Below are 56,239 nucleotides of genomic sequence, written 5' to 3'. Positions count from 1 at the left end.
TCTGCGGGACCTGAGGTGGACGTCCGCATCGGCACCTCCGGGTGGACCTACAAGCACTGGCGCGGGACCTTCTACCCCGACGAGCTGCGGGTGAAGGACCAGTTCGACTACTACGCCGAGCACTTCGACACCGTCGAGCTGGACGGATCGCACTACCGCTGGCCCTCCGACGGCACGGTCGAGGGGTGGCGCGACCGGATGCCCGACGGCTTCGACATGGCGGTGAAGGCCTCGCGCTACCTGACGCACTTCCGCAAGCTGGGCGAGCCGCAGGACTGGGTGGAGCGCATCACGCACACGATGGACCTGCTGGGCGACCACGCGGGGCCGCTGGTGATGCAGCTGCCGGCCAACCTGGCGCGCGACGACGACCGGCTGGGCCACTTCCTGGGCCTGCTGCCCGAGCGGGTGCGGGTGGCCGTGGAGTTCCAGCACGAGAGCTGGCTGGAGGGGCTGGACGACGGGGTCCTGGACCTGCTGGACCACCACGGCGCCGGGTTCGTGGTCTCGGTCATCGCCGAGCAGGAACCCATCGTCCGGGCGGCGGGACGCCTGGCCTACGTGCGCTTCCACAACGCCGACCCGAACTGGCGCTACGGCGGGTCCTTCTCCGATGAGGAGCTGGCCGCCTGGGTGCCGCGCCTGGCTGAGCTGACCGATGGCGGGCGCCCCGCGTACGTGTACTTCAACAACGACAACCACGGCCACGCGGCGTTCAACGGGCTCACCCTGCGGCGGATGCTCGACGACCGCCGGCTGCTCGACGACGCGGGGGAGTAGCCATGCAGAAGGCCCGCACCCTGGGGGTGCGGGCCTTCTGACGTGGAGCGGACAACCGGGCTCGAACCGGCGACCTCAACCTTGGCAAGGTTGCGCTCTACCAACTGAGCTATGTCCGCCTGCGCGGGGCGTCCGGCCGGAGCCGGGGCGCCACTGCGCTGGTGGGCGATACTGGGTTTGAACCAGTGACCTCTTCCGTGTCAAGGAAGCGCGCTACCACTGCGCCAATCGCCCGTGTCGGATCACTCCGACGTGCAGGTGACGGATGCGTCACCTCGAGGTGGAGACGGGATTCGAACCCGTGTATACGGCTTTGCAGGCCGCTGCCTCGCCTCTCGGCCACTCCACCATGAGGTCTGACCCTCGAGAGGTCGGAGGACCTCGGAGCGGACAACCGGGCTCGAACCGGCGACCTCAACCTTGGCAAGGTTGCGCTCTACCAACTGAGCTATGTCCGCCTGCGCGTTGCGACTGAGCCAATTCTCACGACCCGGTCCCGACGGCGCTGGGCAACAATAACCAAGTTCGTGCCCGCTGCCAAACCAGGGCGTGTCGACCGGCTCGCCGGCGCCGGCGCCCCGGGCCCCGCCGGCCCGGGGCGCGGCCTCAGAGCGACGCGGGCATCGGCCGCACGGTCAGCGACTGCTCGATGCGGGCGAAGGCGCCGTGGGCGTCGTGCATCCACGTGGAGGTCAGCCCGGCGCCCGTCGGACCCCACGCCACCTGCCCGTCGAGCCCCACCCAGCCGGGCTCGGGCTGGCGCCAGATGTGGATGCTGATCTCCACGTTCGGGAACATCCACTCCCGCGGGTCCTTGCGGGGGCCGATGCCGTTCGCCGTGTCCGACAGGCCCAGGGCGGCGGCGATGGGGGAGACCTCCTGGTCCTTGACCAGCGGCAGGTCGGTGCGCAGCCACGCCCGTCCGCGCCCCGGACCGTGACCCTCGATCTCCTTGAAGTCCAGCGAGCTGATGAATCCCCCGCTCCACATGTGCATGCCGTCCCACTCCGGCAGCGACCCCGGCTCGGGCAGGTGCTCGATCTCCTGGCCGGCGACCTCGGCGGTGTCCACCACCTGGATGCGCCAGGCGTGGGCGCGCACGACCACCCGGTCGCCGATCGTCATCGTCGCCTCGAGCAGCTCGATGGTGCGCCCCGGGCGCACGGTGCGGACCTCGATGGTGGACGGCATCGCAGGCATCACGCCATAGGCCTCCACGGTCAGCCGCGAGAGCTGCATGTCCTCGCGCGGCTCGTGGCGCATCACCTCGTGGGTCACCAGGCCGACCACCGGGGCCAGGTGGTGCTCCCAGGTGCGCCAGGCGCCCTGGATGTGGATCGTGGGCTGGTAGCGGCCGTCACCCAGTGGGAGGAAGTACGCATCCTCCCCGGTGGGGAGGTCGGCGACGATCTGGTCCGGGTCCGTCTGCGCTGTCATACCGGCAGCCTAGGTGGGGTGGGTCCACGCGGTCCTACAGTGGCCCCATGAACGACGTACAGCCCATCGTCTGGGTGAATGGCCGCCTCGTGCCGGCCGACCAGGCCGCCATCCTGCCCATCGACCACGGCATCACCGTCGGCGACGGGGTCTTCGAGACAGCCGAGGTCCGCGACGGCCGGGTCTTCGCACGTACCCGCCACCACGACCGGATGGAGCGTTCGCTCGCCGGCATCGGCCTGGCGCCGCTGGACCGGGCCCGGCTCGACGAGGGGATCGATGCGGTGCTGGCCGCCGCGGGCGAGAAGGGGAGCGTCCCACCGCTGGCGCGCCTGCGCTACACGGTCACCGGAGGGCGCGGGCCGCTGGGCTCGGGTCGCTACGAGACCGAGCCCACCTACATCGTGGCCCTGGCTGCCGACCCGGGCATGGAGGGGCCGACCACCGTCGCCGTGGGCCCGTGGCGCCGCAACCTGTACTCGACGGTCACCGGCCTGAAGACCACCTCGTACGCCGAGAACGCCGTGATGCTGCTGGCGGCCGGGCAGGTGGGCGCCACTGAGTGCCTGTTCGCCACCAGCGACGGCGACCTGTGCGAGGGCACCGGCTCCAACACCTTCGTCGTGACCGACGGGGTCGTGCGCACCCCGGGCCTGGACCGGGGGCCGCTGGCCGGCGTCACCCGCGGCCTGGTGATCGAGTGGGCCCGCGCGGCCGGCATCGAGGTCCGCGAGGAGCAGATGCCCATGGCGGACCTGGCCACGGCGGACGAGCTGTTCATCACCAGCTCCATCCGGTCGATCCAGCCGGTGGACCGCCTGGTGGAGATCGCCGAGTCGCCGGTCGCCACGGCGCCGGGCCTGGCCGCGCCGCCGGCACCCTCGCAGCAGCACGGGGTCTCGTTCGACCGTACGCTCGAGGTGGGGCCGGTGACTCGCCGTCTGCAGGAGCTCTTCCGCGAGAACGCTGCGGCCACCCCGGACCCGTGACCGCCACTCGTTGGGTGCCGCCGGGCCAGTCGGCGCCCACCGAGCCGGTCCCGTTGCACGAGCGCGACTGGGCGTGGCGCAACCGGCTGCGCGGCCTGCCGGGCGTGGGCCCGGTGTACAAGCTCCTGGTGGGACTGTCCGGGCTGGTGGTGGTCGTCGTCGGCCTCATCATGGTGCCCTTCCCCGGGCCGGGCTGGGCCGTGGTGTTCGTGGGCCTGTTCATCCTGGCCACCGAGTTCCCCTTCGCCTCCCGGGTGCTCTTCTGGGTGCGGGGCAAGGTGCTCGCCTTCGGCCACTGGCTCGCCCGTCAGGGGTGGGGGGTGCGGCTCGGCATGCTGCTGGTCACCTTCGTGGCGGCCACCGCCATCGTCTGGTGCATCGGCCTCCTCCTGGGGCACCCGCCGGGGATCCCGGCCCGCTGGGGTGACCTCCTCGTGGAGTGGGGCGGCGTGCCGCGCGAGCCGGTCTGGCGCCGCTGAGCGCGCCGGGGGACGGCGACCCCGGCACGCCCACCGGGCTGATTGGCGCGCGGGCTGGACGATGGGGTACTGTCTGCCGTCGCACCGACGAGTCGGTGCGAGTGCACGGGCGCATAGCTCAGTTGGTTAGAGCGTTCGCTTCACACGCGAGAGGTCAGGGGTTCGAGTCCCTTTGCGCCCACCGTCACCGCCCCGGGAGTCCACCAGGACCCCGGGGCGTTCGCGTGCCCGGCGGCTGGGGGAGAGGTGGCCGCCCGACGTAGACTGCCCGCCGGCGCCCGTCAGGGCACCGCGCACCCCATCGACGATGCAGCGACCGCTGCACGAACAGGAGAAGTCATGGCCCCCATCAGTCTGACCGTGAACGGCGCATCCCGTACGGCCGAGACGGGGACCACCGGCACCGATCTGTTCGGGGACGACCGCCGCGTGGTGGCGACCCGGGTGAACGGCGAGCTGCGGGACCTCTACCGGGAGGTCGCCGACGGCGACGAGGTCGAGGCCGTGCTCATCGACGAGCCCGACGGCCTGGACATCCTGCGCCACTCCGCCGCCCACGTGCTGGCGCAGGCGGTGCAGCAGGAGTTCGCGGACGCCAAGCTCGGCATCGGCCCGCCCATCACCGACGGCTTCTACTACGACTTCGACGTCGCCGAGCCCTTCACCCCCGAGGACCTGAAGAAGCTCTCCAAGACGATGCAGCGCATCATCAACGAGGGGCAGACCTTCGTGCGCCGTGAGGTCTCCGACGCGGACGCCCAGGTGGAGCTGGCCGGCGAGCCCTACAAGGTGGAGCTGATCGGCCTCAAGGGCGGCAGCGCCGAGGAGGCCGCCGAGGGTGCCTCGGCCGAGGTGGGCGGCGCCCAGCTCACCATCTACGACAACGTGCGCAAGGACGGCACCGTGGCCTGGGGAGACCTCTGCCGCGGCCCGCACCTGCCCAGCACCAAGCTCATCGGCAACGGCTTCGCGCTCACCCGCTCGGCGGCGGCCTACTGGCGCGGCTCGGAGAAGAACCCGCAGCTGCAGCGCGTCTACGGCACGGCCTGGCCCTCCAAGGAGGAGTTGAAGGCCTATCAGGAGCGCCTCGCCGAGGCCGAGCGCCGTGACCACCGCAAGCTCGGTGCCGAGATGGACCTCTACAGCTTCCCCGAAGAGGTCGGTCCCGGCCTGCCGGTCTTCCACCCCAAGGGCGCCATCCTGCGGCGCACCATGGAGGACTACGTCTGGAAGCGCCACGTGGAGGAGGGCTTCTCCTACGTGACCACCCCGCACCTGTCCAAGGAGGGGCTGTTCCACACCTCGGGCCACCTGCCCTACTACGCCGACGGCATGATGCCCGAGCTCGACGACGACGGGCAGGCCTACCGCATCAAGGCCATGAACTGCCCGATGCACAACCTGATCTACCGCTCCCAGCAGCGTTCCTACCGCGAGCTGCCGCTGCGATACTTCGAGTTCGGCACGGTGTACCGCAACGAGAAGTCCGGCGTGTTGCAGGGGCTCACCCGCGTCCGCATGATCACCCAGGACGACTCGCACTCCTACGTGACGCGCGAGCAGGCGCCCGGCGAGGTGAAGCACCTGCTGGACTTCGTGCTCTCGCTGCTGCGCGACTTCGGCATGGACGACTACTACCTGGAGCTCTCCACGCGCGCCGAGGAGGGTGACAAGAAGGACAAGTTCATCGGCACCGACGAGCAGTGGGCCGAGGCCACCGCGGTGCTGGAGCAGGTCGCGACCGAGACCGGGCTCGAGCTCGTGCCGGACCCGGGTGGCGCCGCCTACTACGGGCCCAAGATCTCGGTGCAGGCGCGGGACGCCATCGGGCGCACCTGGCAGATGTCGACCATCCAGTACGACTTCAACCAGCCCGAGCGCTTCGGCCTGGAGTACTCGGCGGCGGACGGCACGCGCCAGCAGCCGGTGATGATCCACTCGGCCAAGTTCGGGTCCATCGAGCGCTTCATCGGCGTCCTGGTGGAGCACTACGCCGGGCAGTTCCCGGTGTGGCTCGCCCCGGTGCAGGTGCTGGGCGTCCCGGTGGCCGAGGACTTCCAGCCCTACCTCGAGGACGTCCTGGCCCAGATGCGGGCCCAGGGGATCCGCACCGAGATCGACGCCAGCGACGACCGCTTCCCCAAGAAGATCCGCAACGCGAGCAAGTCGAAGGTGCCCTTCACCCTCATCGCCGGTGGCGAGGACCGCGATGCGGGCGCCGTCTCCTTCCGCTTCCGCGATGGTTCCCAGGAGAACGGGGTCCCGGTGGCCGACGCGATCGCCCGGATCCGCGAGGCGATCGACACCCGCGCCCAGGTCTGAGGAGCGCGGCGCCGGAGACACGACCGAGGGGCCGACACGTTCGCGTGTCGGCCCCTCGGGTCAGTCACTCGCTCCCGCGGGGGAGCGGACCGCTGCTCAGTAGAAGCGGCGGGTGGTGTAGCGCCAGGTCCAGATGCGGTCGCACACGACGCGACGGCCCGGACGCGGGGAGTGGAAGATGTAGTCGCGGCCGTTCCACGGCACGTAGAAGCCGACGTGCGAGGCGTGGTTGTAGTTGCCGATGAAGAGCATGTCGCCCAGCGTGGCGTAGCGCTTCGAGATGGCGCGGGCGCGGCGGTACTGCGTGGTGGCCGTGCGCGGCAGCGTGATGCCGTGGCGGGCGTGGGCCCACTGCACCAGGCCGGAGCAGTCGAAGGAGTAGGGGCCCTCGGCGCCGTACACGTAGGGGTAGCCCTCGCGGGTCCGCGCGGTGCGGTAGATGGAACGGCGGAAGGACTGCGTCATGGCGTTGGCGTCGGAGGCGCCACCCACGGTGAGGGCGGTGGCACCGGCCGCGGCGGCCGCACCGGTCAGCATCGTGCGACGGTTGACGACAGCAGGGATTTCAAAGGTCGTTGCAGACATGAGGGATCTCAGGATCGCTTGCGAAGCATGACCTGTCGGGTTCGGCTCCTGTGAAACCGGCCAGAGGGACATCTGGCTTCACCCCAAGACGACTGGAGGTCGTCGGGATTGGGTGCTCCGTTCCCACCATCGACTTTCGTCGGACACCAGCGACGACATGGTGGGACTCAGCGGGTCATCGCCACCCCCGCAAGGGAACGAGGGCGGGCTCAACGTAGGACAGATCGGCAGGGAGATCAACCCCAGGGTGGATGCCCAGCGAAAATCACAGTGACAGAATGGTTTTCGAAGGCGCTGAGGGCGCGGGGCGGCGGAAGGGCCGCGACCGGGGGATGACTAGGCTCCACCCATGAGCGAGCTCCCCGAGTCAGCGGCCGACCTCCCCGGCGTCCCCGACGGCTTCCAACGCCTGTGGGTGCCCCACCGGATGGCCTACCTCGAGGCGAACCCCTCGCGCGGGGGCGAGCCGGCGGGCTGTCCCTTCTGCGACAACCCCCGGCGCAGCGATGCCGACGGGCTGATCGTCGCGCGCGGTGAGCACTGCTTCGTGGCCATGAACCTCTTTCCGTACAACCCCGGCCACCTGCTGGTCTGCCCCTACGAGCACGTGCCGGAGTACCTGGACCTCGCGGGCGACGCGCTGGCCGAGTTCACGGCCCTGACCCGACAGGCCCTGCGCACCGTGCGGGCCGTCTCCGGGTGCCACGGCTTCAACCTGGGTATGAACCAGGGGGCGATCGCCGGCGCCGGGGTCGCCGAGCACCTGCACCAGCACGTGGTCCCGCGGTGGGCCGGGGACGCGAACTTCTTCCCCATCGTGGCCCGGACGAAGGCGGTGCCGCAGCTGCTGGAGGACACGCGTGCCGCACTCGCCGAGGCCTGGGGGGACCACGCCGAGGAGCCGGCGCCCTGAGCCACCTGGCCCCCACCGGACGGCGCAGGGCACACGAAAGGGCCCCGCCGGACGAGTCCGACGGGGCCCTTCGCTCCGGGGAGGGTCAGCGGCGACCGGTGACCTTGCCCACGATGAACAGCAGCAGGCAGGCGCCCACGATGGAGGCCAGGAAGCTCGGGATGCTGAACGGGTCGTCCATGAAGTTGCCGTCAGCGAAGAGCAGGTTCCACAGGAAGCCGAACAGCGCGGCGCCGATGACGCCGACGATGATGTTGGCCGGAATGCCCATGGAGGCATCCGTACCCATGATCTTGGAGGCGATCCAGCCGGCGATGCCGCCGACGACGACCCAAGCGATGATGGTCCACATAGCGGACTCCTTTCGTCAGTGCCCTCGAGTGGGGGTGCGCCGCAGGTGTGCGACAAGAGGGCGCTCGTGGTCAACCCTAGTCGCTGCGAACACCTTTGTCCCGCACATCCGCTCAGTGCCCGTCATGTCACATCCCGGCCCGTCCGGGAGCGTCTCCGCGGCGACTAGTCTGTGCCCGCCATGTTGAACCGTCATGCCCGTCCCGCGCTCGCGCGCGTCGTCGACCCCGCGGCGCGCACCCTGTTGCGCGCCGGTGTGGGGCCCGATGCGGTGACGGTCCTGGGCACGGTGGGCGTGGTGGCCTCGGCCCTGTGGTTCTTCCCGCGGGGGCAGTTCCTGGCCGGCACGCTCGTTGTCACGGTGTTCGTCCTGTCGGACCTCCTGGACGGTGCGATGGCCCGCCAGCAGCAGCGCACGAGCGCCTGGGGGGCCTTCCTGGACTCCACCTGTGACCGCGTCGGTGACGCGGCGGTGCTGCTCGGCATCGCCTGGTGGGCGCTGCGCTCCGCCGCGGAGGGAACCGAGGCGCCGCTGTCCGCGGACCACGCCACCCTCCTGGGGGTGCTCACCCTCAGCGGCCTGGTCGTCGGGTTCTTGGTGAGCTACGTCCGTGCCCGCGCCGAGGGCCTAGGGGTGCGGGCCGACATCGGGATCGCCGAGCGGGCCGAGCGCCTGCTGCTCGTCCTGGTCACGACCGGCCTGGTCGGGCTGGGGCTGCCGCACGCCGCGCTGACCGTGGCGATGGGGGTCCTCACCCTCCTGGGGGCCGTCACGGTGGCGCAGCGCGCGGCCGCCGTCCGCCGGGAGGTGGCGTGACGCGCCACATCGGCTTGGTGTGCCCCTTCCCGGTGGACGTCCCCGGGGGGGTCCAGGCGCACGTGCGAGACCTGGCGGGGGCCCTGCAGGCGGAGGGGCACCGGGTCAGCGTGCTGGCCCCGGTGACCGGCTCGGGCGCGGCCCTGCGCAGCGCCGCGCGTGCAGACGCCGACGCACCACTCGAACCGGTCGCAGCCGGGGCCTGGGGACTGGTCGACGGCGTGGGGCTCACGGTCGTGCCGGGCGCCCTGCGGGTGCCCTACGTCGGGTCGGCCTCGCACGTCACCTCCGGCCAGCTGCCGCGACGAGCGGTAGAGGCCTGGGTGCGGACCACGGCGCCGAGCTTGCTGCACCTCCACGAGCCGCTGGCCCCGAGCCTGTCCTTGACCGCTGCGGACGTCGTGGGTGACCGGTTGCCTCTGGTGGCCACCTTCCACAACTCGCTCACGCCCGGTCACGCCGTGCGGCAGGTGCTGCCCCTGGTCCGGGAGGTCCTCGCGCCGCTGGCTGCCTCGATCGCCGTCTCACCCGGGACCCGGGACTCGGTGCGCGAGTGCCTCGGGGTGGACCCGTGGGTGATCCCCACCGGTGTGCGGGTGCACCGCTTCACCGACCCCGCGCCCCGGGCACCGTGGGCCGAGGGCCCCGGGCGGCCCACCCTCGCCTTCATCGGGCGGTCCAGCGAGCACCGCAAGGGGTTGTCGCAGCTGCTGCAGGCGCTGCCCGGCATCGTCCGACGCACGCCCGGTGCCCGCGTGTTCGTCGCCGGGCCGGGCCAGGTCGAGGCGCGCAGCATGGTCGAGCGGGACTTCCCGGAGTTCCGCACCACCATCGTGTGGCTGGGCGAGCTCTCCGAGCAGGACAAGGCCTCCCTCATGCGCAGCGTCACCGTGATGGTCGCCCCGCAGGTGACGGGCGAGAACTTCGGCATCACGCTGGTGGAGGCCATGGCGGCCGGCGCCCCGGTGGTGGCCAGCGACCTGCCCGCGTACGTCTCCGTGCTGCAGGGCGCTGGCCGGCATTTCCGGGCCGGGGACGCCGCCGACCTCGCCCGCGTGCTCGAGGACGTCGTGCTCGACCCGCCCCTGCGGGAGAGGATGCGGCAGGCCGGCCGGGCGCGCGCCGCCCGCTTCGACTGGCAGGTGGTGGGACAGGAGGTCATGGGTGTCTACGACGAGGTGGAGGGACGATGAGGGCCGCTGACCTGAACCCCGTGGGGTGGGTGGAGGCGCTGGGTGTCGGGGCGCTCGCAGGCCTGCTCGTGCTCGCGGCCGGTGCGTTGTGGCTGTGGCGCTCCCGCGCCGCCGGCCGGGCGCGGGAGGCGCGTGCCCGCATCGAGGCCTCCCGGGCCGCCCTGGACGCTGCGCTCATGCGGCGAGCGCTCGCTGCCCGCGAGTTCGTCGGGCTGGGCTGCCTGGACCCGTCCAGCTCCGTGATTGTGCTGCGCACCATCGGAGACGTCCTGGACGCCTGTGACGGCGGGGCCGAGGGGGACCTGCTGGGCCCCGAGCGCCTGGAGGCCGAGGAGCACCTCACCGAGGCCCTGCGCCGGGCCTTCCACTCGCGGCACGGGGGCGCCGACGAGGACGGGTCGACCGGACCGCAGAGCCAGTCGGCCAAGCGGGCCCTGGCCCTGGCCTCCGAGCGCGTGCACGCCCTGCGCCTGCGGCACAACGAGGTGGTGCAGTCGACCCGGCCGCTGCTGTCCGGTCGTGCGGTGCGCCTGCTGGGGGTCGAGCGCGGCGCCCCGCGCCCGGAGCTGCTGCAGGTGGAGGACGACGTGCCTCACTTGCGGCCCGGCGGTGAGGGGCGCCCCGTAGACTGATCCGTGGCGCTCCCCGTCCCGGGAGCCGCCTCCCCGTACACCGAAAGGCACACCGACGTGACTGAGCAGAACCCGACCACCGGCACCGCCCGTGTGAAGCGCGGCATGGCCGAGATGCTCAAGGGTGGCGTGATCATGGATGTGGTCACCGCCGAGCAGGCCCGCATCGCCGAGGATGCCGGCGCCGTGGCGGTGATGGCTCTGGAGCGCGTCCCGGCCGACATCCGCACCCAGGGCGGTGTGGCGCGCATGAGCGACCCGGACCTCATCGACGGGATCATCGACGCCGTCTCCATCCCGGTCATGGCCAAGGCACGCATCGGTCACTTCGTCGAGGCGCAGGTGCTGCAGTCCCTGGGCGTCGACTATGTGGACGAGTCCGAGGTGCTGACCCCCGCCGACTACGCGAACCACATCGACAAGTTCGCCTTCGACGTGCCCTTCGTCTGCGGCGCCACCAACCTGGGCGAGGCGCTGCGCCGCATCACCGAGGGTGCCGCGATGATCCGTTCGAAGGGCGAGGCCGGCACCGGCGACGTCTCGAACGCGACCACCCACATGCGCACCATCCGCGCGGAGATCCGTCGCCTCACGACGATGGCCGAGGACGAGCTCTACGTGGCCGCCAAGGAGCTGCAGGCGCCCTACGAGCTCGTCAAGGAGGTGGCGCAGGCCGGCAAGCTGCCGGTCGTGCTGTTCACCGCCGGCGGCATCGCCACCCCCGCCGACGCCGCGATGATGATGCAGCTCGGCGCCGAGGGCGTGTTCGTGGGCTCGGGCATCTTCAAGTCGGGCAACCCGGCCGAGCGCGCCAAGGCGATCGTCCAGGCCACCACCTTCCACGACGACCCGGCCAAGATCGCCGAGGTCTCCCGCGGTCTGGGTGAGGCCATGGTCGGACTGAACGTCGAGGGCATCGCCGAGCCGCACCGGCTGGCCGAGCGCGGCTGGTGACGACTCCGCTCATCGGGGTCCTGGCCGTCCAGGGCGACGTGCGCGAGCACGTCGAGGCCCTCGAGGCCCGTGGCGCCTCCACCCTGCGGCTGCGCCGCCCCGAGGAGGTCGACCGCATCGACGGGCTGGTCGTCCCCGGGGGTGAGTCCACCGTCATGGACAAGCTCTGCCGGCTGTTCGGCCTGGTCGCGCCGCTGCGGGACCGCATCGCCGACGGCCTGCCGGTCTACGGCTCGTGCGCGGGCATGATCATGCTCGCCGACGGCGTGCTTGACGGGCACCGCGACCAGCAGACCCTCGGCGGCATCGACATGACGGTGCGGCGCAACGCCTTCGGGCGCCAGGTGGACTCCTTCGAGACCGACCTGTCGATGCCGGTGCTGGGGGAGGACGCCGACCCGGTGACGGCGGTGTTCATCCGTGCCCCGTGGGTGGAGCAGGTGGGGGACCGGGTGGAGGTCCTGGCCCGGGTGCCCCACCGGGCCGTGGCCGGTGACGCCGCGAAGGAGGCGGCGGCCGACCGCATCGTGGCCGTGCGGCAGGGGAACCTGCTCGCGACCTCCTTCCACCCCGAGGTGACCGGCGACCGTCGCGTGCACGAGCTGTTCGTCCAGATGGTGCGCTCTGCCGCCTGAGAGGTCGCCGGGCGGTCTGCCGCGGCTGGGTGTCGGCGCGGGTCGATAGGATGGCGCGCCGACCGGGCTCAGGAACCCTGCGTTCCCGTGCGCCCGGTCCGCGCGGCCGCTACGCGCTCGTCCGATCGCGGCCGTCCGCACCAGAACTCGTACCGATCTGAGGGAGCAACGTGGCCGGTCACTCCAAGTGGGCAACCACCAAGCACAAGAAGGCGGCGATCGACGCCAAGCGCGGCAAGTTGTTCGCCAAGCTCGTCAAGAACATCGAGGTCGCGGCACGCACCGGCGGGGCCGACCCCACGGGCAACCCGACGCTGTTCGACGCCATCCAGAAGGCGAAGAAGAACTCGGTGCCCAACGACAACATCGAGCGCGCGGTCAAGCGTGGCTCCGGGGCCGAGGCGGGCGGGGCCGAGTACCAGGCCCTGACCTACGAGGGCTACGCACCCGGCGGCGTGGGCCTCATCATCGAGTGTCTCAGCGACAACAAGAACCGCGCCGTGATGGAGGTGCGCACGGCCCTGACCCGCAACGGTGGGCAGATGGCCGACTCCGGGTCCGTGACCTTCAACTTCCACCGCAAGGGTGTCATCGCGGTTAGCGGCGGCGAGAAGTCCGAGGACGAGCTCATGGAGATCGTGCTCGAGGCCGGTGCCGAGGAGATGACGGACCTGGGCGAGGGCTTCGAGATCACCACCGAGCCCTCGGACATGGTGGACGTGCGCACCGCCCTGCAGCAGGCGGACGTGGACTACGACTCCGCGGACGTGAAGATGCTGCCGATCACCCCCATCGAGCTCGATGCGGACGGGGCACGCAAGCTGTTCCGGCTGATCGACGCGCTGGAGGACTGCGACGACGTGCAGGAGGTCTACGCCGCGGCCGACGTCCCGGACGCGGTGCTGGCGCAGCTGGACGAGGACTGATCGCGTGCGGGTCCTCGGCGTCGACCCCGGGCTGACGCGCTGCGGCCTGGGTGTCGTCGAGGGCCGCCGAGGCGGCAGCCTGCGGATGGTGGCCGTGGACGTGGCGCGGACGTCCGCCGACACCCTGCCCGAGCAGCGGCTGCTGTCGGTGAGCCGCCGCATCGAGGACTGGATCGAGACCTACGACCCCGATGCGGTGGCCGTCGAGCGGATCTTCGCCCGCTCGGACGTCAGCACGATCATGGGTACGGTGCAGGCGAGCGGCGTGGCCCTGGTGGCGGCTGCCCGGGCCGGCATCGAGGTGGGCCAGCACACCCCCAGTGAGGTGAAGGCCGCGGTCTGCGGCAACGGCCGGGCCGGCAAGGAGCAGGTGACCTCCATGGTGGTGCGGATCCTCTCCCTGTCCGCCGCGCCCCGCCCCGCGGACGCGGCGGACGCCCTCGCGCTGGCGATCGCCCAGATCTGGCGCGGCGGTGGCGAACGACAGCTGGCCGCTGCGGCAGGCACCGGCCGGGGGGAGCCCGACCGCATGACCGAGGCCCTCGCCGCCCAGGCAGCGGCGCGCGAGCGGGCCGCAGCACGGTGGCAGACGGCCCAGGACCAGGCACGACGGAGCAGGAGGACACGGTGATCGCCTCGTTGAGCGGAACCATCACCCACGTGGGGCTCGACCACCTCGTGGTCGAGGTCGGCGGCGTCGGCATGCGGGTACTGGTGCCCCCGCAGGTGGCCGCCGAGGTGCGTACCGGGCAGGAGGCCCGGCTCGAGACCTCGCTGGTGGTGCGCGAGGACTCGTTGACCCTGTTCGGGTTCCTGGACGCCGACACGCGCGAGGTGTTCGAGACCGTCCAGTCCGTCTCCGGGGTGGGGCCGCGCCTGGCCCTGGCGCTGGTCGCCGTGCTCAGTCCTGCCGAGTTGTCCCGGGCCGTGCACACCGAGGACCTCGCAGCGTTGACGAGCGTGCCCGGCATCGGCAAGAAGGGCGCCCAGCGGCTGGTGCTGGAGCTGGTGGGCAAGCTGCCCGCGGACCTCGGTGGCGGCGCCGCACCCACGACCACCGAGCAGTCGGCGGGCGGCGACCCGTCCGAGCCCGCGTGGGCCCCGCAGGTGCGCGACGCCCTGGAAGGGCTGGGGTGGAACACCGCTCAGGCCACGAAGGCCACGCGGACGGTCGTGGAGCAGCACGCCCAGGACACCGGGCCGCCACCCGAGCTGCCCGTCCTCCTGCGTGAGGCCCTGCGGGAGGCGGCCTCGTGAGCGACCCCTGGGACCGTTCGGGCACCGACGAGAGCTCGCCCCGCATCGTGGACCCGGCCGCCGGGCAGGACGACGCGGGCTTCGACGCGGCGCTGCGCCCCAAGCGGCTGGCGGACCTCGCCGGCCAGGACCGGGTGCGCGACCAGCTCCACCTCGTGCTGGAGGCGGCGCGGCGCCGGGGGGCGCCGGCCGACCACATCCTGCTCTCCGGCCCGCCGGGCCTGGGCAAGACCACCCTGGCCATGATCGTGGCGGGGGAGATGGCCGCCCCCATCCGGATCACCTCCGGCCCGGCGATCCAACACGCGGGGGACCTGGCCGCGATCCTGTCCTCGCTGGCCGAGGGGGAGGTGCTCTTCCTCGACGAGATCCACCGCATGTCGCGGGCCGCCGAGGAGATGCTCTACCTCGCCATGGAGGACTTCCGGGTCGACGTCATCGTCGGCAAGGGCCCCGGGGCCACCGCCATCCCACTGGAGCTGCCGCCCTTCACCGTCGTGGGGGCGACCACCCGCTCCGGCCTGCTCCCGGCGCCGCTGCGCGACCGCTTCGGCTTCACCGGGCACCTCGACTACTACACGGCCGAGGACCTGGCCACGATCCTCGCGGGGAACGCGGTGAAGCTGGGCATCGAGAGCGAGCCTGAGGGCATCTCCGAGATCGCGGGACGCTCCCGGGGTACGCCCCGCATCGCCAACCGCCTGCTGCGGCGCGTGCGGGACTGGGCGCAGGTGCACGGCCAGCACGTGGTCTCCGCCGAGGCCGCCCGCGAGGCCCTCGCGCTGTTCGATGTCGACCTGCTGGGGCTCGACCGGCTCGACCGGGCCGTGCTCGAGGCCCTGTGCCACCGCTTCGACGGGGGGCCGGTGGGCCTGACGACACTGGCGGTGGCCGTGGGGGAGGAGGCCGACACCGTGGAGACCGTGGCCGAGCCCTACCTCGTGCGCGAGGGATTCATCGTCCGGACCCCACGCGGCCGGGCGGCGACGACCGCCGCGTGGGAGCACCTCGGGACCCGACCCCCGACCGGCCCAGCGGGTCGTTTCGGTCACCAACCACCCCTCGCCTAGACTCACGTCCCGCTGTGCCCCGTGCGGACAGCCCCGAACACCACGAACCGAGGTAAGTCGATGCCCAAGCCTGGCGACATGGCCCTGCTGGGGGTGCGCTGATGAACATGCGTGCCCAGCGGGCCAAGGCCGTGAACACCCTGCTGACGCTGCTCCTGCTGCTGATGCTGCTCTTCGGCGGGCTGGGGGCTGCCCACCTGTTCGCCAAGCCCCAGGCGCAGTTGACGCCACTGCTCGGCCTCGACCTCGAGGGTGGACAGCAGCTCATCCTGGAGCCGGCCATCGAGGGCGGCGAGGTCAGTGGCGGCCAGGTCGACCAGGCGGTCAACATCATCCGCCAGCGCGTCGACGGCTCCGGTGTGGCCGAGGCCGAGGTGACCACCCTCGGTGGCAGCAACATCTCGGTGGCCATGCCCGGCACCCCGGACCCGGCCGTGCTCGAGTCGCTGCAGGCCTCCAGCCGCATGACCTTCCGCGAGGTGCTCGCGGTCGAGGGCAGCGCCACCGGCCCGGACACCGTCGATACCCTGCCCGGGTACGAGCCCTCCGAGGAGCCCTCGGGGGAGGCCACCCCGGCCGGTGACGCGACCCCGTCGGGTGACGCCACGCCCTCGGGTGACGCCTCGGCCGAGCCGAGTTCCTCGCCGACCACCGCCGAGGGGGTGTGGCCGGCCCAGGCGACGCCGTCGGGTGAGCCCACCTCCTCGCCCAGCCCCTCGGGCTCGGCCTCGCCGTCCGGTGCGAGCAACTCGCCCGAGCCCAGCGGTTCCGGTTCCGGCGAGTCGCCCGCGCCGTCGCCCTCGGGCTCCGGCGACGGCGGCGACACCGGCAACCAGGGGTCCTCTGACCCCGACGCGCGCGGTCAGGACATCGTCATCCCGCCGGAGGTCCAGTCCCGCTTCGAGGAGATGGACTGCTCCGACGAGAAGGCACAGGACGCCGCCCAGAAGGCCGGCGACGACGAGTTCGTCGTGGCCTGCGACCCGGACGGCCAGGTGAAGTACCTTCTGGGCCCCACCCGCATCCAGGGCTCGAGCATCGCCGACGCCTCCTCCGGCCCGGCCACGAACGCCCAGGGCCAGCCGACCGGCGAGATCGCCGTGAACCTGGAGCTCGACGACGCCGGGGCCGACATCTTCGCCGACCTCTCGGCCATGATGGCCGCCCAGCCGGAGGGTTCCCCGTACAACCAGTTTGCGATGCTGCTCGACGGCGACGTCATCAGTGCGCCCGGCATGCGGCAGACCATCACCAACGGCGAGGCCTCGATCACCGGTAACTTCACCGCCGAGGAGGGCAAGGCACTGGCGGACCAGCTGAAGTTCGGAGCGTTGCCGTTCAGCTTCAACCTGCAGTCCTCCGAGCAGATCAGCCCCACTCTGGGTGAGGAGCAGCTGCGCTGGGGCATCTGGGCCGGTGTGATCGGCCTGGTTCTGGTGGCCATCTACTCGCTCTTGCAGTACCGCGCCCTGGGTCTGGTGACCCTGGCCTCGCTCGCGCTGGCGGCGCTGCTGGCCTACGGGGCCGTGGTGCTACTGGGCTGGCAGTACAACCTGCGCCTGACCATGGCCGGCATCACCGGTCTGATCGTGGCCATCGGCATCACCGCCGACTCCTTCATCGTGTACTTCGAGCGCATCCGCGACGAGGTGCGCGAGGGACGCCCGCTGCGCAACGCCGTGGACACCGCATGGGTGCGCGCGCGGCGCACGATCCTCATCTCCGATGCGGTGAATCTCCTGGCCGCCGTCATCCTGTACCTGCTCAGTGAGGCCAACGTGAAGGCCTTCGCGTTCATGCTGGGTCTGACGACGATCATCGACCTGATCGTGGTCATGCTGTTCACGCACCCGGTGGTCACGCTGTTGGCCCAGACCAGGTTCTTCGGCAACGGGCACCCGCTGTCCGGCATGAACCCCGAGAGCCTGGGCGCCCGCAAGTCCACCTACGTGGGCCGCGGACGGGTGCGCTCGTTGCCCGAACCGACGCCGACGTCCGGCACGACTACGGAGGTCGCCCTCTGATGGGTTTCGCACAGTTCGGTAACGACCTCTACACCGGTCGCCGGCAGGTCGACTTCATCGGCCGCCGCAAGATCTGGTACCTCGTCTCGGCCGTACTGCTGGCCCTGACCCTCGTCGGGCTCTTCGGCCGGGGCATCAACCTCGGCCTGGAGTTCACCGGCGGCACGGACTTCCGCGTCGCGGGGGTCTCCGACACCACCGGGTACGAGGAGCGCGCCAGTGACGCTCTGTCCGACTCCGTCGGCGCCGGCGAGGCGGTGCGCTCCAGCATCATCGGTGGCGACACCGTGCGGGTGCAGGCCGCCAGCCTCGAGGGCGGCACGCAGGCCATGGACGCCGCCCGCGGCGCCCTGGCCGAGGAGTTCGACGTGCCGGCGCAGGACGTGGCCGGCTCGCTGGTCGGCCCGTCCTGGGGGCAGGAGGTCAGCCAGAAGGCGCTGATGGCCCTGGGTGTCTTCCTGGTGCTCGTCTCCGGCGTGCTGGCGCTGTACTTCCGCACCTGGAAGATGGCCCTGGCCGCCCTCGTGGCCCTGCTGCACGACCTGATCTTCACCGTCGGTGCGTTCGCGCTGGCCGGCTTCGAGGTCTCGCCGGCCTCGGTGATCGGCTTCCTGACCATCCTCGGCTACTCGCTGTACGACACCGTGGTGGTCTTCGACAAGGTCCGCGAGAACGTCGACGACGCCCGCAAGCACAAGACGAAGACCTACTCGCAGGCCGCCAACATGGCGATCAACCAGACCTTGGTGCGCTCGATCAACACCTCCGTGGTGGCCTTGCTGCCGGTCGGCGCGATCCTGGTGGTCGGCTTCGCGAAGCTGGGCCCGGGCACGCTGCTCGACCTGTCGCTGGCGCTGTTCATCGGTATCGCCGTCGGAACCTTCTCCTCGATCTTCATCGCCACCCCGCTGCTGGTGCAGCTGCGTGAGGGCGAGGCGGAGATCAAGGCCCACGACGCCGAGGTGCGCCAGCGCCAGCGGGCGCGTGCGGCCGCCATCCTGGCGCGCCGCCAGGAGCAGGGGACGGCCGCCGAGGAGCCGGCCGACCAGCCGGCATCGGCCGAGGAGACCGGGCAGGATGCCGAGGAGACCGGGCAGGATGCCGAGGAGACGGAGCGCACCCGCCGTGGCCGCGCCCTCACCGATGAGGTGGAGGGCGCAGGGCGGACCATCGCCGGCGGCGGACGCCCCCGGCACCCGTCGGCCTGGGCAGGCAACTGACCTGCCGGCTCCCGCCCGCAGCCGCACCGCACGAGACCGACCGGAGAACCACACATGAGCGCACCCCAGACGCCGCAGGACCTGCCGCAGGGTGAGGAGCTGGCCGCGCTGGTCAGCGCCCGGCTGGAGGACATCCCCGAGTTCCCGAAGCCGGGCGTGGTCTTCAAGGACTTCACGCCACTGCTGCGCGACCCGGCCGCGAGCCGCGCCGTCGTGCAGGACGTGGTCCGGCGGCGGCAGGGTGACGTGGACGTCGTCGTGGGCATCGAGGCCCGCGGCTTCATTCTCGGCGCGGCCATGGCCTATGCCCTGGGCGTCGGCTTCGTCCCAGTCCGCAAGGCCGGCAAGCTGCCCGGGGAGACGCACTCGGCCAGCTACACGCTCGAATACGGGACGGCCACCATCGAGATGCACAAGGACGCCGTCGTGGCAGGGGACCGCGTGCTGATCGTCGATGACGTCCTGGCCACCGGTGGCACGGCCGCGGCCTGTGTCTCGCTCGTGCGGGACGCCGGCGCCAGCGTGGTCGGCGTCGAGGTGGTGCTGGAGCTCGCCTTCCTGGCCGGACGGAAGCAGCTCGAGGACATCGACGTGGTGAGCCTGGTCGTCCAGGAGTGACCTCGGGGTTGCCACGGGCGCACGGAGTCCCCCCGACTGTGGATCACGTCACGTGATGCGGGGGGGGAAGGCGGCGTTCCGCGTATGATCCCGGCATGACCCAGCAGCCCCGCACCGCGACGGGCTGGACCATGCGCGAGCGCCTGGCCCGGCTGGGCACCTCGCGCACGGAGACCCCCGAGCTCGCGCCGTTGATGAAGCGGCTGCGTCAGCGCGGCGACCGTGCGGACCTCTCGGTGGTGGAGCGGGCCTACAGCGTGGCCGCGCGGGCCCACGAGGGGCAGTTCCGCAAGAGCGGGGACCCCTACATCACCCACCCGGTTGCGGTCGCCGGGCTGCTCGCCGACCTGGGCATGGACGCTGCCACCGTGGCCGCGGCCCTGTTGCACGACACCGTGGAGGACACCCCCTACAGCCAGCAGCAGCTGGAGGCCGACTTCGGGCCGGAGATCGCCCTGCTGGTGGACGGCGTCACCAAGCTCGACAAGGTGGAGTACGGCGACAGCGCCCAGGCCGAGACCGTCCGCAAGATGATCGTGGCCATGTCCAAGGACATCCGCGTGCTGGTCATCAAGCTGGCCGACCGGCTGCACAACGCCCGCACCTGGCGCTACGTCTCCCCGCAGAGCGCCCGCCGCAAGGCGATCGAGACCCTGGACATCTACACGCCGTTGGCCCACCGCCTGGGCATGAATGCCATCAAGTGGGAGCTGGAGGACCTGTCCTTCAAGTTCTCGCAGCCGGAGGTCTACGAGGAGGTGGTGCGCCAGGTGGCGGCCGCCGCCCCGCAGCGCGAGGAGTACCTGGGGGAGATCCGGGACCAGCTCGAGACCGCGATGGCCGAGGCCCGCCTGCCGGTGGTCATCACCGGCCGCGAGAAGCACTACTGGTCCATCTACCAGAAGATGTCGGTGCGTGGGCGTGCCCTCGAGGAGATCCACGACCTCATCGCGCTGCGGATCATGGTCAAGGACGTGGCGAGCTGCTACCACGCCCTGGGGCTGGTGCACTCCCTGTTCACGCCGCTGCCCCACCGCATCAAGGACTACATCGCCACCCCCAAGAGCAACGGCTACCAGTCGCTGCACACCACGGTGATGGGCACCGGCGGCAAGCCGGTGGAGATCCAGATCCGCACGCACGAGATGCACAACCTCGCCGAGTACGGCGTGGCCGCCCACTGGCGCTACAAGTCGCGGTCCTCCGCCGCGCGCTCCACGCACGACCTCTCGTGGCTGCGGGAGACCATGGACCTCGCACTGGACGCCAGCAGCGAGGACTTCATGGACACGCTGCGCTTCCAGATCTCCGCCCCGGAGGTCTTCGTCTTCACACCGAAGGGCAAGATCATCTCCTTGGCCCGGGGGTCCACCCCGGTGGACCTCGCCTACGCCATCCACACCGACGTGGGCCACAAGGCCGTCGGCGCCAAGGTCAACGGGCGCATGGTGCCCCTGGACAGCCAGCTCTCCAACGGTGACTCGGTGGAGATCCTCACGGCCAAGGGGGAGGGGGTGGGTCCCTCGCGCGACTGGTTCACCTTCGTGGCCACCCCGCGCGCCCGCTCGAAGATCAAGCAGTGGTTCAGCCGCGAACGCAAGGCGGAGATGACCGCCCAGGGCCACGACCTGCTGGTGCGCGCCCTGCGCAAGGCGGACCTCCCGGTGAAGCAGTGGACCCGCGAGGACGCGCTGCGCCCCGTGGTCGACCGGTTGAGCGTGCACGACCGCGATGGGGTGTTCCAGGCCATCGGTGAGCGTCGCGCATCGGTGGAGCACGTCATCGAGCTGCTCCGCCAGGCCCACGGCGAGGTGGAGGAGGAGGTCCTGCCGCCGCCGCAGGCGCTGGTGTCCGAGCGTCGCCGCCAGGCGGGGGAGGCGCCGGTGCACATCGTCGGCTCGGACGACGTCTGGAGCCACCTGGCCGTGTGCTGTGCCCCGGTGCCGGGGGACGACATCGTGGGCTACGTGACCACCGGGCGCGGGGTGTCGGTGCACCGCAGCGACTGCGCCAACGTGGAGCAGCTGCGCAACAGCCCGGAGCGCCTGGTTCGGGTGGCCTGGGACGACCGGGCTCGGGGAGCCTTCACCGTCCGGCTCTCGCTGGAGGCGCTGGACCGCAACGGTCTGGTGGCGGACGTGCTCCGCGTGGCCAACGAGCTCGGGCTGGTCCTCTCGGACATGGCCTTCAGCTCGCCCGATGCGCGGACGGCGTACGGCCGACTCGAGTTCGAGCTGGCCGACGTGGAGTTCCTGGACCACGTGGTGAACACCCTCAAGCAGGTGCAGGGGATCTACTCGGTCACCCGCGCCGCCTGACGCACCCCGGCACCACGAACGGGCGGGGCCATCCGCACACCGCCGCCACCCAGCGAACGGGCCCCACCCCCCATCGGGAGTGGGGCCCGTTTCGGCGCCGCGGAGGGGTGGCTCAGGCGGGGTCGAGGAAGGACGCCAAGCAGGCCACGTACATGGCCTGGTCGCCGGCGCCACACACCTCGCGCACGCTGTGCATCGACAGCGTGGGTGCGCCGAAGTCCACCGTGGTCGCGCCGGTGAGGGCGGCCGTCATCGGGCCGACGGTCGACCCGCAGGGCAGGTCGGAACGGGTCACGAACTCCTGCATCGGTACCCCGGCCTGCTGGCAGGCCAGTCGGAAGGCGGCCGTGCCGACGCCGTCCGTGGCGTAGCGCAGGTTGGTGTTGATCTTCAGCACCGGACCACCGTTGAGCGTGATGTGGTGGCCGGGCTCGTGGCGGTCGGCGTAGTTCGGATGCGTCGCGTGCGCCATGTCGCCGGAGGCGATCACCGTGGAGGCCAGCGCCCGCAGGTGGTCCTGCCGGTCGCCGCCGCGGGCCAGGACGATGCGCTCCAGCACGGCCGGCAACAGCTGCGAGAACGCGCCGCGCTCGGACATGGAGCCGATCTCCTCGTGGTCGAACAGCGCGATCACCGGGATGGCGTCGAGCGGACCCTGGGGGTCGCCCACCGCATCGAGCAGGGCGCGGACGGCTGCGTAGGAGGTGGCGAGGTTGTCCAGCCGGGCCGAGGCGATGAGGCCACCGTCCAGACCGATGCGGGCCGCGCCGGTGAGGTCGTAGGTCATCAGGTCCCAGCCCAGCACGTCGGTACTGTCCACCCCGAGCCGGCCGGCCAGCCAGGTGGTGAAGGCCGGGGCGTTCGGGGAGACCGACCAGTGGGGCACGAGCTGGCGCTGCGCGTTGAGGGCCTCGCCCTCGCGCACCTCCCGGTCCAGGTGGATCGCGAGGCGGGAGACCCGCAGCAGCGGCTCGTCGACGTCCAGCAGCACCGACCGGACCCCGTTGACCCCGTCGGCGTCGCGCAGGGTCACCCGGCCGGCCAGGCCCAGGTCACGGTCCAGCCACGAGTTGGCGATGAGGCCGCCGTAGGGCTCCACGGCCAGTTGGGCGAAGCCCACGGAGGTCACGTCAGGACGGGGCTTGATGCGCAGGTTGGGGGAGTCCGTGTGGGCACCCACGACCCGGAAGCCGGTGGAGGCCGGCGCGTCGGCGCCCAAGCCCTCGGTGCTCCAGGCCACCAGGGAGCCGCCGCGCACCAGGTAGTAGCGGCCCGCCTCAGCCGGGAGGGCGGCGGTCTCGTCGACCTGCGTGAACCCCTCGGCCTCGAGCATCTCCGCGGAGGTGGCCACGGCGTGGAAGGGGGTGGGGGAGTCGTCGAGGTAGGAGATCAGCCCCGAGGCGACCTCGTCGGCGTCGAAGCGGTCGATGCGGGGGGTCACTGGTCGCCCCCGAACTCGGCCACGCCCTCGCGCGCCTGGTCGAGCCACGTCTGCTTGGTCTCGAGCTCGTTGCGCACCCTGGCGGCACGCTTCTCGTCACCCGAGGCCTCGGCCTTGGCGAGCTTGGCCTCGAGGTCCTGGACCGCGCCCTCGAGCTGGGCGGCGAAGAGCGAGGCGCGTGCGGCGTGCTCCGGGGAGGTCTTCTTCCACTGGAGCTCCTCGGCCTCGCGCACGGCCTGCTCGACGGCCCGCATGCGGCCCTCGATGCGCTTGACGTCCTTGCGCGGCACCATGCCGGCGGCCTCGAAGCGCTCCTGGATGCCGCGCAGCTGGCGCTTGGTGGACTCGAGGTCCTTCACCGGCAGCAGGGCCTCGGCCTCCTGCAGGAGGGCCTCCTTGGCCGGGAGGTTGGCCGCGTACTCCTCGTCCCGCGCTGCCGCCTCGGCGTCCTTGGCGTTGAAGAAGGAGTCCTGCGCGGCGCGGAACTGCTCCCACAGCGCGTCGTCCACCGAGCGCTGGGCGCGGCCGGCGCGCTTCCACTCCTGCATCAGGCGCTTGAAGGCCCCCGCGGTGGAGCCGGTGTCCGGCCCGGAGGCCAGGCGCTGGGCCTGGGCGACCAGGTCCTCCTTGGTGCGGCGTGCCTGCTCCCGCTCGGCGTCGAGCTCCGCGAAGTGCGCCTTGCGCACCTTGTCGAACGTGTTGCGGGCGCTGGCCAGACGCTGCCAGAGCTCGTTCTCGGTGGGCTTGTCGAGGCGGATCTGGGCCCGCTGCATGGCCTTCCACTCCTCGACCATGGTGCGCATCCGCTCGCTGGCCTGCTTCCAGTGCATGGCCGAGGGGTCGGTGCCCGCCAGCGTCTCGGCCTCGACCACGAGCTTCTCGCGCTCGGCGGCGGCCTGCGCGCGGGCCTCGGCGCGCTGCTGCTGGTCGCTGCGCTCCTTGTCCCGCAGCGCCTCGGTGAGCTCGTCCAGCACCGTGCCCAGCGCGGCGTAGTCACCGACCATCGGGGTGTCGGCGACGTGCGCGCGCAGGGCCTCCAGGGACTGGCGGCCCTCGGCGGCGGTCACGCTCCCGGCGTGGATGCGCTGGGCCAGGAGGTCCGCGGAGGCCGCGATCTCCTGGAACTTGCGCACGAAGTAGCCCACGGCGGCGTCCGCATCCGCATCGGGATAGGACCCGACCACGGTGGTGGTGCCGTCGCTGTCGGTGCGAACCACCTCACCGGACTCGTTCAGCGAGCCGAACCGGGCCATGTCGCCCTCGGTGATGCCGGAGGTGTCCACCAGCGGCCCGGGGACCGGGGTGGGGGTGAAGGTCGCCCGCTGCGGCTTGGTGCGGGCCTTCGCCCCGCCCGTCCCTGCGGCATGGCCGGACGGTGTGCCGGCCGGGTCGTGCGCGGGGGCGCCGCCGACCGGGGTCACCGGCGGGGCAGGACGCTTCTTGGCCAGGGCGCCGGGCGTGGGCACGGAGGCCGGGGTCGGCACCGCGCGGGGCGTGGGCGCCGGGGTGGCGGCCTCGGTCTTCTCGGCCGGCTCCTCGTCGGGTGCCTGCTCGGCCGGCTGCTCGGCCTCGGCCGGCGCCTGCTCGGCCTGCTCAGGAGCCCGGTGCTCGGGTGTCTCAACGGTCCCCGGGGTGCTCGAGGTCTGGTCCTCGGGGCCCTCGGGGGTGGACGTGGTCTGTTCAGCCGCGTTCATGGTTGCCTCTCTCGGCGGACGGTTCGCACGGGTCAGTCTAGGTAAGGATCCGGCCGACGCCGCGCCTAGGCTTGCCGACATGTTCACCCTCGCCATCCCGGCCACCGCTTTCGGTACCAACTGCTACGTCGTCGCACCGGATCGCGGTGAGGAGTGCGTCGTCATCGACCCGGGCTTCGGCGTGGTCGACCAACTGCGGGATGCGTTGCGCGAGAACGGTTTGCGTCCTGCCGCCGTCCTCCTGACGCACGGCCACCTCGACCACACCGCGAGCGTCACCCCGGTGTGCGGCGGCACCGTCGGCGCCTACATCCACACCGACGACCGCTACCGACTGACCGATCCGCGCAAGGGCTTGTCCGCACCGATGTGGGCGATGCTGCAGCAGGAGTACGGCAGTTCCTTCCAGTGGTCGGAGCCCGACGAGGTCCACGAGTTCACCGATGCGGCGCAGCTCGAGATCGCCGGTCTCACCTGGGGCGTGCGCCACGCGCCGGGGCACACCGAGGGCAGCGTGCTCTTCGACGTGGCGGACGTGCCCGCGCAGGTGGCGCAGGCGGGCTCGGACCTGCGGGCCAGCACCTTCACCGGTGACGTGCTGTTCGCCGGCTCCATCGGCCGCACCGACCTGCCGGGTGGCGACCCCGCGGCCATGCAGCGCTCCCTGCGGGAGGTCGTGCTCCCCACCGACGACCACACGATGGTGCTTCCCGGCCACGGACGACCGAGCACCATGGCCCACGAGCGGGCGTCCAACCCCTACCTGCAGGGGCTCTGAGCGGGCGACCTCCCGGGGCCCGGCCGGCGCGAGGGGTCGGGCCCCGGCGCGAGGGGTCGGGCCCCGGCGCGAGGGGTCGGGCCCCGGCGCGAGGGGTCGGGCCGGCTCACCGCGGGGGCTCGAACCGGCGGGCCGGTAGCTGCACCCCCAGGGTGCGCGCCTGGGCCTCGGCCAGCTCGCGCACCACCACCGGGTCGCCCCGGCGCCAGGCCTCCAACGGGTCGCGGTCGATGGCGGCCAGCGTCCCCAGCGGGAGGGTCGCCAGCCCCCGGAGCGCCAGCAGCGCCTCGGGGTCGTCCACCCGGCGCAGGTTCGCGGCGGTGGTGGTCGAGCGCAGCAGGAAGTGGAGGCGGAAGGGCAGCCAGACGGCTAGGGCGGTGATGATCGGGCCGGCGCTCACCACCATCCAGAGCATGTCCGCCAGGCTCTCCCCGGAGGCCAGCAGGTCCTGCCCGGTCTGCGCCACGGGGTCACCGACCCCCAGCAGCCCGTCGAGCACCCCGCTGAGGGAGTCGCCGACCCACGGCAGGTCCGCGAGCTGGTCGTCGGCGGTCGTCACGCCGTCGTTGATCCGGTCCCCGGTCTCCACCAGCCGGCCGGCCGGCTCGAAGCGTTCCAAGGTGCGGTGGTGGACGGCCCGGCCGATGAGCACCCACATCACGGTCCACCCGACGACCAGCAGGTCGGCGAGCACCTGCAGCGAGCGACGGGCGGGAGCAGCGGAGTACCAGGCCATGCCCCCAGCCTGCCGCACACTGGGGGCATGAGCCGTCGCCGCGCCCCCGAGAGCTCCGTGGACAGCCCACTGTGGCCCGCCGTGGAGGAGTGGCTGGCCCACCTCGGGGTCGAGCGCGGACTCTCGGCCAACACGACGAGCGCCTACCGGCGGGATCTCGTGGCCTGGGTGGCGCACCTGGACGCCGCGGGGCGCACCAGCTGGCCGTCCGTGCAGGCCGCGGACGTGCGGCAGCACCTGGCCGATCTCACCGCATCGGGCCGCGCGCGCAGCACGGTGACGCGGATGGTGGTGGCGGTGCGCCGGTTCCACGCCTTCGCCTTGGCCGAGGGGTGGGTGGAGGTCGACGTCGCCGCCGACGTGGCACCCCCCGCCGCCGTCCAGCCGCTGCCCAAGGCCCTCTCCCTCGATGAGGTGGCGCGCCTCATCGAGTCCACCGGCCCGGTCGAGGGGGGGGCCGATGCGGTCGAGCTCGCCGTGGCGCGCCGCGACCGGGCGGTGTTGGAGCTGCTCTACGGCACCGGGGCGCGGGTGTCGGAGGTGACCAGTCTGGACGTCGACGACGTGGACCTAGACGGCCTTGTCGTCAGGTTGGTGGGGAAGGGCTCCAAGGAGCGGCACGTGCCGCTGGGCGGGGCGGCGGCCGCGGCCGTGGGGGACTGGCTGGCGACCGGTCGTCCGGTGTTGGCGGCGCGCGGCAGCGGCGGGGCGGCCCTATTGCTGAACCAGCGCGGGCGGCGGCTCGGGCGGCAGAGTGCGTGGGCGCTGGTGACGGCGGCCGGGCGTCGAGCGGGCCTGGGGGAGCACCTCAGCCCCCACACCCTGCGCCACAGCTACGCCACGCACCTCATGGCCGGCGGGGCGGACGTGCGGGTGGTGCAGGAGCTGCTGGGGCACGCCTCGGTGACGACCACGCAGATCTACACACGAGTGACACCGGACCACCTGCGGGAGGTCTTCCAGGAATCGCACCCTCGCGCGCAGGAGGGGTATCACCCTCAACCTTAGGGTGAGGTGATGGTGAGGTTCACCCCGAGGGATGGGGGAGCGGGGCGCGGGCGCTGTAGGGTGGCACCCGTCGGACAGGAGAGGACCTACACCGTGAGCGATCGCTCGGACACCCGTGACCACGCCATGGCGACCCAGCCGTCGCTGGCCGACTTCGACGTGCCGTCGGCCGAGCCCCGCGGACGGAGCGAGGCGGCCCCGGCCGCACCCCTGCGCCTCGACGACTTCCCGGCCCCCGCGCCGCTGCAGCAGCACGGCCCCGCCCGGGTGATCGCCCTGTGCAACCAGAAGGGCGGCGTGGGCAAGACCACCACCACCATCAACCTCGGAGCCGCCCTGGCGGAGCTGGGGCGGCGCGTGCTGCTGGTGGACTTCGACCCGCAGGGCGCGCTCACTGTGGGGACGGGCGTCCGGACCGGCGAGGGCGACCGGACTATCTACGACCTGCTCATGGCACCGGCGCGGGAGCTGGACGTCCGGGAGGTCGTGCGCACCACGGCCACCCCGGGCCTCGACGTGCTGCCGGCCGACATCGACCTCTCCGCCGCCGAGGTGCAGCTGGTGAACGAGGTGGCCCGCGAGCAGGCCCTGGCCCGCGTGCTGCGCCCGGTGCTCGACGACTACGACGTGGTGCTCATCGACTGCCAGCCCTCGCTGGGACTGCTCACCGTGAACGCCCTGACGGCCGCCCACGGCGTGATCATCCCGCTGGAGACCGAGTACTTCGCGCTGCGTGGCGTCGCGCTGCTGGTGGAGACCATCGAGAAGATCACCGACCGGCTCAACCCCGTGCTGCAGATCGACGGCATCCTGCCCACCATGGTCGACGGACGCACCCTGCACAGCCGGGAGGTCGTGGCCAGCGTGACCGAGCACTTCGGCGAGCTGGTCTTCACCACGCCGATCCGCCGCACGGTGAAGTTCCCCGACGCCACGCTGGCCGCGGAGCCGATCACCACCTACGCCCCGACCCACGCCGGCGCCGACGCCTACCGCCGCCTGGCCCGCGAGCTCGTGGCCCGCGGCGGGGTCGCCTGAGCCCGGAACAGGGCCCCGGCCACAATGGCCCCGTGACCGCGACGCCAGCCGAGCCGCTCCCGCAGGCCCCGGGGGGTGTGCTGACCCACCACCGCCCGGTGGCCTTCCACGTGCACCAGGCGGCCTACGACGGGCCCTTCGATCTGCTCCTGGGGCTCATCTCCAAGCACCGCCTGGACATCACCGAGATCGCGCTGGCCGCGGTCACCGACGAGTTCATCGCCCACCTGCGCGAGGCCCAGCAGGCTGCCTCGCAGGCCGAGGCGGCGGGGGACCGGGCGGCCTCGGCCTGGTTGCTCAGCGAGCTCTCGGAGTTCCTCGTGGTGGCCTCCACCCTGCTGGAGCTCAAGGCCAACCGCCTGCTGCCGGCCGAGACCCGCTCGGAGATCGAGGACCTCGAGTTCATCGAGGCCCGTGACGTCCTGTTCGCGCGTTTGCTGCAGTACCGCGCCTACAAGCAGGTGGCGGGGTGGATGGCACAGCGGTCCGGGGAGGCCGGGGGCGCCGTGCCCCGCATGGCCGGCCTGGAGGAGCGCTTCGCCAGCGTGCTGCCGGACCTGGTCATGACCGTCTCGCCCGAGCAGCTGGCCCTCATCGCCGCCGGGGCCCTGAGCCCGCGCCCCGAGCCGGTCGTGGGGGTCGACCACCTGCACGCCCCCACCGTGAGCGTCACCGAGCAGGTCGCGCTCATGACGGCCCGGCTGCAGCGGGCGGGCCGGCTCACCTTCGCCGAGCTCATCGGCGACGCCTCCACCCGCCTCGAGGTGGTGGGCCGCTTCCTCGGGGTGCTGGAAATGCTGCGTTCCGGGACGGTCGACGTCGAGCAGCCGTCTCCGTTGGGGCCGATGGAGGTCCGGTGGACCGCGGCCGGGACCGGGCAGACTGACCCCCGTGAGTGACCAGCACCCGACCACCCCCGACGATGCGGCGGCGCCCGCCGACCCGGTCCGCCCGCTTGGTGACCCCCCAGCCGACCCGCCCGCCGACCTCCCGGCCGCCCTGGAGGCCGTGCTGATGGTGGTCGACGAGCCGGTCACGCCGGCGGAGCTCGCCGAGGGGCTCGGCTCCGAGGTGGAGGTGGTCGAGGCCACGCTGCGCGAGCTCGCCGCCGGCTACACCGCCCAGGGCCGGGGTTTCGACCTGCGGGCCGTCGCCGGCGCCTGGCGGATGTACTCGCGCCCGGAATACGCCGATGCGGTGGAGCGCTTCCTCATCGGCGGTCGACAGGCGCGGCTCACCCAGGCCGCGCTGGAGACGCTGGCGGTCATCGCGTACCGTCAGCCGATCAGTCGGGGCCGGGTGGCCGCGGTGCGTGGCGTCAACGTCGACGGAGTGGTCCGCACCCTGACGGCGCGCGGCCTCATCGCGGAGGTCGGCAGCGAACCCTCGGGCGCGGTGCTCTACGGCACCACCCACCAGTTCCTCGAGCGCATGGGTCTGGACGACCTCAGCGGGTTGCCCGACCTCGCTCCCCTCCTCCCCGACGCCGGGGACCTCGAGGAGATCGCAGCAGGTGTCCGCGTCCCGCAGGACACCAGCACCACCGAGGAACCCGACCCGGGTGCCGCGCCCCCTGACGAGCCCGTCGCCACCGACGAGCCCGCCCCGACCGACCAGACGATGCAGCAGACGCAGGAGAGTGAGCACGGATGACACGCCGCGACAACGGCCCCGGCCGACCCAACGGCCAGGGCAAGCGCGGGACCGGCGGTTTCGGGCCGGTCCGCAAGCGCCGGTCCCGCCCGGGCGGGAACCGCCCGGACCACGACGTCCACACCAGCCAGGGGGAGCGCCTGCAGAAGGTGCTCGCCGCCGCCGGGCTGGGCTCCCGCCGTGCCTGCGAGCAGATGATCGCCGACGGCCGCGTGGAGGTCGATGGGGTGCCGGTCACCGAGCTGGGCGTCCGCATCGACCCCTCGCGCCAGAAGGTGGCCGTCGACGGCCTGCCGGTGCAGCTGGACGACTCCAAGGTCTACCTGGTGTTCAACAAACCCGTGGGCGTCATCTCCACCATGGAGGACGAGGAGGGTCGCCTCTCCGTGGGCGACTACACGTACACCCGCAAGGAGCGCCTGTTCCACGTGGGCCGGCTGGACCAGGACACCTCCGGTCTGCTGCTGCTCACCAACGACGGCGAGCTCGCCCACCGGCTGCAGCACCCGAGCTACTCGGTGCCCAAGACCTACGTCGCCAAGGTGCCGGGCCCGGTCAAGAAGGGCTTGGGCAACCTCCTGCGTGAGGGGGTCGAGCTCGAGGACGGCGTGGTCAAGGTCGACGACTTCTCCGTCGTCGCCTCGCAGCCCGGGTGGGCCATGGTGCAGCTGGTGATCCATGAGGGACGCAAGCACGTGGTGCGTCGCCTGCTGGAGGAGGTCGGCTACCCGGTGGAGGAGCTTGTGCGCACCCAGGTGGGGGAGATCCGCATGGGTGACCTGCGCCCGGGCAACCTGCGCGCCGTCACCCCCGACGAGCTCGCGCGCACGATGAAGCTGGTGGGGCTGTGATGCGGCTGCCCTACTCGCCGACCCGCCGTCATCCCCGGCTGGCCGAGCTGTCCGTGCCGGTGACCGTGGCGATCGATGGGCCCTCGGGATCCGGCAAGTCCACCGTCTCGCGCACCGTGGCGATGGCCTTCGACCTGGCCTATCTCGACACCGGGGCCATGTTCCGCGCCCTCACCTGGGCCGCGCTCGATGCGGGGACCGACCTCTCCGACGTCGGTGCGGTGGCGCACCTGGCGCGCACCGCCCCGCTGCGCCAGTCAACCGACCCGGGGTCGCCCGGCGTGTGGGTGGGGGAGCGGAACGTGAGCCGGGCCATCCGCGAGAGCCGCATCTCGGCCGCGGTCTCGGCCGTGGCCACGAACCTCGACGTGCGCGGCGAGCTCGCGCGCCGGCAGCAGGAGATCATCGCCCAGGCCAGCGCCACCGGGCGGGGCATCGTCGCCGAGGGCCGCGACATCACCACCGTGATCGCGCCCGACGCACCGGTGCGCATCCTGCTGACCGCCGACGAGGAGGCGCGCCTGCGCCGCCGCCAGCGCCAGACCGGGGGGCAGCAGGTCTCCGACAGCACCCGCGACGAGGTGCTGCGCCGCGACCGCGACGACTCCACCGTCTCCAACTTCACCACCGCCGCCGACGGCGTCACCACCATCGACACCTCCGACCTGGACCTCCCCGGGTCTGTGGAGGCCGTCGTCCAGGTGGTGCTCGCCCGGTCCGGCCGGACCCCCCAGGGAGCAGCATGAGCGAGAACCAGCACGAGCACGACGAGCCGCGCGAGCAGGACGGCCCGGCTGACCCCATCGAGGAGGGTGGCCAGCCCGAGTTGGAGCCCGGCCAGCCCGAGCAGCCGGTCGAGCAGGTCGACCCCGACGCCCCCGAGACCGAGGTGGAGGTCGCCTACGCGACCGCGCTGAAGGCCGGGCTGGACGAGTTCGAGCTCGAGGAGGAGGACGCCGCCCTCATCGAGGCCGGTGGTGCCTTCGACGAGCACGGCAACCAGGTGCAGTCGTTGCCGGTGGTGGCCATTGTCGGGCGCCCGAACGTGGGCAAGTCCACCTTGGTGAACCGCTTCCTGGGCCGTCGCGAGGCCGTGGTGCAGGACGAGCCGGGAGTGACTCGCGACCGCGTAACCTACCCCGCGGAGTGGAACGGTGTGCCGTTCATGGTGATGGACACCGGCGGCTGGGAGATCGACGCCAAGGGCATCCAGAAGCACGTCGCACAGCAGGCCGAGGTGGCCGTCGAGCTGGCGGACGTCGTGATCTTCGTGGTCGACGCGACCGTGGGCGCGACCGATGCCGACGAGGACGTCGTGAAGCTGCTGCGCCGCTCACGCAAGCCGGTGCTGCTGGTCGCCAACAAGGTCGACGACCTGCACCTGGAGGGCGAGGCCGCGGCGCTGTGGTCGATGGGGCTCGGTCAGCCGTGGCCCCTCTCGGCGCTGCACGGCAAGGGCTCGGGGGACCTGCTCGACGAGGTGCTGGCCAAGTTCCCGGCGGAGCCCCAGTCCGATGCGGGGCGCGTCGTCGGCGGGCCGCGCCGGGTCGCCCTGCTGGGGCGCCCGAACGTGGGCAAGTCCTCGCTGCTGAATCGCCTGGCAGGGTCCGAGCGCGTCGTCGTGGATAACGTCGCCGGCACCACCCGGGACCCGGTGGACGAGTACATCGAGCTGGGGGGGCGCACCTGGATGTTCGTGGACACCGCCGGCATCCGCCGCCGCGTGCACCAGACTCGCGGGGTGGACTTCTACGCCTCGCTGCGCACCCAGAGCGCGCTGGAGAAGGCCGAGGTGGCCGTGGTCCTCATCGATGCCGGCGAGGAGATCGCCGAGCAGGACATCCGGGTGGTGCAGCAGGTGATCGACTCCGGTCGGGCCCTGGTGATCGCGTACAACAAGTGGGACACCACCGACGAGGAGCGTCGCCACTACCTGGAGCGCGAGATCGAGCGCGACCTGGTGCAGGTGCCCTGGGCGCCGCGGGTGAACATGTCCGCCACGCGGGGGCGCCACGTCGACAAGCTGGTGCCGGCGCTGGACCAGGCACTGGAGAGCTGGGACGCCCGCATCCCCACCGGACGGCTGAACGCCTTCCTGGGTGAGGTCGTCGCGGCGCACCCGCACCCGGTGCGCTCCGGCAAGCAGCCCCGCATCCTGTTCGCCACCCAGGCCTCCAGCCGGCCGCCGAAGTTCGTGGTCTTCGCCTCGGGCTTCCTGGAGCACTCCTACCGCCGCTTCCTGGAGCGCAAGCTGCGTGAGCGGTTCGGCTTCGAGGGCTCGCCCATCGAGATCTCGGTGCGCGTGCGCGAGCGCCGGCGCCGCTGAGCCGCCCCTCGACCCCGCGCGTCGGGGGCGGATTGGGGCAGGGGCCACCGATGGGTTATGGTTCTCTCCGCTCCGCGTGCGGGGCGATCGGGCTGTGGCGCAGTTTGGTAGCGCACTTGACTGGGGGTCAAGGGGTCGCAGGTTCAAATCCTGTCAGCCCGACCAAATCCGCTGGAATATCAGCGGATTCTTGGTCACCGAGGTGATGGAGAAGGTCGCAAGAGGACCGATGTCACCGCTGGAGTCACCGCAAGGACAACGAAAGGCCCCGACATCACACGGTGTCGGGGTCTTCGCGTTGCCTCGACGGTACTTCCGCAGCACCCGCATGGCGAATGTCTGCGGTGGTTGGGCCCGGAACCGGAGCGCCTGCTGAACGCGCGCAAAGGCCGACTGTAGGGTGACGGGTACAAGACGGGTGCTTGACCAAGGGACTGCAGTGGCGAGGCTGAACCTGAAGGCCATCGAGGAGCGCGTCGCTCCCCTGGGCGGTCGGGATTCCTACGACCGTGAGTTCATCTTCGAGTTGCTGCTGGCCTACGGGAAGCCGCAGGGCAACGTCACTCGGCTGCGCAACGGGTCCCTCAGTGTCGCGGTGGACCCCGCCACCGAGGTCGCCCAGAAGAACGTCGTCTACTTCAAGGAGACCACCGACGATCCGCTCGCCGCGTCGCCCCATCAGATCCGCCGCCCTCACTGGGACGTGGTCGTCCTGGGCGACTTCACGGAGTCTGATCGGTTAGTTCTCGACCTGACGCCGCCCGCCAGCACCCCCCGTGACGTCACCTGCCATCACGGTCCTTGCGAGCCTCCAAGAAACCCGGGGCGGTTCAGTGCGGGTGTGGTGACGACCACCCCGGGGCAGGACAGTGCCCCGGCGACCTGCCAAAAGCGCAGATACACGTTCGACGTGAACTCCAACCGGTCCCGCACGACCAGCTCGGACTGCGCCACGGGGTCTGCTGCGGCCACAACGTGGGCGTATAACGCAGGCGACGCCTCGACTACCGGTGGTAACGGTCAAGGCGCGTACTCCTATGGCGCGTTCGGTCGGCAGACGACCATCCCGAAGGCGGACACACCCACCGGGGACGGTGACCTGACGATCGGGTACTACCACGACGACGCCCCCCGACTGGTCGCGCAGGGTGGTGTGGTGACGACGTTCACCCGTGACGCTGCCGGTCGGCGGTTGGGTCAGTCCACGACGGGGTGGGCACAGACCCCGCAGGACGCTTCAGCAGTCGGTGAGTTGGTCCGGCACTACGGGGACGACTCGGACAACCCGACCTGGGTGACCTTCGAGGGCGGCACTGAGCGGTATCTGCCCGGCCTGGGTGGCGACCTGGGCTTGCAGATGAACACCCGCGGCCAGACGGCCGAGACCGAGCTGACGGTGACCAACCCCCACGGGGACATCGTGACCACGATTCCTCTCGGTGACGGGAACACCGCGACGGGAATCAGTGCCTGGTCGGACTACACCGAGTACGGCACACCCCGCACGCCAGCCACCACCGGCCTGGTCCACGGAGTGACCGGGTACGGGTGGCTCGGCGGAAAGGAACGCGCCACCCCCACCGGCACCTTCGGCCTCACCCTCATGGGCGCCCGCCTGTACAACCCCGTCACCGGCCGCTTCACCACCACCGACCCCGTCTACGGCGGAAACGCCAACACCTACACCTACCCCGCAGACCCCATAAACATGACCGACCTCAACGGCTTGTGGTCATGGGGCAAGCGCAAATGGCGTCAGGCCAAGAACGCATGGTCTCGCCAGTCACGTGCAGTCACAGGGAATTCACGTGCCGCTCGTTGGTATCGCGGGGGGTGCTCCTGGGCGCCCGGGATCGCTGGCAGTGCGTGCAGTGCACATATTTCAGCTTCCTATTGGCAGACCGATAGGCGCGAATCAGCCAGGTGGGGTGCAACAGCCTTGGCGTCGAGCTTCGGTGGAAATTATGCGAGCAAGGCGTGGCAGTCTAAGCACTTGTTTGGCAAACTTCCAAGGATGAGTTTTAGGCGAGGCTGGAAGAAGAGAGGTTATTGGCGAAGCCGTTTTAGTGGCCGCAGGTCAGCGATATACTGGTCCTCGCATATCCATGGTATGGCTGCCGGAGGCTTTGTAGACGGCTTCGGCCGTAGATTTAAGTGGTGGGGTCGAAAGTGAGTACTTGGAGAAGTCCCGGACCTGCGGCAGCGTTTCTTTACATGGTTTCCCTCTGGTTCCCACTTATTCTTTTTCTAGCAATCTCAGGTGAGCCCTTGTTTCTTTCAGCTGTTTGTTTGTTCGTCGTTGCCTGGGCGATCCTATTCTCTCTGGAGGCGCGAACGCGCGTCCAGATTAATCCCTCAAATATTGTCCTGCAAGGACCCGTGATTGGACGAGTCGTGATGTCGACGGAGGAGGTCGAGGTATCTTGGTCCCCCGGAAACCTTACTAAAGGTATATCTCCATATGGGAGGGGTGCGGCGATTTGCATCCGTGAACCAAGGGGGAGGGGAGGGTGTGTTGAGGTTCATTATATTTTTCCTTTCTTAGAGCTTCTGGCGCGCCGAAAAATCGAAAGAATCGTTGGGTACTCCATAACCTAGGAGAGTGGGTAAAAAGACCATGGTGGTGCGGAGTCAACTGAGAACGCAGAGTCCATCTATCTGCAACTGCGGCGATGCCACCTCTGATCCGGTCGCCCTGGCGGACGAATGGATCGGGCCCTCGACAATGGATGTCAGTTGTACCCCAAGGAGCTGTTTGCGCTCAGACATTTGAGGAGTTGGGCATGTATCGATGCACTGAAGCGCCCTGGGTTTCGTGGCTCTTCCCAGATGAGGGTGTAGGCGACGCAGCAGCCGTGGTGGGAGGGCGCGGCGCGTCGGTGCCCGGATAGTGGTCGAGGCCTTCCGAGGATGGAAGTTCTCACACTGCCCATCCAGGAAGACCTCGACGTGCCCGACGCTACCTTCGCGACCCCTGATGTGACGACTTTCTGCCGCCTCGACGAGCTCGGTCTCGTGGTCGTGGGCCAGCAGGTGGAGCCGGACCGCGCGGTGCTCCTGTGCCGCGTCGAAGAGGACGATGCGGCGCGCTGGTGCCGGCGCTGCGGCTGCGAGGGGAGGGCGCGGGACACCGTCACCAGGGAGCTGGCCCACGAACCGCTGGGGTGGCGGCCGACCACGCTGTTGCTCACGGTCCGCCGCTACAAGTGCACCGGCTGCGGGCACGTCTGGCGGCAAGACACCACCCGTGCCGCCGAGCCCCGAGCGAAGCTGTCCCGGACCGCGCTGCGGTGGGCGCTGGTCGGACTCGTCTGCCAACACCTCACCGTTGCTCGCCTCGCCGAAACTCTCGCCGTCTCCTGGGACACAGCCAACGCCGCTGTGCTGGCCGAAGGCCAGCGGCTCCTGCTGGACGACCCGACCCGATTCGATGACGTGAAGGTGATCGGCGTCGACGAACACGTCTGGCGTCACACCCACCGCGGCGACAAGTTCGTCACCGTCGTCATCGACCTCACCCCGGTCCGCGACAAGACCGGGCCATCGCGGCTGCTGGCCATGGTGGAGGGCCGCTCCAAGGAAGTGTTCAAGACATGGCTCGCTGCCCGGCCCAAGGCCTGGCGCGACGGCCTCGAAGTCGTCGCCATGGACGGGTTCACCGGCTTCAAGACCGCCACCACCGAAGAGCTCCCGCAGGCCGTCGCCGTCATGGATCCCTTCCACGTCGTCCGCCTCGCCGGCGACGCCCTCGACCGCTGCCGGCGCCGGGTCCAGCAAGAACTGCACGGCCACCGCGGCCGCAACACCGACCCGCTCTACAGATCCCGACGCACCCTGCACACCGGCGCCGACCTGCTCACCGACCGCCAGACCCAACGCCTCACCGCCCTCTTCGGGGACGACGACCACGTCCAGGTCGAAGCCACCTGGGGCATCTACCAGCGCATGATCGCCGCCTACCGACACCCCGACCGCACCGCAGGCCGACAGGCCATGAGCAACCTCATCACCAGCCTGACCTCCGGCGTCCCCGCCGCGCTCACCGAGCTCGTCACCCTCGGCCGCACTCTGTCCAAGCGGGCAGAGGACGTCCTGGCCTACTTCGACCGACCCGGCACCAGCAACGGCCCCACCGAAGCCACGAACGGTCGCCTCGAGCACCTCCGCGGCTCCGCCCTGGGCTTCCGCAACCTCACCAACTACATCGCCAGAAGCCTGCTCGAGACAGGCGGATTCAGACCCCAACTACACCCTCGATTGGGATGAGCCGGTTTCGTTCCGTGGTTAGACGGTCGCGGGCGCGGTCGTCGTGGGGTGAGTGTAGGCCGCTTCGACCGCTGCTGGGGTGCGGTAGTCGAGAGCTTCGTGGAGGCGAGCCGTGTTCCACCAATGGACCCAGCCCATCGTGGCGAGCTCGACCTCGCTGACTGAATCCCAGATCCGCTTGGAGTAGATCAGCTCCGCCTTGTAGAGACCATTCACGGTCTCGGCAAGCGCGTTATCGTAGCTATCTCCGACGGTGCCGACTGAAGCTTTCACGCCTGCCGTGATGAGAGCGTCCGAATAGGCCAGCGAGACGTACTGACTGCCCCTGTCGGAATGGTGGATCAATCCGCCCTCATTCCTACTTGCCCCCGTTGAGAGAAGTGCGTGCTCCAGTGCCAGCAGTGGCAGATTCTCCGTGTGGAGTGTGGGTGCGACCGCCCAGCCGACGATTCTGCGTCTGAAAACATCGGTGATGAATGCGACGTAGCAGAATCCGGTGAGTATCCGAACGTAGGTAATATAGGCGACCCATAGCTGCTGCGGCCGAGCCGCGACGAACTTCCGCTCGACAAGGTCGGGACGCTGGTCATCTCCGACCTCTGGACGGGTAGTGACGGGGATGCGACCTCGGCGAACACCCTGGAGGCCAGCGATCTTCATCAGTCGTGCCACCTGGTCTCGGCCCACGTCCCATCCCGCATGCCGCATGGCGTGCCACATCTTCCGGACCCCGTAGACGCTGTAATTCTCCTGATGAATCCGCCTCACCTCCTCCACGAGCATCTCGTCCCGGAGGCTTCGAGCGGATGCCGGCCTGGTCTTCCAGGCGCGGTATCCTCGGGAGGTGATGAACCCACATTCTGTCGCACCGAGGATGCGACAGATGGCCTCGACCCCGAACTTCTCGCGATGCATGTCGATGAACGCGATCATTTCGTCGTGGGGCGGTCGAGTTCCGCTGCGAAGAAAGCCGACGCCTTGCGCAGGATCGGCGGATTCAAGCGGTCAGTGCAACGAGTCCTGTGAGATGAGGTAGTCGCCGATCACAGGAGGGCCCGGATGCAGGGCAAGCACGGTCATCTCAGTCGGGAGCAGAAGCAGCTCGCGCTCAGGTTGCATGCCAAGGGCTGGCGGCTGGTCGACATCGCGAAGGAGGTCGGTTGCAGCGCGCCGATGGTTGGCATCATGGCCCGCGCTGGCAGGCACGTCGAGGCCAGGCCGTTCGGCTGGGAACCACGTCACGGCTGCCTGAGGATCGACGAGCGCGAGCAGATCCTGATCGGGATCAACCGCGGCGACACCTTCACGGCGATCGCGCGCCAGCTGGGTCGGGCCGTGTCCACTGTCAGTCGCGAGGTGAAGCGCGGTGGTGGCCGAGCCGGGTACTCGGCCTGGCACGCCCACGAGCATGCCCGCGAGCAGGCTCGACGGCCCAAGCGGTTCAAGCTCGCACCGGGCCGACTCCTCGAGGAGGTGGCCAAGCGTCTCGAGCAGCTGTGGTCACCCCAGGAGATCGCCGCGCGCCTCCGGTTGGATCACGCCGACGACCCGGAGATGCGCGTGAGCCACGAGACGATCTACCAGTCGCTGTTCGTGCAGGGACGCGGCGAGCTGCGTCGCGAGCTGGCCCGGTGCCTGCGGTCCGGCCGCGCCACTCGCAGGCCCCGTGGGACCACCGACGGCCGTGGCCGAATCCCCGGCATGGTGATGCTCAGCGAGCGTCCTGGCGAGGCAGATGACCGTGCAGTACCGGGTCACTGGGAAGGCGATCTGATCCTCGGGGAAGGCAGCCGCAGTGCAGTCGGCACCCTCGTGGAACGATCCACCCGGATGACGCTCTTGCTGCACCTGCCAGACGGGAAGAGCGCTGAGCAGGTAGAGGCCGCGATGCGTGAAGCGATCACGACGTTGCCCACGTCATTGGCCAGGACGATCACGTGGGACCAAGGCGCCGAGATGTCCAAGCACGCCGCGTTCACCACGGCCACCGGGTTCCCGATCTACTTCTGCGACCCGCACTCGCCGTGGCAGCGTGGCAGCAACGAGAACACCAACGGGCTGCTGCGCCAGTACCTCCCCAAGGGCAGTGACCTGAGCACCGTCACCCGCGAGGAGCTCGACGCGATCCAGGACAGCCTCAACGGCCGGCCACGCAAGACGCTGGGCTATCTGACACCATCAGAGAAGCTCGCAGAGTTCCTTGCACCCACCGCTTGAATCCGCCATCTCGTTCGCGCGTCGCAGCTCGAGGTTCTCCCTGCGCAGCTTGGTGATCTCCTCGGCCTCAGCGGTGTTCAACCCTGGAGCCTCACCTTGGTCGATGCGGTCTTGCTTCCACCAGTTCCGCAGGGTGTGGGGTGAGATCCCGCCGAGAGCTTCGCCGACGGCGGTGCAGGCAACCCAGCCGGAGCACTGCTCGGCACTGACGCGTTCTTCGATGAGCTTCAGGGCACGAGCCTTGAACTCGGGGCTGTACTTCTGGGGCATGATCCGATCCTCCTTGAGGAAGTAGGTCGGAACGAAACCCAGGACGCTTCAACCTCAGGGCTTCGGTGCTCGAGAATCTCCTGCACCGCGTATTCGCCGATGTCCGGCTCGACGTCAGCCAATCCGGCCGTGACGGTCGAAACTACGACCCATCCGAGTGGTACGTGGTTCCCCAGCCGGTTATCGACCAGGCCATCGATCTGATCATCTCCGGAGAGATCGTCAACGTCGTGTACGACCGTTCTGCCCAGCGGCTCGTGACGCGTTCTCCGAGTAGTTAGCGTCAGCCACGGTTGGGCTCACCGCTGACACGTCCGGGTGGAACGGGGTTCAATCCGCTCATGCTGACCGCTTGGGGGGCGGCCCATGAACGGCCGACGTCTACGTGTTCGGTTCCTCGGCACCCGTGCCAACGCCGTCAGCACGGGTCTCCTGGATTGAGGCGGACGTGCCGGGGGTGGAAGTGGGGTCGATGGTCTCCTGAATCGCGCGCCAGTCGTCCTCGCTGACGAGCACAGCGCTGCCCCGATCCCCGACGATGGTCACAGGGTCGCTCTCGGCGATGACCTGATGGATGAGGCGTTCCATTTCAGTGAGTGCACGCGTGGCGGGAACAGCGGTCATAGGCACAGCGTGGGGAGTTCCAGAGGCTGAGCAAGCCGCTCCGCCCCGGGTCCACGTGAGCAGCTCCAGTCGCACGGATTCGAACTTCTCGCAACTCGGTGGGATCATCCTCTGATGCCTGCTTGTCTTGCGGCCGCTGCGCGCGATCCCCTTCGCGCCGGTGGTCTCGCCCCCGCGCCCCGCACCCTGGCGGACCTCTTCCTCGACACCGTCCAGAGGGCCGGGAGCGCGCCGGCGATCCGGGCCGGCGGACGCGTCCTGACCTACGACGAGTTTCATGAGGCGTCCGCCGAGCTCGCAGCGCGGCTGGCGGAGCTCGGCATCGGGCGGGGTGACAAGGTGGGCGTCCGCGTCCCCTCCGGCACCGCCGACCTGTACGTCGCGATCATGGGCATCCTGCTCGCCGGGGCGGCCTACGTCCCGGTCGACGCCGACGACCCCGACGAGCGTGCCCGCACGGTCTTCGAGGAGTCGGCCGCAGCCGCCGTCGTGGGGGCCGATCTGGTCATCTCCTCCCGGCTGGCCGAGGCACGCAAGCCCGTCGAGCCCGAGCTGCCGGACCTGCAGGACGACTGCTGGGTGATCTTCACCTCCGGCTCCACCGGCAAGCCCAAGGGGGTGGCCGTCACGCACCGCTCGGCGGCCGCGTTCGTCGAGGCCGAGGCGCGCATCTTCCTGCGGCGAGCGTCCATCGGACCCGGCGACCGCGTCATGGCAGGGCTCTCGGTGGCCTTCGACGCCAGCTGCGAGGAGATGTGGCTCGCCTGGGCACACGGCGCCTGCCTCGTGCCGGCACCCCGCTCCCTGGTGCGCTCCGGGGTGGACCTAGGCCCCTGGCTGGTCGCCAACGACATCACCATCGTCTCCACCGTACCCACCCTCGTCTCGATGTGGCCCGCCGAGGCGATGGACCGGGTGCGGCTGCTCATCGTGGGCGGAGAGGCCTGCCCGCCCGAGCTGGGGGCGCGCTTCGCCACTGACGACCGGGAGGTGTGGAACACCTACGGGCCCACTGAGGCCACCGTCGTGGCCTGCGCCGCGCAGGTGACGGCCGAGCCGCCGGTCCGTATCGGCCTGCCGCTGGACGGCTGGGACCTCGCCGTCGTGGACGCCGACGGGCACCCGGTCGGGCCGGGGGAGGAGGGCGAGCTGATCATCGGTGGCGTCGGCCTGGCCCGGTACCTCGACCCGGAGAAGGACGCCGAGAAGTACGCCCCGATGCCGACGCTCGGCTGGGAGCGCGCCTACCGGTCCGGTGACGTGGTGGTCAACGACCCCGCGGGCCTGCTCTTCCGCGGTCGCGCCGACGACCAGGTGAAGGTCGGCGGGCGCCGCATCGAGCTGGGGGAGATCGACTCCGCCCTCCTCCAGCTGCCAGGGGTGGCCGGGGCCGCCGCCGCGATCCGCAAGACCGAGTCGGGCAACACCCTCATCGTCGGCTATCTCACCGTCGACGAGGGCTTCGACCGGGCCGCCTCCGTGACCCGTCTGCGCGCCGACATGCCCGCCGCGCTCGTCCCGCGACTGGCCGTCGTGGACGACCTGCCCACCCGTACCAGCGGCAAGATCGACCGGGACGCCCTGCCCTGGCCGCTGCCGGACGAGGACGGTGCCGACACCGGTGCGCTGAGCGAGACCGAGCAGTGGCTCGCCGAGATCTGGAACACCGTCCTGGGTGCCCGCCCCACCAGCCCCGAGGAGGACTTCTTCGAGCTCGGCGGCGGCTCGCTCACCGCGGCGCAGATCGTCGCCCGCGTGCGCGAACGATATGTGAACGCCACGGTGGCCGACGTCTACGAGCACCAGACGCTCGGTGCGTTCGCGAGCTGGCTGACGGAGCTCGACAGCCCCACCGGCCGGCTCAACGAGCAGGTGATGCCCGTGGCCCGCAGGACCCAGCTCGGGCAGCTGCTCGCCCTGCTCGGTCTGCGCACGGTGAGCGGGCTGCGGTGGGTCTTGTGGGTGGCCCTCGCCACGCGGGTCGTCCACGCCCTGGGGTGGGAGGTGGCATCGAGGGTGCCGCTCGCCCCGTGGTGGCTGCTGGCCGTCCTGTGGCTGCTGCTGGTGCTCCCGGCCGGCCGGCTGGCCCTCTCCGCCCTGGTGGCCCGCCTGCTCCTGCGGGGTGTCGTCCCGGGCAGCTACCCCCGGGGCGGCGGGGTGCACCTGCGGCTCTGGCTGGCCGAGCGCTTCGCCGACGAGGCTGGCGCCGGGACCATCTCCGGGGCCGGCCTGGTGCGCTGGTACGCCCGCCTGCTCGGGTGCCGGGTGGGGCAGGGCGTCGACCTGCACGCCATGCCGCCGGTCACCGGCCTGCTCACCCTCGGCGACGGCGCCGCCGTGGAGCCGGAGGTGGACCTGCTGGGGCACTGGGTCGACGGCGAGACCCTCCACATCGGAGCGATCGATATCGGGGCCAACGCCCGCATCGGTGCCCGGTCCACGCTCGTGGGTGGGTGCAGCATCGGCGAGGGGAGCGAGGTGGCCCCCGGGTCCACGGTCCTCGGGGCGGTCCCGGCCGAGGAGCGGTGGTCAGGCTCGCCGGCCATCCGCGCCGGCCAGGCCCGTGGTCCGTGGGCCGAGCCGCCCCGGTCCCGCCCGGTCTACATCGCCCTCTACGCCCTGACCGGTGTGGTCATCTCCCTGTTGCCCCTGGGCGCGATCGCCGTGGCCGGGCTCGTCATGTGGCGCCCGCTGGCCGGGGCCGGGACCCTGGGCGAGGCACTGCGGACGGGCCTGCTGTGGCTGCCCCCGGCAGGGCTGGTGGGATACGCGACCCTGGCGCTGCTCATCCTCGTTCTGGTCCGGCTAGCCAGCATCGGCCTGGAGGGTGGTTACTACCCCTCCCAGAGCCGTAGGGCCCTGCAGGCCTGGGCCACGATCCGGCTCATGGACGAGGCCCGCACCTGGCTCTTCCCGATGTACGGCGGGGCGATCACCACCGTGTGGCTCCGGGCGCTGGGCGCCAAGGTCGGCAAGGACGCCGAGGCCTCAACCGTCCTCATGATCCCCAGCCTCACCCGGGTCGGGGCCGGCGCCTTCCTCGCCGACGACACCTTCATCGGCGGTTACGAGCTCGGTGGCGGTTGGCTGCGCGTGGAGCGGGTGAAGATCGGCCGCGGTGCCTTCGTCGGCAACTCCGGCATGACCGCCCCCGGGCGCAAGGTGCCCAAGGAGTCCCTGGTGGCCGTCCTCTCGGCGGCCCCCCGCCGCAAGAAGGCCAAGGCCGGTGCCTCCTGGGTGGGCTCGCCGCCGGAGAAGCTCCGCCGCGCGCCGTCGGAGGTGGACAGCTCCCGCACCTACGACCCGCCCGGCCACCTGCGCCTCCTGCGCGGCCTGGTGGAGAGCTGCCGCGTGCTCGCGCTGCTGGCACACCTGGTGCTCCACCTGCTCGGCGCCGGGGCGCTGGTGTGGATCGCCGCCCGGTGGGGCTGGCTGGTGGCCGGCGCCGTCTCCGGGTTGGTGCTGCTGGCCTGCGGCCTCGTCGCGGTGGGTGTCGCGGTGGCGGCCAAGTGGATGCTGGTGGGCCGCTTCCGGGCCTCGGAGCACCCGCTGTGGTCCGGCATGGTGTGGCGCAGCGAGCTGGCCGACTCGTTCGTGGAGGCCGTGGCCGTCCCTTGGCTGCTGCGGGCCATCCCGGGCACCGCCCTGATCAGCCTCTACTTCCGTGCGATGGGCGCCCGGGTGGGGAAGGGCGTGTGGTGCGAGACCTACTGGCTGCCCGAGCACGACCTCATCGAGATCGGCGCCGGCGCCACCGTCAACCGCGGGTGCGTCGTGCAGACCCACCTCTTCCACGACCGGGTGCTGGCCATGGACACGGTGCGCCTGGGGGCCGGCTCCACCATCGGGCCGAACTCCGTCATCCTCCCGGCCTCGGCGCTGGGCCGTGACGCCACCGTCGGCCCGGGCTCGCTGGTGATGCGCGGGGAGTCCGCGCCGGACCGGACCCGGTGGATCGGCAACCCCATCGGCCCGTGGATCGAGGCGTAGGGTGACCGCTCCTCCACACGTCCACCGGAAGAGGCGGCGATGACGCACCCTGACCCCTACCTGCCCGCTCACGGTGACACCCGGTACCGGGTCCATCACTACGACCTCGCGCTCACCTACTCCGTGGTGACCAACCGGCTCGACGAACGAGCGCGCCTCCACGTGCGCACGGTCGAGCCGACAAACCGGATCGACGTGGACCTCCGTGGGCTCCAGCTCGGCGGCGCCAGCGTCGACGGGAAGCCGATGAAGTACCGCCGCACGCGCGGTGGCTGGTCCATCGTGGTTGGTCAGCGGGAGGCCGGTGAGGAGCTCGTCGTGGACCTCCGGGTCTCGGGCAAGCCGCGGCCGGCTCCCGGCGTCCACGGTGAGGCCGGATGGGAGGAGCTCACCGATGGGGCGATGGTGGGCTCCCAGCCGCAGGGCGCGCCGTCGTGGTTCCCGTGCAACAACGACGCCGCGGACAAGGCCACCTACCGCATCGACGTCCTCACCGACCTCGACTACCAGGTGGTGGCCAACGGCACCCGCACCCACAGCGCGCAGGAGGGCCGGCGCCGCCGGTGGGTGTACGAGATGGACCGCCCGATGGCCCCCTACCTCGCCACGGTGCAGGTGGGCCACTACGTGGAGACCCCGTGCGAGGCGAACGTGCCCGTCAGCATCGTGCACCCGCCCGCCGTGGGCGTCGGCCAGGGGACGGCCTTCGAGCACCAGGGGCGGATGGTCCAGCACTTCACCGAGCTCTTCGGGCCCTACCCGTTCGCGGAGTACCGGGCCGTCGTCGTCGACGACGACCTGGAGATCCCGCTGGAGGCGCAGGGCCTGAGCACCTTCGGGCGCAACTTCGTGGAGCCGACCTGGGAGAACGAGCGCCTCGTGGCCCACGAGCTCGCCCACCAGTGGTTCGGCAACGCGGTCACCGGCGAGCTGCTGCGGGACATCTGGCTGCACGAGGGCTTTGCCTGCTACGCCGAGTGGCTGTGGTCCGACCACCGACGCACCTGGTGCGACAGCCCCAGCGTCCAGGAGCAGGCAGCGCGCCACCACGCGGCGCTGCACGACCTGGACGGCGGGATGACCCTGGCAGAACCCGGTATGAGCAGGATGTTCGACGACTGGGTCTACAAGCGGGGAGCGCTCACCCTCCACGCGGTGCGCGCGGTGGTGGGGGACGACACCTTCTTCCGGCTGCTGCGCAGCTGGGTGGCCACCCACGACGGGGGGACCGTCTCCACCGCGCAGTTCGAGGCGCACTGCGTCGCGGGTTCCGGTGAGCTGGGCGGCCGCGTGGGCCAGACCCTGCACCGCTGGCTCCACCGGGCGGACCTGCCGCCGCTCCCGGAGTTGAGCTGAGCTGCGCTGCGCTGACCTGCGTTGAGCCCGGTGCAGGCGGGCCTCAGTGCCGGACGAGGCGGATCTCCGCCGGTGGGGTCACCGCCACGGCGATGACCTGCCCGTCGAGTTCCCCGTCGACGATCGTGCCGGGAGGCCCCTGCCGGACCGCTCCGTCCTCGGCCAGCCAGATCCGGCGGGGGTCGGTGGCCAGCCCCGTTCCGTGGGCCTTGAGCAACGCCTCCTTGCGGACCCACAGGCGGGTACGGGCGTGGTCGTCCGCACACCGTTCCTGCCGGTGGAGGGCCACGGCATCGAACCCGGCGAAGGCGGCCGCGCCCCGGTTCTCCACGTCCACGCCCACCGCGGAGCCGGCGCACAGGGCGGCGACCGCGGGCCCGGGCGAGCGGGGGCGGGACAGGGAGACGAAGAGGCCCTCGGCGCCCAGGAGCACCGGTCGGCCGTGCCGGCCCGAACCGCAGCGAGGACAGGCACGGGTCAGCGCCAGGCCGTCCACCCCCGTCACGGTCCGCGCGAGCGCCAGCAGGGCGGCGCCGGCGTCGCCGGTGGTGCGGACCAGGTGGATGTCGGGCATGGGGGCACCGTAGACGGCCCGTGCCGCCGGCGCCCTGTTGGCGGACGCCCCGTCAGGCCACGGGCAGCGCGCGGGGCCGGCCTGCATCGTCGGTCGCCACGAAGGTGAACTCCCCGCGGGTGATGAGGTGCTCGTCCTCGGCGTGCCGGTCGCGCGACCAGGCCTGCACGGTCACCTGCAACGAGGTGCGTCCCTCGTGGACCAGCTCGGCGTAGACCGAGACTTCCGCCCCGACCATCACCGGGCGGTGGAAGGACATGCTCTGCACGGCCACGGTGGCCGCGCGCCCCCGGGAGCGCCGCGAGGCCACCGAGGAGGCAGCGAGGTCCATCTGCGCCATCAGCCAGCCGCCGAAGATGTCCCCGTACATGTTGGCGTCCCCGGGCATGGCGGTGACGCGGATGGCGGGCGGCTGGTCCGGCGGTGTGGCGGCCCCCCACCCGGCCCCCGACGACGCGGGGAGACCGGACGCGGCAGGGGAGGTGCGGGGGGACCGGGTGGTGACAGGCATGGGTGCCCCGTTCTGTGCTGGCCCGGTGACCCCGCCGGGCGAATCGGCTGTGGCCGAGGCAGGTCTCCTGGCTCGCGGGTCACTGGCTCCTCCCTGACCTTCCCGGCCCAGCTGGGCCAGTGGTCGTCCCACGGGAGGTGCCTCGCCGCACACAGTTGCGGGGACAGCGTCGGCTGGGTGGTCGCCACCGGCGGCACCGTCCGACTTCCCTCTTCGCCACCCCGGGGGGTGGACCTCGACGACCGGGAGTCTAGGCCCGTGCCGCGGCGCGGCGGCGCTGGGCGCGCAGGGTGCCCACCGCCAGGGCCACCACCGTCGTCGCGGTGGTGGTAGCCGGTGGAGAAGTCCTCGATGACGCGCACCCCGACCGCCGGGTCGGCGTGGGTGAGCGTGTCCACGATGTAGTAGCGCTCCGCATCGGTGTCCGCGCCGATGCGGTGGGTCACCTGGAGCGTGAACCAGGACAGGCCCACCGCCCGGTCGGAGGTGCCGGCGGCCACCCAGTCCACCTGGTGGCCGCCCGAAGAGGAAGAGCGAGCTCACCGGTGCCTCGGGGTAGGACCGGCCGGTCAGCGAGCTGGTGACGATCCGCCGGCTGCTCGAGAGCGTGATGGGGTCGGCCACCACCCAGACCGCGGACGTCATCGCGGCGTGCACCTGGTCGGCCGAGCCATTGAGGGCCAGGCCCGAGCGGGCGAGCACGACGGCGAACCAACAGGCCAGGACGGCACCCACGACCAGCAGCAGTTGCTCGACCACGACGACGACGCCGCCGGGGTGCGGGAGCCGGGCGCGGGTGGGGGGACTGGCGGTAGGTCGGCACGGGGCGGCGGGGCACGCCGGCAGACCACCGGCGCCGGGCGGTGTGGCGGGCGCGTGAGACCCTGCCCCCATGGGACGCATCACCGTCCGCCGGCCGGTCCGGCGCATCCGAGGCAGCGAGCCGCCGCGCCGTGTCGTGGACACCCTGGCCGCGGAGGAGCCGCTGGAGATCCGCATCGCCGGCACCCCCCTGGCCGTGACCATGCGCACCCCCGGGCACGACGTCGAGCTCGCCACCGGGTTCCTGGTCTCCGAGGGCATCATCCGCACGGCGTCGGATGTCCGCGCCGCCATCCACTGCGGCGGGCCGGGCACGGGGGGTGGTCAGGCCAACACCTACAACGTACTCGACCTCGCGTTGGCCGACCACGTGCCGCCGGTGCCGGCCTCGGCCGAGCGGAACTTCTACACCACCAGCAGCTGCGGCGTCTGCGGCAAGGCCAGCATCGAGGCCGTCCACACGGTCTCCGCCCACGACCTGCACGCCGATGCGGTGACCCTCACCCCGGAGCGCATCGCCGGGTTCCCCGTCGCGCTGCGCCGGGCCCAGGAGGTGTTCGAGCGCACCGGGGGACTCCACGCCGCGGGGCTCTTCGACCCCGCCACCGGTGAGGCGCTCGTGGTCCGCGAGGACGTCGGCCGCCACAACGCGGTCGACAAGGTCATCGGGTGGGCCGCGATGCAGGACCGCTTGCCCGCCGCCGGCACCGTGCTGCAGGTCTCGGGTCGGGCCAGCTTCGAGCTCGTGCAGAAGGCGGTCATGGCGGGCATCCCGGTGCTGACGGCCGTCTCGGCGCCCTCCTCGCTTGCGGTCGAGCTGGCCGACTCCTCCGGTCTGACGCTGGTCGGTTTCGTGCGCGGCGACTCCATGAACGTCTACACCCACGCCGAGCGGGTCGAGGGCGTCACCGAGTGACGGGGCGGGAGTAGCATGCGGCGCCACGGCACACCGCCTGTGGCCGACGTCCGGAAGGGAGGGGCATGGACCAGCAGCAACCGCGGCAGGGTCCGGCCAACCTCATCGAGCAGCTCCTGGCCCAGCCCCTGGAACCGTCCTACGAGGCCGAGCACGCCCGCCGCACGGGCCCCGGCGCGGCGCCCCCCACCCTTGCCGCCCGCCTCGCGGCCCGCCTGGTGATGCTGGCGACCACCGTCCTCATCGGCGTGCTCGTGGCGGTGGGCTACCAGACCCTGCGCGCGCCCGATGCGGTGTCCTCTCCGCGCGCGCAGCTCGCCGAGCGCCTCTCAGAACGCCAGGAGCTCCTCCGGGACCAGTCGGAGGCCCTGGCGCGTGAGCAGCGTGCCGTGGAGGAGCAGCAGCGACGCGTCCTGACCAGCGGCGGCCAGGAGGACCTCGCCGCCACCTACGAGGCGAGTGCCGCCGCGGCCGCCGCCACGGAGGTGAGCGGTGACGGCCTGCGCATCCGGCTGGACGACCCCGCCGTCGAGGACCCCGCGGAGCGGGTGATCGCCGCCGACCTGCAGCGCCTGGTGAACCTGCTGTGGGCCGCCGGTGCCGAGGACGCGGCGATCAACGGTCACCGCCTCAGCGCGAACGCGGGCATCCGCTTCGCCGGCAAGGCCCTGGTGGTCGACTTCCGCGCCCTGGAACGGCCGTACACCATCGAAGCGATCGGTCCGGAGGAGCTCCCGGGCCGCTTCGACGAGCTCGGCGGGTCCACCCAGCTGGCGGTGCTGCGTGACGACTTCGGCATCCGGGCCACCCTCGAGGGCGTCCAGGGCCTCGTGCTGGCCCCCGACCCCACCCTGTCCCTGCACCACGCCCGCCCGATCACCGTGGAGGCCCCATGATCCCCATCGTCGGACTCGTCCTCGGCATCGTCCTGGGGGTCTGGCTGCAGCCGGACGTGCCCCTGTGGCTCGAGCCGTACCTGCCCATCGCCGTGATCGCCGCCCTCGATGCGGTGTTCGGCGGCGCCCGCGCGGCCCTGGAGGGGATCTTCTCGGAGAAGGTCTTCGTGGTCTCGTTCCTCTCCAACGTGGTGGTCGCCGCGTTCATCGTGTGGATCGGTGACCAGCTCGGGGTCGGCGCCCAGCTGACCACCGGCGTCGTGGTCGTGCTGGGGCTGCGCATCTTCAGCAACGTCGCCGGGATCCGGAGGCACCTCTTCCATGCCTGAGCCCGACCAGGACGCCCCACGCGAGGAACCACGCCGCCGGACGCGCCCGGCGCCGATCCGTCGCGCCCCCCGCCGGCGGCAGGGGTGGCGTGCGCTGACCGGCGCCGGGAGCCTCACCGTGGCCCTGCTGCTGGGGGCGCTCGGCTTCGCCCTGTCCACCAGTAGCCTCGACCGTTCCCGCGACACGGTGCGCGAGCTCTCCGAGGCCGAGCTGGTCGAGCTGCTGCACGACGTGGAGCAGCACGACGACGAGCTCGACGAGCAGCGCCGGGTCCTGCTGGAGCAGAAGGCGGCCCTGGCAGCCGGTCAGGACAGCTCCGAGGCCGAGCGCCAGGCCCGGCAGCGTGCCCAGGAGCTTGGCATCCTCGCCGGCACGGTGCCGGCCTCCGGGGAGGGCATCCAGATGACGATCCCCGCGGCCGGTGAGCTCGGCGCCCCCGCCCTGCTCGATGCGGTGCAGGAGCTCCGCGACGCCGGGGCCGAGGTGATCGAGGTCAACGACCGCCGCGTCGTGGCCTCCACGTGGTTCGTCGACGACAATGAGGGGCAGGTGGTCATGGACGGCGAGCCGTTGGAGCCCCCCTACCTCGTGGTCGCCATCGGACCCGCCCAGACCATGGCCACGGCCATGGAGATCCCCGGCGGGGTGGTGGAGTCCGCTCAGCAGGAGGGCTCCACGGTGCGTGTGCTGGTGCTGGACGAGGTCCGCATCGAGTCCGTCGTCCCCCTCGACGGGTGAGTCGCCCCCGGACTCCACCACGACCGGACTAGGATTGCCGCAACCATCACCCGAAGGAGTGCGATGAGCGACATGGAATACCCCCAGGATCTGCTCTACACGGACAAGCACGAGTGGCTCCGTGAGGCCGGCGACGGCGTCTACCGCGTCGGGATCACGGCCTACGCGCAGGACGCGCTGGGCGACGTCGTGTTCGTGACCCTGCCCGCCGTGGGCGACACCTTCTCGCGCGACGACGCCGCCGGCGAGGTCGAGTCCACCAAGTCTGTGAGCGACGTGTACTCCCCCCTGACCGGGGAGATCACCGCCGTGAACGAGGCTCTGGACGCCACCCCGGAGGCCGTGAACACCGACCCCTACGGTGAGGGCTGGATGTTCGAGATCAAGGTCACCGAGGCCTCCGAGGTGGAGGAGCTCATCGACGCCGAGGCGTACGCCGCGACGCTCGACTGACGTCAACCACCCCCGGCGGGTGCCGGACCCCCGCGGTCCGGCACCCGCCGCCCCCGACTCTGAAAGGACCAGGCGCATGACCTCCAACCCGGGGGAGACTCCGCACCTGCCCGACGCCGCGACCTCCCGCATCGAGGTCGCCCCCGGCGCCCCGACGGGCCAGCACACCCGCACCCCCGGCGTGATGACGGACGTGGACGCAGAGATGATCGCGGCGCTGCGCCCCGGCACGGCCCTGCTCCTGATCCCCAGTGGCCCCTCGGCCGGCGCCCGGTACCTGCTCGACGAGGAGCAGTCCGCCGTGGGGCGCGCCCCGGACGCCGACATCGTGCTGGACGACGTCACCGTCTCCCGCCACCACGCCCGCTTCGAGGCGACGCCCGAGGGATCCTTCCGAGTGGTGGACACGCGCTCGACCAACGGCACCTACGTCAACGACGAGCCGGTGGAGTCCGCCGACCTGGCCCAGGGCGACGTGGTGCAGATCGGCAAGTTCCGGCTGACCTTCCACCCCGCGACCGCGCTGGACGCATGACCGGGGAGGGTCGCCACACCATCGGGCAGGTGGTCCGTGAGCTGTCCGGGGACTTCCCCGACCTGACGATCTCCAAGGTGCGCTTCCTGGAGGGCAAGGGGCTGATCACCCCCGAGCGGACCGCCTCCGGCTACCGCCTCTTCTCCGACGACCAGGTGGAGCGCCTGCGGTTCATCCTGACCTCCCAACGCGACCGCTTCTGGCCGCTGAAGGTGATCGCCGACGCCCTGGACCAGATGGACCGCGGGTTGGACGTGGACCTCGACGCCCCCGCCCCGGGTCGCCCGGCACCGCCTCCGCTGGGGGCGCTGCGCGCCGGGGGAGGGACGCCCGTGGAGGCCGCTGCCTTCGCACCCGGTGAGCAGGCCGTGCGGGTCAGCCGCGCCGAGCTGTGCCGGAACGCCGAGGTCACTGCCGAGCAGCTGCAGGACATGGCCTCCTTCGGTCTGGTGCAGGCCGACAAGGACGGGTGGTACACCGCCCTGGACGTGGAGATCGCCCGGGCGGTGGGCACCTTCGCGAGCTTCGGGCTCGAGCCGCGCCACCTGCGCATGTTCCGCCTCGCCGCCGACCGCGAGGCCGCCCTGGTGCAGCAGACCCTCACCTCCTTCCGCCCCGCCCCGGAGCAGCGGGACGAGATGCGGGCCCGGCTCGCCGCTGCGTGCCTCTCGCTGCACGTCGCCCTGGTGCGCGCCGAACTGGGCTGATCGCCCGGCCCGTTGGCCCTCCTCGCTCGCCTGGGGCCTCACCCTCGACCTGAGGATGAGGTTCTCTGGGCGCGCTCGCGGCCCGGCGTGGCGGCGTTGCCTCCCCGGGGGCGGGGCAGTACCGTCGTCCTCGTGACCACCAAGCCGCCCGCGCAGGGCCTCCCGGGAGAGCAGGAGCCCCTGTTCGAGGACCCGGCTGCCGCAGCCCGTGACGCACTGGGCTACCGCGGCCCGCAGGCCTGCGCCGCGGCGGGTGTGAGCTACCGCCAGCTCGACTACTGGGCCCGCACCGGCCTGCTGCGGCCGAGCGTGCGCGGGGCCAGCGGATCCGGCACCCAGCGGCTGTACTCCTTCCGCGACATCGTCGTGCTCAAGATCATCAAGCGCCTCCTGGACACGGGGGTCTCCCTCCAGCAGATCCGCGTGGCCGTGGACGCCGTCGCCGACCGTGGCGCGGACGACCTCGCCTCCCTGACCCTGATGTCGGACGGCGCCTCGGTCTACGAGTGCACCAGCGACGACGAGGTCATCGACCTGGTCCGCGGGGGACAGGGTGTCTTCGGCATCGCGATCTCCAGCGTGTGGCGCGAGGTCGAGGGGAGCCTGGGCGAGCTGCCCGGGGTGCAGGGCGCGGACGCCGTGGTCGACGAGCTCGCTGCGCGCCGTTCCCGCCGCGGCGCCTGAGCGGCGAACCTGCTCGAGCCATTCCCTTGACGGGCCCCACGTCGTACACTCGCCGGTGCTGTCGACCCCGCGGGGGAGAGTCCCGTCGAGGGACGCCGAAGGAGCAACCTCCCCGGAATCTCTCAGGCGCACGGACTCCGCGGACGAGGCAACTCTGGCCGGCCCCTGTGCCCACAGAGGGGGAGTGAACTCCGACCCACGCAACGACGCGAGGAGGACCCTTGGTTCCCGACGGCACCACACCCACCCCCGCCCACGAGGCCACGGAGGCGCCGGTCTTCGACGCCACCGACGAGCTGGGCCTGCACCACCAGCCCGACTTCGTGGCCCGCCACATCGGGCCCCGTGACGAAGACGTCGCCCACATGCTGGAGGTGATCGGCCAGCCGAGTCTGGACGCGGTCATCGCCACCGCGGTGCCGGACCAGATCCAGGCTGACGAGCAGCTGCCCATGACCGCGGCGCCCACGGAGCAGGCTGCCACCGCCGAGATGCGGGCCTACGCCGACCGCAACACCGTCTCGCGCTCCATGATCGGTCTGGGCTACTACGGCACCCACACCCCGCCGGTGATCCTGCGCAAGATCCTGGAGAACCCCGCCTGGTACACGGCCTACACGCCCTACCAGCCCGAGATCTCGCAGGGCCGTCTCGAGGCGCTGCTGAACTTCCAGACCATGTGCGCCGAGCTGACCGGCCTGACCACCGCCGGTGCCTCCCTGCTGGACGAGGGCACGGCCGTGGCCGAGGCCATGACCGTCATGCGTCGCACCGCGAAGGTTGGTGCCAAGGACAACAGCGCCGTCCTGCTGCTGGACTCCGGCCTGCTGCCGCAGTCCATCGCCATCACCCAAACGCGGGCGGAGCCGCTGGGCATCCCGGTGGTCGTCGCCGACCTGTCGGGCGTCGACTCCGTGGAGTCGCTGCGAGCCGCCGCCGGCGACCGCGACGTCTTCGGCGTGATCGTGCAGTACCCGGCCCTCGACGGCGCCATCCGCGACTGGCGGGCGCTGGCCGATGCGGCGCACGAGGCCGGTGCGCTGGTGACCGCCGCGGCCGACCTGCTCGCGCTCACCCTGCTCACGCCGCCCGGCGAGTGGGGCGCGGACGTGGCCGTCGGCACCACCCAGCGCTTCGGCGTGCCGATGGGCTTCGGTGGCCCGCACGCCGGCTTCATGGCCGTGCGCGGGGGGCTCGAGCGCACCCTGCCCGGCCGTCTCGTGGGCGTCTCGGTGGATGCCGAGAACAAGGTGGCCTACCGCCTGGCCCTGCAGACCCGCGAGCAGCACATCCGCCGTGAGAAGGCGACCTCCAACATCTGCACCGCGCAGGTGCTGCTGGCCGTCATCGCCTCCATGTACGCCGTGTGGCACGGCCCCCAGGGGCTGCGCTCCATCGCCCAGGACGTGCACGGCAAGGCGCGCCGCCTGGCCAGCTCGCTGGCAGCCGGTGGTGTGGAGGTGCTGCACGAGCACTACTTCGACACCCTCGCGCTGCGCGTTCCCGGCAAGGCCGGCGAGGTCGTGGCCGCGGCCCGGGAGAACGGGGTGCTGCTCTGGGAGCAGGACGCCGACACCGTGCTGGTCAGTGTGGACGAGACCACGCTCAGCGAGGACCTGCAGGTCGTCGCCGACGCGTTCGGCGTGACCCTCGAGGGACGTCTGGGCCCGGCCCTGGAGCTCACCTGGCCGACCGACCTGCAGCGCACCAGCGACTACCTGACCCCGGAGGTCTTCCACCTCCACCGCTCCGAGACGCAGATGCTGCGCTACCTGCGCTCCCTCTCCGAGCGCGACTACGCGCTGGACCGCGGGATGATCCCGCTGGGCTCGTGCACGATGAAGCTCAACGCCACCACGGCGATGGAGCCGATCACCTGGCCGGAGTTCGCCACCCTGCACCCCTTCGCGCCGGTGGAGCACTCCGAGGGCATCCGCGCCCTGATGGACCAGCTCTCGGGCTGGCTGTGCGACATCACCGGCTACGACGCGGTCTCGCTCCAGCCGAACTCGGGTGCGCAGGGTGAGCTGGCCGGTCTGCTCGCCATCCGCGCCTACCACGCGTCGAAGGACCAGGGCCACCGCACCATCTGCCTCATCCCGGCCTCGGCGCACGGCACCAACGCTGCCTCGGCGGTCATGGCCGGCATGAAGGTGGTCGTGGTGAAGACCGCGGCCGGCGGCGACATCGACATGGACGACCTGCGCGCCAAGATCGAGAAGCACGGCGACGACCTCGCCGCGATCATGGTGACCTACCCGTCCACCCACGGGGTGTTCGAGGACACCATCAGCGACCTGTGCGCCCTGGTGCACGACGCCGGCGGCCAGGTGTACGTCGACGGTGCCAACCTGAACGCCCTCATCGGGGTCGCCCGCCCGGGCAAGTTCGGCGCGGACGTCAGCCACCTGAACCTGCACAAGACCTTCACCATCCCCCACGGCGGTGGCGGTCCGGGCGTCGGCCCGATCGGTGTGCGCGAGCACCTGGCGCCCTTCCTGCCGAACCACCCGCTGGTGGAGCAGGCGGGCCCGGCCACGGGCGTCGGCCCCATCGCCGCGGCCCCGTGGGGCTCGGCGAGCATCCTGCCGATCCCGTGGGCCTACATCCGCATGATGGGCTCGGCCGGCCTGGAGCGCGCCACCCGCGTGGCCATCCTCTCGGCCAACTACATCGCCGCCCGCCTCAACGAGCACTACCCGGTGCTCTACACGGGCAACGACAACCTGGTGGCCCACGAGTGCATCCTCGACCTGCGTGAGATCACCAAGGAGACCGGGGTGACCGTGGACGACGTGGCCAAGCGCCTCATCGACTACGGCTTCCACGCCCCGACGATGTCCTTCCCGGTGGCCGGCACGCTGATGGTGGAGCCCACCGAGTCCGAGTCGCTCTCCGAGCTGGACCGCTTCATCGACGCGATGATCTCCATCAAGCGCGAGATCGACGCGGTGGCCGCCGCCGGCAACGCCGACGACTCGATCCTGCGCCACGCCCCGTACACGGCGCTGTCGATGGCGGGGGAGTGGGACCACTCCTTCACCCGTGCCGAGGCCGTCTACCCCGATGGGGTGAACCCGGCGACCAAGTACTTCCCGCCGGTGCGCCGCATCGACGGGGTGTACGGCGACCGCAATCTGGTGTGCTCCTGCCCGCCGCCGGAGGCGTTCGAGGACTGAGCCGGTCCGCGGGCGCCCTGCGCTCGGTCCGGAGTTGTGGAGCCGGTCACGCCCTGAGGCGTGGCCGGCTCCGGCGTGTGAGGATGGCCCCACATCGTCGGCGGAAGGGCAGGGTCATGGGTGCTG

General features: G+C 71.3%; 53 protein-coding genes, 6 tRNA genes, 2 pseudogenes, 3 riboswitches and 1 other annotated feature (2 of these 65 running past the window's edge). Of the genes and pseudogenes, 45 read left to right on the top strand and 16 right to left on the bottom strand.

Annotated features, from left to right (window positions below; all coding sequences use genetic code 11):
- On the top strand, positions 1–14 hold the 3' portion of the coding sequence (locus KSED_RS07590; RefSeq protein WP_015779514.1) for a protein adenylyltransferase SelO. It extends 1,366 nt beyond the left edge of the window; only the last 14 of its 1,380 coding nucleotides appear in the window; its start codon lies off the left edge, out of view; the stop codon is at positions 12–14.
- 1 nt (position 15) lies between these two features.
- Positions 16–780, top strand: coding sequence for a DUF72 domain-containing protein (locus tag KSED_RS07585; RefSeq protein WP_015779513.1), 765 nt, complete (start codon positions 16–18; stop codon positions 778–780).
- 43 nt (positions 781–823) lie between these two features.
- On the opposite strand, the gene KSED_RS07580 is transcribed toward KSED_RS07585, so the two are convergent.
- The 5 genes from KSED_RS07580 to KSED_RS07560 all read right to left on the bottom strand — a co-directional run bounded on the left by KSED_RS07580 (position 824) and on the right by KSED_RS07560 (position 2,217).
- Positions 824–899 (bottom strand) — tRNA-Gly (locus KSED_RS07580).
- Between the two features lie 40 nt (positions 900–939).
- Positions 940–1,014 (bottom strand) — tRNA-Val (locus KSED_RS07575).
- A 44-nt stretch (positions 1,015–1,058) separates the two neighbouring features.
- A tRNA-Cys gene (locus KSED_RS07570) sits at positions 1,059–1,129 on the bottom strand.
- A 36-nt stretch (positions 1,130–1,165) separates the two neighbouring features.
- Positions 1,166–1,238: transfer RNA gene (locus KSED_RS07565), tRNA-Gly, on the bottom strand.
- Between the two features lie 148 nt (positions 1,239–1,386).
- Positions 1,387–2,217, bottom strand: a complete 831-nt coding sequence (locus KSED_RS07560) for a thioesterase family protein (RefSeq protein ID WP_015779512.1) — start codon at positions 2,215–2,217, stop codon at positions 1,387–1,389.
- Positions 2,218–2,264: 47 nt separating this feature from the next.
- Here KSED_RS07560 and KSED_RS07555 point away from each other — a divergent pair, with 47 nt between their 5' ends.
- The 4 genes from KSED_RS07555 to thrS all read left to right on the top strand — a co-directional run bounded on the left by KSED_RS07555 (position 2,265) and on the right by thrS (position 6,007).
- Complete coding sequence (locus KSED_RS07555; RefSeq protein ID WP_015779511.1) at positions 2,265–3,206, top strand: aminotransferase class IV; 942 nt, start codon at positions 2,265–2,267, stop codon at positions 3,204–3,206.
- On the top strand, positions 3,203–3,685 hold the full coding sequence (locus tag KSED_RS07550) for a TIGR02611 family protein (RefSeq protein WP_015779510.1): 483 nt from the start codon (positions 3,203–3,205) through the stop codon (positions 3,683–3,685). Before KSED_RS07555 ends, KSED_RS07550 begins: the two co-directional genes overlap by 4 nt.
- A gap of 107 nt (positions 3,686–3,792) precedes the next feature.
- Positions 3,793–3,866, top strand: a tRNA-Val gene (locus KSED_RS07545).
- Positions 3,867–4,024: 158 nt separating this feature from the next.
- Complete coding sequence (gene thrS, locus KSED_RS07540; protein WP_015779509.1) at positions 4,025–6,007, top strand: threonine--tRNA ligase; 1,983 nt, start codon at positions 4,025–4,027, stop codon at positions 6,005–6,007.
- Between the two features lie 96 nt (positions 6,008–6,103).
- On the opposite strand, the gene KSED_RS07535 is transcribed toward thrS, so the two are convergent.
- The gene (locus KSED_RS07535) at positions 6,104–6,592 is read right to left on the bottom strand and encodes a C40 family peptidase (RefSeq protein WP_041290897.1); all 489 of its coding nucleotides are present in this window, start codon (positions 6,590–6,592) and stop codon (positions 6,104–6,106) included.
- A riboswitch (cyclic di-AMP (ydaO/yuaA leader) is annotated at positions 6,593–6,754 on the bottom strand. It lies immediately after the preceding gene.
- A gap of 187 nt (positions 6,755–6,941) precedes the next feature.
- Here KSED_RS07535 and KSED_RS07530 point away from each other — a divergent pair.
- Entirely contained in the window at positions 6,942–7,505 is a 564-nt protein-coding gene (locus KSED_RS07530) for an HIT family protein (protein ID WP_015779507.1), read from the top strand.
- Positions 7,506–7,590: 85 nt separating this feature from the next.
- Here KSED_RS07530 and KSED_RS07525 read toward each other — a convergent pair whose 3' ends face one another.
- Positions 7,591–7,857: a GlsB/YeaQ/YmgE family stress response membrane protein gene (locus KSED_RS07525; protein WP_015779506.1), complete on the bottom strand. Its 267-nt coding sequence runs from the start codon at positions 7,855–7,857 to the stop codon at positions 7,591–7,593.
- A 180-nt stretch (positions 7,858–8,037) separates the two neighbouring features.
- Here KSED_RS07525 and pgsA point away from each other — a divergent pair, with 180 nt between their 5' ends.
- The 13 genes from pgsA to KSED_RS07460 all read left to right on the top strand — a co-directional run bounded on the left by pgsA (position 8,038) and on the right by KSED_RS07460 (position 21,520).
- Positions 8,038–8,673: a phosphatidylinositol phosphate synthase gene (gene pgsA / locus KSED_RS07520; RefSeq protein WP_041290896.1), complete on the top strand. Its 636-nt coding sequence runs from the start codon at positions 8,038–8,040 to the stop codon at positions 8,671–8,673.
- Positions 8,670–9,866, top strand: coding sequence for a glycosyltransferase family 4 protein (locus KSED_RS07515; protein WP_015779504.1), 1,197 nt, complete (start codon positions 8,670–8,672; stop codon positions 9,864–9,866). The genes pgsA and KSED_RS07515 overlap by 4 nt, the downstream gene beginning before the upstream one ends.
- Positions 9,863–10,498 (top strand): hypothetical protein, encoded by a 636-nt coding sequence (locus KSED_RS13665; RefSeq protein WP_015779503.1) that lies wholly within the window; start codon positions 9,863–9,865, stop codon positions 10,496–10,498. Before KSED_RS07515 ends, KSED_RS13665 begins: the two co-directional genes overlap by 4 nt.
- 57 nt (positions 10,499–10,555) lie before the next feature.
- Positions 10,556–11,452: a pyridoxal 5'-phosphate synthase lyase subunit PdxS gene (gene pdxS, locus KSED_RS07505; protein WP_015779502.1), complete on the top strand. Its 897-nt coding sequence runs from the start codon at positions 10,556–10,558 to the stop codon at positions 11,450–11,452.
- Positions 11,449–12,087, top strand: a complete 639-nt coding sequence (gene pdxT / locus KSED_RS07500; protein ID WP_015779501.1) for a pyridoxal 5'-phosphate synthase glutaminase subunit PdxT — start codon at positions 11,449–11,451, stop codon at positions 12,085–12,087. The genes pdxS and pdxT overlap by 4 nt, the downstream gene beginning before the upstream one ends.
- A 170-nt stretch (positions 12,088–12,257) precedes the next feature.
- A complete protein-coding gene (locus tag KSED_RS07495; RefSeq protein WP_015779500.1) occupies positions 12,258–13,013 on the top strand; it encodes a YebC/PmpR family DNA-binding transcriptional regulator in 756 nt (251 codons plus the stop codon).
- A gap of 4 nt (positions 13,014–13,017) precedes the next feature.
- Entirely contained in the window at positions 13,018–13,644 is a 627-nt protein-coding gene (gene ruvC / locus KSED_RS07490) for a crossover junction endodeoxyribonuclease RuvC (RefSeq protein WP_015779499.1), read from the top strand.
- Complete coding sequence (gene ruvA / locus KSED_RS07485; protein ID WP_015779498.1) at positions 13,641–14,270, top strand: Holliday junction branch migration protein RuvA; 630 nt, start codon at positions 13,641–13,643, stop codon at positions 14,268–14,270. The genes ruvC and ruvA overlap by 4 nt, the downstream gene beginning before the upstream one ends.
- The gene (gene ruvB, locus KSED_RS07480) at positions 14,267–15,340 is read left to right on the top strand and encodes a Holliday junction branch migration DNA helicase RuvB (protein WP_015779497.1); all 1,074 of its coding nucleotides are present in this window, start codon (positions 14,267–14,269) and stop codon (positions 15,338–15,340) included. The genes ruvA and ruvB overlap by 4 nt, the downstream gene beginning before the upstream one ends.
- Before the next feature lie 101 nt (positions 15,341–15,441).
- Positions 15,442–17,364 (top strand): protein translocase subunit SecD, encoded by a 1,923-nt coding sequence (secD, locus tag KSED_RS07475; RefSeq protein ID WP_015779496.1) that lies wholly within the window; start codon positions 15,442–15,444, stop codon positions 17,362–17,364.
- Complete coding sequence (gene secF / locus KSED_RS07470; RefSeq protein WP_015779495.1) at positions 17,364–18,584, top strand: protein translocase subunit SecF; 1,221 nt, start codon at positions 17,364–17,366, stop codon at positions 18,582–18,584. Before secD ends, secF begins: the two co-directional genes overlap by 1 nt.
- A gap of 54 nt (positions 18,585–18,638) precedes the next feature.
- Positions 18,639–19,202 carry an adenine phosphoribosyltransferase gene (locus KSED_RS07465; protein WP_015779494.1) on the top strand — a complete coding sequence of 188 codons (564 nt, stop codon included), beginning with the start codon at positions 18,639–18,641 and terminating at the stop codon, positions 19,200–19,202.
- A 95-nt stretch (positions 19,203–19,297) separates the two neighbouring features.
- Positions 19,298–21,520, top strand: a complete 2,223-nt coding sequence (locus KSED_RS07460) for a RelA/SpoT family protein (protein WP_015779493.1) — start codon at positions 19,298–19,300, stop codon at positions 21,518–21,520.
- 112 nt (positions 21,521–21,632) lie between these two features.
- Here KSED_RS07460 and KSED_RS07455 read toward each other — a convergent pair whose 3' ends face one another.
- Both KSED_RS07455 and KSED_RS07450 read right to left on the bottom strand, forming a co-directional pair.
- Entirely contained in the window at positions 21,633–22,961 is a 1,329-nt protein-coding gene (locus tag KSED_RS07455) for a M18 family aminopeptidase (RefSeq protein WP_015779492.1), read from the bottom strand.
- Positions 22,958–24,655: a DUF349 domain-containing protein gene (locus KSED_RS07450; RefSeq protein ID WP_015779491.1), complete on the bottom strand. Its 1,698-nt coding sequence runs from the start codon at positions 24,653–24,655 to the stop codon at positions 22,958–22,960. Before KSED_RS07450 ends, KSED_RS07455 begins: the two co-directional genes overlap by 4 nt.
- A gap of 79 nt (positions 24,656–24,734) precedes the next feature.
- Here KSED_RS07450 and KSED_RS07445 point away from each other — a divergent pair, with 79 nt between their 5' ends.
- Complete coding sequence (locus KSED_RS07445) at positions 24,735–25,433, top strand: MBL fold metallo-hydrolase (RefSeq protein ID WP_015779490.1); 699 nt, start codon at positions 24,735–24,737, stop codon at positions 25,431–25,433.
- A 106-nt stretch (positions 25,434–25,539) separates the two neighbouring features.
- Here the strand turns inward: KSED_RS07445 and KSED_RS07440 are convergent, their stop codons facing one another.
- The gene (locus KSED_RS07440) at positions 25,540–26,169 is read right to left on the bottom strand and encodes a hypothetical protein (RefSeq protein WP_015779489.1); all 630 of its coding nucleotides are present in this window, start codon (positions 26,167–26,169) and stop codon (positions 25,540–25,542) included.
- A 27-nt stretch (positions 26,170–26,196) separates the two neighbouring features.
- Between KSED_RS07440 and KSED_RS07435 the strand changes: the two genes are divergently transcribed.
- The 10 genes from KSED_RS07435 (at position 26,197) to KSED_RS07390 (ending at position 37,311) form a co-directional block, all read left to right on the top strand.
- Positions 26,197–27,177 (top strand): tyrosine recombinase, encoded by a 981-nt coding sequence (locus tag KSED_RS07435; protein ID WP_049758453.1) that lies wholly within the window; start codon positions 26,197–26,199, stop codon positions 27,175–27,177.
- A gap of 93 nt (positions 27,178–27,270) precedes the next feature.
- Complete coding sequence (locus KSED_RS07430; RefSeq protein WP_015779487.1) at positions 27,271–28,215, top strand: ParA family protein; 945 nt, start codon at positions 27,271–27,273, stop codon at positions 28,213–28,215.
- A 32-nt stretch (positions 28,216–28,247) separates the two neighbouring features.
- Positions 28,248–29,114 carry a segregation and condensation protein A gene (locus tag KSED_RS07425; protein ID WP_015779486.1) on the top strand — a complete coding sequence of 289 codons (867 nt, stop codon included), beginning with the start codon at positions 28,248–28,250 and terminating at the stop codon, positions 29,112–29,114.
- Positions 29,107–29,868: an SMC-Scp complex subunit ScpB gene (scpB, locus tag KSED_RS07420; protein ID WP_015779485.1), complete on the top strand. Its 762-nt coding sequence runs from the start codon at positions 29,107–29,109 to the stop codon at positions 29,866–29,868. The genes KSED_RS07425 and scpB overlap by 8 nt, the downstream gene beginning before the upstream one ends.
- The gene (locus tag KSED_RS07415; RefSeq protein WP_015779484.1) at positions 29,865–30,719 is read left to right on the top strand and encodes a pseudouridine synthase; all 855 of its coding nucleotides are present in this window, start codon (positions 29,865–29,867) and stop codon (positions 30,717–30,719) included. Before scpB ends, KSED_RS07415 begins: the two co-directional genes overlap by 4 nt.
- Positions 30,719–31,465, top strand: coding sequence for a (d)CMP kinase (gene cmk, locus KSED_RS07410; RefSeq protein ID WP_015779483.1), 747 nt, complete (start codon positions 30,719–30,721; stop codon positions 31,463–31,465). Before KSED_RS07415 ends, cmk begins: the two co-directional genes overlap by 1 nt.
- Entirely contained in the window at positions 31,462–33,045 is a 1,584-nt protein-coding gene (der, locus tag KSED_RS07405; RefSeq protein ID WP_015779482.1) for a ribosome biogenesis GTPase Der, read from the top strand. Before cmk ends, der begins: the two co-directional genes overlap by 4 nt.
- 88 nt (positions 33,046–33,133) lie before the next feature.
- Positions 33,134–33,210 (top strand) — tRNA-Pro (locus tag KSED_RS07400).
- 274 nt (positions 33,211–33,484) lie between these two features.
- Complete coding sequence (locus KSED_RS07395) at positions 33,485–35,218, top strand: RHS repeat-associated core domain-containing protein (RefSeq protein ID WP_015779481.1); 1,734 nt, start codon at positions 33,485–33,487, stop codon at positions 35,216–35,218.
- A gap of 776 nt (positions 35,219–35,994) precedes the next feature.
- Positions 35,995–37,311, top strand: a complete 1,317-nt coding sequence (locus tag KSED_RS07390; protein ID WP_041291415.1) for an ISL3 family transposase — start codon at positions 35,995–35,997, stop codon at positions 37,309–37,311.
- An 18-nt stretch (positions 37,312–37,329) separates the two neighbouring features.
- Here KSED_RS07390 and KSED_RS07385 read toward each other — a convergent pair.
- Positions 37,330–38,280, bottom strand: a pseudogene (locus KSED_RS07385) (IS3 family transposase); the annotation flags it as partial.
- Positions 38,181–38,283: a sequence feature (AL1L pseudoknot), on the bottom strand. (Overlaps the previous pseudogene by 100 nt.)
- Before the next feature lie 87 nt (positions 38,284–38,370).
- On the opposite strand from KSED_RS07385, the gene KSED_RS07380 reads away from it, so the two are divergent.
- The gene (locus KSED_RS07380; RefSeq protein ID WP_015779478.1) at positions 38,371–39,528 is read left to right on the top strand and encodes an IS30 family transposase; all 1,158 of its coding nucleotides are present in this window, start codon (positions 38,371–38,373) and stop codon (positions 39,526–39,528) included.
- Here the strand turns inward: KSED_RS07380 and KSED_RS07375 are convergent.
- A complete protein-coding gene (locus KSED_RS07375) occupies positions 39,490–39,798 on the bottom strand; it encodes a transposase (protein WP_015779477.1) in 309 nt (102 codons plus the stop codon). The genes KSED_RS07380 and KSED_RS07375 overlap by 39 nt on opposite strands.
- 65 nt (positions 39,799–39,863) lie before the next feature.
- On the opposite strand from KSED_RS07375, the gene KSED_RS07370 reads away from it, so the two are divergent.
- Positions 39,864–40,079, top strand: coding sequence for a GIY-YIG nuclease family protein (locus KSED_RS07370; protein ID WP_015779476.1), 216 nt, complete (start codon positions 39,864–39,866; stop codon positions 40,077–40,079).
- A gap of 100 nt (positions 40,080–40,179) precedes the next feature.
- Here the strand turns inward: KSED_RS07370 and KSED_RS07365 are convergent, their stop codons facing one another.
- Positions 40,180–40,422, bottom strand: a complete 243-nt coding sequence (locus tag KSED_RS07365; RefSeq protein WP_015779475.1) for a type II toxin-antitoxin system Phd/YefM family antitoxin — start codon at positions 40,420–40,422, stop codon at positions 40,180–40,182.
- Positions 40,423–40,536: 114 nt separating this feature from the next.
- Here KSED_RS07365 and KSED_RS07360 point away from each other — a divergent pair, with 114 nt between their 5' ends.
- On the top strand, positions 40,537–44,412 hold the full coding sequence (locus tag KSED_RS07360) for a Pls/PosA family non-ribosomal peptide synthetase (protein ID WP_015779474.1): 3,876 nt from the start codon (positions 40,537–40,539) through the stop codon (positions 44,410–44,412).
- Positions 44,413–44,451: 39 nt separating this feature from the next.
- The gene (locus tag KSED_RS07355) at positions 44,452–45,768 is read left to right on the top strand and encodes a M1 family metallopeptidase (RefSeq protein WP_015779473.1); all 1,317 of its coding nucleotides are present in this window, start codon (positions 44,452–44,454) and stop codon (positions 45,766–45,768) included.
- A gap of 43 nt (positions 45,769–45,811) precedes the next feature.
- Here KSED_RS07355 and KSED_RS13660 read toward each other — a convergent pair whose 3' ends face one another.
- The 3 genes and pseudogenes from KSED_RS13660 to KSED_RS15650 form a co-directional block, all read right to left on the bottom strand.
- Positions 45,812–46,342 (bottom strand): 4'-phosphopantetheinyl transferase family protein, encoded by a 531-nt coding sequence (locus KSED_RS13660; protein ID WP_015779472.1) that lies wholly within the window; start codon positions 46,340–46,342, stop codon positions 45,812–45,814.
- A 52-nt stretch (positions 46,343–46,394) separates the two neighbouring features.
- Positions 46,395–46,853, bottom strand: a complete 459-nt coding sequence (locus KSED_RS15555) for an acyl-CoA thioesterase (RefSeq protein WP_015779471.1) — start codon at positions 46,851–46,853, stop codon at positions 46,395–46,397.
- 40 nt (positions 46,854–46,893) lie between these two features.
- Positions 46,894–47,106, bottom strand: a riboswitch (cobalamin riboswitch).
- A gap of 67 nt (positions 47,107–47,173) precedes the next feature.
- Positions 47,174–47,747 (bottom strand): annotated as a pseudogene (locus KSED_RS15650) (LssY C-terminal domain-containing protein); the annotation flags it as partial.
- Here KSED_RS15650 and fdhD point away from each other — a divergent pair.
- The 10 genes from fdhD to KSED_RS07295 form a co-directional block, all read left to right on the top strand.
- Positions 47,746–48,591, top strand: a complete 846-nt coding sequence (gene fdhD, locus KSED_RS07340; protein WP_015779470.1) for a formate dehydrogenase accessory sulfurtransferase FdhD — start codon at positions 47,746–47,748, stop codon at positions 48,589–48,591. The pseudogene KSED_RS15650 and the gene fdhD sit on opposite strands and share 2 nt — an antisense overlap.
- Before the next feature lie 65 nt (positions 48,592–48,656).
- The gene (locus KSED_RS07335; RefSeq protein ID WP_015779469.1) at positions 48,657–49,487 is read left to right on the top strand and encodes a DUF881 domain-containing protein; all 831 of its coding nucleotides are present in this window, start codon (positions 48,657–48,659) and stop codon (positions 49,485–49,487) included.
- A complete protein-coding gene (locus KSED_RS07330; protein WP_015779468.1) occupies positions 49,484–49,816 on the top strand; it encodes a small basic family protein in 333 nt (110 codons plus the stop codon). Before KSED_RS07335 ends, KSED_RS07330 begins: the two co-directional genes overlap by 4 nt.
- Positions 49,809–50,555, top strand: a complete 747-nt coding sequence (locus tag KSED_RS07325; protein WP_015779467.1) for a DUF881 domain-containing protein — start codon at positions 49,809–49,811, stop codon at positions 50,553–50,555. Before KSED_RS07330 ends, KSED_RS07325 begins: the two co-directional genes overlap by 8 nt.
- A 63-nt stretch (positions 50,556–50,618) precedes the next feature.
- Positions 50,619–51,008 carry a glycine cleavage system protein GcvH gene (gene gcvH / locus KSED_RS07320; RefSeq protein ID WP_015779466.1) on the top strand — a complete coding sequence of 130 codons (390 nt, stop codon included), beginning with the start codon at positions 50,619–50,621 and terminating at the stop codon, positions 51,006–51,008.
- A 76-nt stretch (positions 51,009–51,084) separates the two neighbouring features.
- Positions 51,085–51,543 carry an FHA domain-containing protein gene (locus KSED_RS07315; protein ID WP_015779465.1) on the top strand — a complete coding sequence of 153 codons (459 nt, stop codon included), beginning with the start codon at positions 51,085–51,087 and terminating at the stop codon, positions 51,541–51,543.
- Positions 51,540–52,250, top strand: coding sequence for a transcriptional regulator FtsR (gene ftsR / locus KSED_RS07310; RefSeq protein WP_015779464.1), 711 nt, complete (start codon positions 51,540–51,542; stop codon positions 52,248–52,250). The genes KSED_RS07315 and ftsR overlap by 4 nt, the downstream gene beginning before the upstream one ends.
- 132 nt (positions 52,251–52,382) lie before the next feature.
- On the top strand, positions 52,383–52,934 hold the full coding sequence (locus KSED_RS07305) for a MerR family transcriptional regulator (protein ID WP_015779463.1): 552 nt from the start codon (positions 52,383–52,385) through the stop codon (positions 52,932–52,934).
- A gap of 62 nt (positions 52,935–52,996) precedes the next feature.
- Positions 52,997–53,082, top strand: a riboswitch (glycine riboswitch).
- 73 nt (positions 53,083–53,155) lie between these two features.
- Positions 53,156–56,113, top strand: a complete 2,958-nt coding sequence (gcvP, locus tag KSED_RS07300) for an aminomethyl-transferring glycine dehydrogenase (RefSeq protein ID WP_015779462.1) — start codon at positions 53,156–53,158, stop codon at positions 56,111–56,113.
- 116 nt (positions 56,114–56,229) lie between these two features.
- Positions 56,230–56,239: the beginning of a glutamate-cysteine ligase family protein gene (locus KSED_RS07295; RefSeq protein WP_015779461.1), read on the top strand. 1,502 nt of this gene lie beyond the right edge of the window; the window shows 10 of its 1,512 coding nt (coding positions 1–10); the start codon lies at positions 56,230–56,232; its stop codon lies off the right edge, out of view.

Origin of the sequence: Kytococcus sedentarius DSM 20547 (assembly GCF_000023925.1) — a bacterium.
In the GTDB taxonomy this organism is placed as follows: domain Bacteria; phylum Actinomycetota; class Actinomycetes; order Actinomycetales; family Dermatophilaceae; genus Kytococcus; species Kytococcus sedentarius.
The sequence above is the reverse complement of the archived record's forward strand: the minus strand, read 5'-3'. Positions and strand labels throughout refer to the sequence as shown.

Coding starts and splice junctions, on each gene's coding strand:
- KSED_RS07360 (WP_015779474.1), top strand. CDS start 40,537: ATGCCTGCTTGTCTTGCGGCCGCTGCGCGCGATCCCCTTCGCGCCGGT.
- cmk (WP_015779483.1), top strand. CDS start 30,719: ATGCGGCTGCCCTACTCGCCGACCCGCCGTCATCCCCGGCTGGCCGAG.
- KSED_RS07530 (WP_015779507.1), top strand. CDS start 6,942: ATGAGCGAGCTCCCCGAGTCAGCGGCCGACCTCCCCGGCGTCCCCGAC.
- KSED_RS07330 (WP_015779468.1), top strand. CDS start 49,484: ATGATCCCCATCGTCGGACTCGTCCTCGGCATCGTCCTGGGGGTCTGG.
- KSED_RS07450 (WP_015779491.1), bottom strand. CDS start 24,655: ATGAACGCGGCTGAACAGACCACGTCCACCCCCGAGGGCCCCGAGGAC.
- KSED_RS07525 (WP_015779506.1), bottom strand. CDS start 7,857: ATGTGGACCATCATCGCTTGGGTCGTCGTCGGCGGCATCGCCGGCTGG.
- thrS (WP_015779509.1), top strand. CDS start 4,025: ATGGCCCCCATCAGTCTGACCGTGAACGGCGCATCCCGTACGGCCGAG.
- KSED_RS13665 (WP_015779503.1), top strand. CDS start 9,863: ATGAGGGCCGCTGACCTGAACCCCGTGGGGTGGGTGGAGGCGCTGGGT.
- KSED_RS07315 (WP_015779465.1), top strand. CDS start 51,085: ATGACCTCCAACCCGGGGGAGACTCCGCACCTGCCCGACGCCGCGACC.
- KSED_RS07380 (WP_015779478.1), top strand. CDS start 38,371: ATGCAGGGCAAGCACGGTCATCTCAGTCGGGAGCAGAAGCAGCTCGCG.
- KSED_RS07325 (WP_015779467.1), top strand. CDS start 49,809: ATGCCTGAGCCCGACCAGGACGCCCCACGCGAGGAACCACGCCGCCGG.
- KSED_RS07355 (WP_015779473.1), top strand. CDS start 44,452: ATGACGCACCCTGACCCCTACCTGCCCGCTCACGGTGACACCCGGTAC.
- secF (WP_015779495.1), top strand. CDS start 17,364: ATGGGTTTCGCACAGTTCGGTAACGACCTCTACACCGGTCGCCGGCAG.
- fdhD (WP_015779470.1), top strand. CDS start 47,746: ATGGGACGCATCACCGTCCGCCGGCCGGTCCGGCGCATCCGAGGCAGC.
- KSED_RS15555 (WP_015779471.1), bottom strand. CDS start 46,853: ATGCCTGTCACCACCCGGTCCCCCCGCACCTCCCCTGCCGCGTCCGGT.
- KSED_RS07440 (WP_015779489.1), bottom strand. CDS start 26,169: ATGGCCTGGTACTCCGCTGCTCCCGCCCGTCGCTCGCTGCAGGTGCTC.
- gcvH (WP_015779466.1), top strand. CDS start 50,619: ATGAGCGACATGGAATACCCCCAGGATCTGCTCTACACGGACAAGCAC.
- der (WP_015779482.1), top strand. CDS start 31,462: ATGAGCGAGAACCAGCACGAGCACGACGAGCCGCGCGAGCAGGACGGC.
- secD (WP_015779496.1), top strand. CDS start 15,442: ATGAACATGCGTGCCCAGCGGGCCAAGGCCGTGAACACCCTGCTGACG.
- KSED_RS07465 (WP_015779494.1), top strand. CDS start 18,639: ATGAGCGCACCCCAGACGCCGCAGGACCTGCCGCAGGGTGAGGAGCTG.
- KSED_RS07560 (WP_015779512.1), bottom strand. CDS start 2,217: ATGACAGCGCAGACGGACCCGGACCAGATCGTCGCCGACCTCCCCACC.
- KSED_RS07555 (WP_015779511.1), top strand. CDS start 2,265: ATGAACGACGTACAGCCCATCGTCTGGGTGAATGGCCGCCTCGTGCCG.
- KSED_RS07460 (WP_015779493.1), top strand. CDS start 19,298: ATGACCCAGCAGCCCCGCACCGCGACGGGCTGGACCATGCGCGAGCGC.
- ftsR (WP_015779464.1), top strand. CDS start 51,540: ATGACCGGGGAGGGTCGCCACACCATCGGGCAGGTGGTCCGTGAGCTG.
- KSED_RS07415 (WP_015779484.1), top strand. CDS start 29,865: ATGACACGCCGCGACAACGGCCCCGGCCGACCCAACGGCCAGGGCAAG.
- KSED_RS07375 (WP_015779477.1), bottom strand. CDS start 39,798: ATGCCCCAGAAGTACAGCCCCGAGTTCAAGGCTCGTGCCCTGAAGCTC.
- KSED_RS07535 (WP_041290897.1), bottom strand. CDS start 6,592: ATGTCTGCAACGACCTTTGAAATCCCTGCTGTCGTCAACCGTCGCACG.
- pgsA (WP_041290896.1), top strand. CDS start 8,038: ATGTTGAACCGTCATGCCCGTCCCGCGCTCGCGCGCGTCGTCGACCCC.
- KSED_RS07435 (WP_049758453.1), top strand. CDS start 26,197: ATGAGCCGTCGCCGCGCCCCCGAGAGCTCCGTGGACAGCCCACTGTGG.
- KSED_RS07365 (WP_015779475.1), bottom strand. CDS start 40,422: ATGACCGCTGTTCCCGCCACGCGTGCACTCACTGAAATGGAACGCCTC.
- KSED_RS07335 (WP_015779469.1), top strand. CDS start 48,657: ATGGACCAGCAGCAACCGCGGCAGGGTCCGGCCAACCTCATCGAGCAG.
- KSED_RS07445 (WP_015779490.1), top strand. CDS start 24,735: ATGTTCACCCTCGCCATCCCGGCCACCGCTTTCGGTACCAACTGCTAC.
- KSED_RS13660 (WP_015779472.1), bottom strand. CDS start 46,342: ATGCCCGACATCCACCTGGTCCGCACCACCGGCGACGCCGGCGCCGCC.